This is a genomic window from Stenotrophomonas sp. YJH_SMC_91 (assembly GCF_059368495.1).
Genome location: NZ_JCAFRT010000004.1, coordinates 1 through 56,057, shown reverse-complemented (window position 1 = coordinate 56,057; position 56,057 = coordinate 1). Strand labels below are relative to the sequence as shown.

52 protein-coding genes and 1 tRNA gene (1 of these 53 running past the window's edge) are annotated in these 56,057 nt (G+C 66.5%); 24 read left to right on the top strand and 29 right to left on the bottom strand.

The genetic code is table 11. From position 1 onward, the window contains the following. The 3 genes from AC5P5X_RS07355 to AC5P5X_RS07345 form a co-directional block, all read right to left on the bottom strand. Nucleotides 1–1,710, bottom strand: partial view of a peptide MFS transporter gene (locus AC5P5X_RS07355; RefSeq protein WP_033833344.1) — the 5' portion only. It extends 45 nt beyond the left edge of the window; only the first 1,710 of its 1,755 coding nucleotides appear in the window; it begins with the start codon at nucleotides 1,708–1,710; the stop codon falls past the left edge of the window. Between the two features lie 79 nt (nucleotides 1,711–1,789). Then, nucleotides 1,790–2,938, bottom strand: coding sequence for an acetyltransferase domain-containing protein (locus AC5P5X_RS07350; protein WP_111189234.1), 1,149 nt, complete (start codon nucleotides 2,936–2,938; stop codon nucleotides 1,790–1,792). Nucleotides 2,939–3,029: 91 nt separating this feature from the next. Beyond that, on the bottom strand, nucleotides 3,030–3,572 hold the full coding sequence (locus AC5P5X_RS07345; RefSeq protein WP_231110267.1) for a hypothetical protein: 543 nt from the start codon (nucleotides 3,570–3,572) through the stop codon (nucleotides 3,030–3,032). Nucleotides 3,573–3,848: 276 nt separating this feature from the next. Here AC5P5X_RS07345 and AC5P5X_RS07340 point away from each other — a divergent pair, with 276 nt between their 5' ends. The 3 genes from AC5P5X_RS07340 to AC5P5X_RS07330 all read left to right on the top strand — a co-directional run bounded on the left by AC5P5X_RS07340 (nucleotide 3,849) and on the right by AC5P5X_RS07330 (nucleotide 9,488). Then, nucleotides 3,849–5,813 (top strand): OPT family oligopeptide transporter, encoded by a 1,965-nt coding sequence (locus tag AC5P5X_RS07340; protein WP_005408528.1) that lies wholly within the window; start codon nucleotides 3,849–3,851, stop codon nucleotides 5,811–5,813. A gap of 225 nt (nucleotides 5,814–6,038) precedes the next feature. After that, entirely contained in the window at nucleotides 6,039–8,117 is a 2,079-nt protein-coding gene (locus tag AC5P5X_RS07335) for an alpha/beta hydrolase family protein (protein WP_005408529.1), read from the top strand. 141 nt (nucleotides 8,118–8,258) lie between these two features. After that, the gene (locus tag AC5P5X_RS07330) at nucleotides 8,259–9,488 is read left to right on the top strand and encodes a DUF819 family protein (RefSeq protein ID WP_005408530.1); all 1,230 of its coding nucleotides are present in this window, start codon (nucleotides 8,259–8,261) and stop codon (nucleotides 9,486–9,488) included. A 71-nt stretch (nucleotides 9,489–9,559) separates the two neighbouring features. Here AC5P5X_RS07330 and AC5P5X_RS07325 read toward each other — a convergent pair whose 3' ends face one another. From AC5P5X_RS07325 to AC5P5X_RS07305, 5 genes are read right to left on the bottom strand one after another with little or no spacing between them, the layout of a single operon-like run. Then, complete coding sequence (locus AC5P5X_RS07325) at nucleotides 9,560–10,039, bottom strand: hypothetical protein (protein ID WP_005408531.1); 480 nt, start codon at nucleotides 10,037–10,039, stop codon at nucleotides 9,560–9,562. 46 nt (nucleotides 10,040–10,085) lie between these two features. Next, nucleotides 10,086–10,346, bottom strand: a complete 261-nt coding sequence (gene minE / locus AC5P5X_RS07320; RefSeq protein ID WP_005408532.1) for a cell division topological specificity factor MinE — start codon at nucleotides 10,344–10,346, stop codon at nucleotides 10,086–10,088. Between the two features lie 2 nt (nucleotides 10,347–10,348). Then, nucleotides 10,349–11,158, bottom strand: coding sequence for a septum site-determining protein MinD (minD, locus tag AC5P5X_RS07315; RefSeq protein WP_005408533.1), 810 nt, complete (start codon nucleotides 11,156–11,158; stop codon nucleotides 10,349–10,351). 37 nt (nucleotides 11,159–11,195) lie between these two features. Continuing rightward, a complete protein-coding gene (minC, locus tag AC5P5X_RS07310) occupies nucleotides 11,196–12,041 on the bottom strand; it encodes a septum site-determining protein MinC (RefSeq protein WP_099498120.1) in 846 nt (281 codons plus the stop codon). Then, nucleotides 11,987–12,583 carry a GNAT family N-acetyltransferase gene (locus tag AC5P5X_RS07305; RefSeq protein ID WP_005408535.1) on the bottom strand — a complete coding sequence of 199 codons (597 nt, stop codon included), beginning with the start codon at nucleotides 12,581–12,583 and terminating at the stop codon, nucleotides 11,987–11,989. The genes minC and AC5P5X_RS07305 overlap by 55 nt, the downstream gene beginning before the upstream one ends. Nucleotides 12,584–12,733: 150 nt before the next feature. On the opposite strand from AC5P5X_RS07305, the gene AC5P5X_RS07300 reads away from it, so the two are divergent. From AC5P5X_RS07300 to AC5P5X_RS07285, 4 genes are all read left to right on the top strand, one after another. After that, complete coding sequence (locus AC5P5X_RS07300) at nucleotides 12,734–13,930, top strand: sensor histidine kinase (protein ID WP_495215942.1); 1,197 nt, start codon at nucleotides 12,734–12,736, stop codon at nucleotides 13,928–13,930. Beyond that, on the top strand, nucleotides 13,930–14,571 hold the full coding sequence (locus AC5P5X_RS07295) for a response regulator (RefSeq protein WP_005408537.1): 642 nt from the start codon (nucleotides 13,930–13,932) through the stop codon (nucleotides 14,569–14,571). The genes AC5P5X_RS07300 and AC5P5X_RS07295 overlap by 1 nt, the downstream gene beginning before the upstream one ends. A 234-nt stretch (nucleotides 14,572–14,805) precedes the next feature. Further along, nucleotides 14,806–15,879, top strand: a complete 1,074-nt coding sequence (locus AC5P5X_RS07290) for a polyketide cyclase (protein ID WP_005408538.1) — start codon at nucleotides 14,806–14,808, stop codon at nucleotides 15,877–15,879. 103 nt (nucleotides 15,880–15,982) lie between these two features. Continuing rightward, nucleotides 15,983–16,354 carry a DUF423 domain-containing protein gene (locus AC5P5X_RS07285; protein ID WP_005408539.1) on the top strand — a complete coding sequence of 124 codons (372 nt, stop codon included), beginning with the start codon at nucleotides 15,983–15,985 and terminating at the stop codon, nucleotides 16,352–16,354. A gap of 368 nt (nucleotides 16,355–16,722) precedes the next feature. Here the strand turns inward: AC5P5X_RS07285 and AC5P5X_RS07280 are convergent, their stop codons facing one another. Genes AC5P5X_RS07280 through AC5P5X_RS07260 form a run of 5 tightly spaced genes read right to left on the bottom strand, consistent with a single transcriptional unit; the run spans nucleotide 16,723 to nucleotide 19,421 of the window. Next, nucleotides 16,723–17,532 carry a M15 family metallopeptidase gene (locus AC5P5X_RS07280; RefSeq protein WP_099484789.1) on the bottom strand — a complete coding sequence of 270 codons (810 nt, stop codon included), beginning with the start codon at nucleotides 17,530–17,532 and terminating at the stop codon, nucleotides 16,723–16,725. Nucleotides 17,533–17,541: 9 nt separating this feature from the next. After that, nucleotides 17,542–18,135 carry a PH domain-containing protein gene (locus AC5P5X_RS07275; protein WP_024956285.1) on the bottom strand — a complete coding sequence of 198 codons (594 nt, stop codon included), beginning with the start codon at nucleotides 18,133–18,135 and terminating at the stop codon, nucleotides 17,542–17,544. Nucleotides 18,136–18,138: 3 nt separating this feature from the next. Continuing rightward, nucleotides 18,139–18,318: a DUF4177 domain-containing protein gene (locus AC5P5X_RS07270; RefSeq protein ID WP_005412614.1), complete on the bottom strand. Its 180-nt coding sequence runs from the start codon at nucleotides 18,316–18,318 to the stop codon at nucleotides 18,139–18,141. Continuing rightward, nucleotides 18,315–18,494, bottom strand: a complete 180-nt coding sequence (locus tag AC5P5X_RS07265) for a type II toxin-antitoxin system antitoxin (RefSeq protein ID WP_049404701.1) — start codon at nucleotides 18,492–18,494, stop codon at nucleotides 18,315–18,317. The genes AC5P5X_RS07270 and AC5P5X_RS07265 overlap by 4 nt, the downstream gene beginning before the upstream one ends. Nucleotides 18,495–18,539: 45 nt before the next feature. Continuing rightward, on the bottom strand, nucleotides 18,540–19,421 hold the full coding sequence (locus AC5P5X_RS07260) for an SPFH domain-containing protein (RefSeq protein WP_005412616.1): 882 nt from the start codon (nucleotides 19,419–19,421) through the stop codon (nucleotides 18,540–18,542). Between the two features lie 137 nt (nucleotides 19,422–19,558). On the opposite strand from AC5P5X_RS07260, the gene purT reads away from it, so the two are divergent. Continuing rightward, the gene (gene purT / locus AC5P5X_RS07255) at nucleotides 19,559–20,746 is read left to right on the top strand and encodes a formate-dependent phosphoribosylglycinamide formyltransferase (RefSeq protein ID WP_111189235.1); all 1,188 of its coding nucleotides are present in this window, start codon (nucleotides 19,559–19,561) and stop codon (nucleotides 20,744–20,746) included. 72 nt (nucleotides 20,747–20,818) lie between these two features. Here the strand turns inward: purT and AC5P5X_RS07250 are convergent, their stop codons facing one another. Beyond that, nucleotides 20,819–22,033: an endonuclease/exonuclease/phosphatase family protein gene (locus tag AC5P5X_RS07250; protein WP_005412618.1), complete on the bottom strand. Its 1,215-nt coding sequence runs from the start codon at nucleotides 22,031–22,033 to the stop codon at nucleotides 20,819–20,821. A 38-nt stretch (nucleotides 22,034–22,071) separates the two neighbouring features. Beyond that, nucleotides 22,072–22,827 (bottom strand): arginyltransferase, encoded by a 756-nt coding sequence (locus AC5P5X_RS07245; RefSeq protein WP_005408547.1) that lies wholly within the window; start codon nucleotides 22,825–22,827, stop codon nucleotides 22,072–22,074. A 156-nt stretch (nucleotides 22,828–22,983) separates the two neighbouring features. Here AC5P5X_RS07245 and AC5P5X_RS07240 point away from each other — a divergent pair, with 156 nt between their 5' ends. After that, nucleotides 22,984–23,544 (top strand): EF-hand domain-containing protein, encoded by a 561-nt coding sequence (locus tag AC5P5X_RS07240; RefSeq protein WP_005412620.1) that lies wholly within the window; start codon nucleotides 22,984–22,986, stop codon nucleotides 23,542–23,544. 51 nt (nucleotides 23,545–23,595) lie between these two features. Here AC5P5X_RS07240 and AC5P5X_RS07235 read toward each other — a convergent pair whose 3' ends face one another. The 4 genes from AC5P5X_RS07235 to AC5P5X_RS07220 form a co-directional block, all read right to left on the bottom strand. Further along, nucleotides 23,596–24,813 carry an RNA polymerase sigma factor gene (locus AC5P5X_RS07235; RefSeq protein WP_111189236.1) on the bottom strand — a complete coding sequence of 406 codons (1,218 nt, stop codon included), beginning with the start codon at nucleotides 24,811–24,813 and terminating at the stop codon, nucleotides 23,596–23,598. A 208-nt stretch (nucleotides 24,814–25,021) separates the two neighbouring features. Continuing rightward, nucleotides 25,022–25,531 (bottom strand): hypothetical protein, encoded by a 510-nt coding sequence (locus AC5P5X_RS07230; RefSeq protein ID WP_059033561.1) that lies wholly within the window; start codon nucleotides 25,529–25,531, stop codon nucleotides 25,022–25,024. Nucleotides 25,532–25,535: 4 nt separating this feature from the next. Further along, the gene (gene tesB / locus AC5P5X_RS07225) at nucleotides 25,536–26,456 is read right to left on the bottom strand and encodes an acyl-CoA thioesterase II (RefSeq protein ID WP_005408551.1); all 921 of its coding nucleotides are present in this window, start codon (nucleotides 26,454–26,456) and stop codon (nucleotides 25,536–25,538) included. Nucleotides 26,457–26,583: 127 nt separating this feature from the next. Continuing rightward, complete coding sequence (locus AC5P5X_RS07220; RefSeq protein ID WP_062606725.1) at nucleotides 26,584–27,360, bottom strand: enoyl-CoA hydratase/isomerase family protein; 777 nt, start codon at nucleotides 27,358–27,360, stop codon at nucleotides 26,584–26,586. Between the two features lie 34 nt (nucleotides 27,361–27,394). On the opposite strand from AC5P5X_RS07220, the gene AC5P5X_RS07215 reads away from it, so the two are divergent. Continuing rightward, nucleotides 27,395–27,841: a copper chaperone PCu(A)C gene (locus AC5P5X_RS07215; RefSeq protein ID WP_111189237.1), complete on the top strand. Its 447-nt coding sequence runs from the start codon at nucleotides 27,395–27,397 to the stop codon at nucleotides 27,839–27,841. A 72-nt stretch (nucleotides 27,842–27,913) separates the two neighbouring features. On the opposite strand, the gene AC5P5X_RS07210 is transcribed toward AC5P5X_RS07215, so the two are convergent. From AC5P5X_RS07210 to uvrA, 3 genes are all read right to left on the bottom strand, one after another. After that, nucleotides 27,914–28,639: a hypothetical protein gene (locus AC5P5X_RS07210; protein WP_005412626.1), complete on the bottom strand. Its 726-nt coding sequence runs from the start codon at nucleotides 28,637–28,639 to the stop codon at nucleotides 27,914–27,916. A gap of 97 nt (nucleotides 28,640–28,736) precedes the next feature. After that, nucleotides 28,737–29,144: an acyl-CoA thioesterase gene (locus AC5P5X_RS07205; RefSeq protein WP_024957496.1), complete on the bottom strand. Its 408-nt coding sequence runs from the start codon at nucleotides 29,142–29,144 to the stop codon at nucleotides 28,737–28,739. Next, nucleotides 29,144–32,137, bottom strand: coding sequence for an excinuclease ABC subunit UvrA (gene uvrA, locus AC5P5X_RS07200; protein WP_062606729.1), 2,994 nt, complete (start codon nucleotides 32,135–32,137; stop codon nucleotides 29,144–29,146). Before uvrA ends, AC5P5X_RS07205 begins: the two co-directional genes overlap by 1 nt. A gap of 318 nt (nucleotides 32,138–32,455) precedes the next feature. On the opposite strand from uvrA, the gene rplU reads away from it, so the two are divergent. From rplU to obgE, 3 genes are all read left to right on the top strand, one after another. Then, complete coding sequence (gene rplU / locus AC5P5X_RS07195) at nucleotides 32,456–32,764, top strand: 50S ribosomal protein L21 (protein ID WP_005408557.1); 309 nt, start codon at nucleotides 32,456–32,458, stop codon at nucleotides 32,762–32,764. 18 nt (nucleotides 32,765–32,782) lie between these two features. Beyond that, the gene (gene rpmA / locus AC5P5X_RS07190; protein WP_005408558.1) at nucleotides 32,783–33,046 is read left to right on the top strand and encodes a 50S ribosomal protein L27; all 264 of its coding nucleotides are present in this window, start codon (nucleotides 32,783–32,785) and stop codon (nucleotides 33,044–33,046) included. Between the two features lie 177 nt (nucleotides 33,047–33,223). Further along, nucleotides 33,224–34,276: a GTPase ObgE gene (obgE, locus tag AC5P5X_RS07185; protein WP_111189238.1), complete on the top strand. Its 1,053-nt coding sequence runs from the start codon at nucleotides 33,224–33,226 to the stop codon at nucleotides 34,274–34,276. Nucleotides 34,277–34,479: 203 nt separating this feature from the next. Here the strand turns inward: obgE and rpsT are convergent, their stop codons facing one another. Further along, complete coding sequence (gene rpsT, locus AC5P5X_RS07180; protein ID WP_005408560.1) at nucleotides 34,480–34,749, bottom strand: 30S ribosomal protein S20; 270 nt, start codon at nucleotides 34,747–34,749, stop codon at nucleotides 34,480–34,482. Nucleotides 34,750–34,866: 117 nt separating this feature from the next. Here rpsT and murJ point away from each other — a divergent pair, with 117 nt between their 5' ends. The 7 genes from murJ to AC5P5X_RS07145 all read left to right on the top strand — a co-directional run bounded on the left by murJ (nucleotide 34,867) and on the right by AC5P5X_RS07145 (nucleotide 44,593). Continuing rightward, nucleotides 34,867–36,471 (top strand): murein biosynthesis integral membrane protein MurJ, encoded by a 1,605-nt coding sequence (gene murJ / locus AC5P5X_RS07175; RefSeq protein WP_032966495.1) that lies wholly within the window; start codon nucleotides 34,867–34,869, stop codon nucleotides 36,469–36,471. A 75-nt stretch (nucleotides 36,472–36,546) separates the two neighbouring features. Then, nucleotides 36,547–37,494, top strand: coding sequence for a bifunctional riboflavin kinase/FAD synthetase (locus AC5P5X_RS07170; protein ID WP_111189239.1), 948 nt, complete (start codon nucleotides 36,547–36,549; stop codon nucleotides 37,492–37,494). After that, complete coding sequence (gene ileS / locus AC5P5X_RS07165) at nucleotides 37,491–40,322, top strand: isoleucine--tRNA ligase (protein WP_111189240.1); 2,832 nt, start codon at nucleotides 37,491–37,493, stop codon at nucleotides 40,320–40,322. Before AC5P5X_RS07170 ends, ileS begins: the two co-directional genes overlap by 4 nt. Beyond that, entirely contained in the window at nucleotides 40,322–40,846 is a 525-nt protein-coding gene (lspA, locus tag AC5P5X_RS07160; RefSeq protein ID WP_005408564.1) for a signal peptidase II, read from the top strand. Before ileS ends, lspA begins: the two co-directional genes overlap by 1 nt. A gap of 27 nt (nucleotides 40,847–40,873) precedes the next feature. Further along, entirely contained in the window at nucleotides 40,874–41,824 is a 951-nt protein-coding gene (ispH, locus tag AC5P5X_RS07155; protein WP_005408565.1) for a 4-hydroxy-3-methylbut-2-enyl diphosphate reductase, read from the top strand. Nucleotides 41,825–42,047: 223 nt separating this feature from the next. Beyond that, nucleotides 42,048–43,931, top strand: a complete 1,884-nt coding sequence (locus AC5P5X_RS07150) for a M61 family metallopeptidase (RefSeq protein ID WP_111189241.1) — start codon at nucleotides 42,048–42,050, stop codon at nucleotides 43,929–43,931. Then, the gene (locus AC5P5X_RS07145; protein WP_049417546.1) at nucleotides 43,928–44,593 is read left to right on the top strand and encodes a lysoplasmalogenase; all 666 of its coding nucleotides are present in this window, start codon (nucleotides 43,928–43,930) and stop codon (nucleotides 44,591–44,593) included. Before AC5P5X_RS07150 ends, AC5P5X_RS07145 begins: the two co-directional genes overlap by 4 nt. An 82-nt stretch (nucleotides 44,594–44,675) precedes the next feature. Here the strand turns inward: AC5P5X_RS07145 and AC5P5X_RS07140 are convergent, their stop codons facing one another. From AC5P5X_RS07140 to AC5P5X_RS07120, 5 genes are read right to left on the bottom strand one after another with little or no spacing between them, the layout of a single operon-like run. Further along, a complete protein-coding gene (locus tag AC5P5X_RS07140; protein WP_111189242.1) occupies nucleotides 44,676–45,395 on the bottom strand; it encodes a hypothetical protein in 720 nt (239 codons plus the stop codon). Continuing rightward, nucleotides 45,392–46,348 (bottom strand): hypothetical protein, encoded by a 957-nt coding sequence (locus AC5P5X_RS07135; RefSeq protein WP_062606738.1) that lies wholly within the window; start codon nucleotides 46,346–46,348, stop codon nucleotides 45,392–45,394. Before AC5P5X_RS07135 ends, AC5P5X_RS07140 begins: the two co-directional genes overlap by 4 nt. 46 nt (nucleotides 46,349–46,394) lie before the next feature. Then, entirely contained in the window at nucleotides 46,395–49,181 is a 2,787-nt protein-coding gene (locus AC5P5X_RS07130; protein WP_062606740.1) for a TonB-dependent receptor, read from the bottom strand. 14 nt (nucleotides 49,182–49,195) lie between these two features. Further along, nucleotides 49,196–50,164, bottom strand: a complete 969-nt coding sequence (locus tag AC5P5X_RS07125; RefSeq protein ID WP_062606741.1) for a FecR family protein — start codon at nucleotides 50,162–50,164, stop codon at nucleotides 49,196–49,198. Next, nucleotides 50,161–50,670, bottom strand: a complete 510-nt coding sequence (locus tag AC5P5X_RS07120; RefSeq protein ID WP_080052359.1) for an RNA polymerase sigma factor — start codon at nucleotides 50,668–50,670, stop codon at nucleotides 50,161–50,163. Before AC5P5X_RS07120 ends, AC5P5X_RS07125 begins: the two co-directional genes overlap by 4 nt. Before the next feature lie 255 nt (nucleotides 50,671–50,925). On the opposite strand from AC5P5X_RS07120, the gene AC5P5X_RS07115 reads away from it, so the two are divergent. The 4 genes from AC5P5X_RS07115 to AC5P5X_RS07100 all read left to right on the top strand — a co-directional run bounded on the left by AC5P5X_RS07115 (nucleotide 50,926) and on the right by AC5P5X_RS07100 (nucleotide 55,992). Beyond that, the gene (locus AC5P5X_RS07115; protein WP_329762611.1) at nucleotides 50,926–53,796 is read left to right on the top strand and encodes an autotransporter outer membrane beta-barrel domain-containing protein; all 2,871 of its coding nucleotides are present in this window, start codon (nucleotides 50,926–50,928) and stop codon (nucleotides 53,794–53,796) included. Nucleotides 53,797–53,893: 97 nt separating this feature from the next. After that, entirely contained in the window at nucleotides 53,894–54,898 is a 1,005-nt protein-coding gene (locus tag AC5P5X_RS07110) for a 2-hydroxyacid dehydrogenase (protein ID WP_043034114.1), read from the top strand. 50 nt (nucleotides 54,899–54,948) lie between these two features. Beyond that, nucleotides 54,949–55,024 (top strand) — tRNA-Thr (locus tag AC5P5X_RS07105). Nucleotides 55,025–55,302: 278 nt separating this feature from the next. Then, nucleotides 55,303–55,992 (top strand): RHS repeat domain-containing protein, encoded by a 690-nt coding sequence (locus AC5P5X_RS07100; protein WP_495215939.1) that lies wholly within the window; start codon nucleotides 55,303–55,305, stop codon nucleotides 55,990–55,992. Here AC5P5X_RS07100 and AC5P5X_RS07095 read toward each other — a convergent pair. Then, nucleotides 55,948–56,057, bottom strand: a 110-nt coding sequence (locus tag AC5P5X_RS07095) for an IS3 family transposase (RefSeq protein WP_495215958.1), incomplete at its 5' end; no start/stop codon positions are given. The genes AC5P5X_RS07100 and AC5P5X_RS07095 overlap by 45 nt on opposite strands.

Sequence of the window (56,057 nt, the reverse complement as noted above, 5' to 3'; positions counted from 1 at the left end):
GAAAGCGGCCAGCGCACAGCCCAGGCCGATCCACATCAGCAGCCAGAACAGATGCGCATAGGCACCGGCGGCGGCCACCATGTCCAGCGATTCGCCTTCCGGCACCTCGATCGCGGCCAGCTTGCCGAACAGCGCGGCCAGCGTCTCCGAGAAGGCGGTGGCCAGGAACCAGGTGCCCATCATCAGGCTCATCACCCGCGGCACGGCCAACTGGGTCACCGCCGACAGGCCGACCGGCGACAGGCACATCTCGCCACTGGCCAGCAGGAAGTAGGCCAGCACCAGCCACCACACGCTGGCCATCTCGCCGGTGGCGCCAACCTGCTGCGCGGCCAGTGCCAGCGGCACGAACGACAGTGCGCCGATCACCAGGCCCCAGGCTGATTTGACCGGCTTGCCCGGTTCCCAGCCGCGGCGGTCCATCCACGTCCACAGCGCGGCGAAGGCCGGTGCCAGCAGCACCAGGAACAGGCCGCCGAGATAGGTGAGCGAGCCGGCGGTCTGCGGAATCACCAGGCAGTCGCGCACCAGCAGCACCAGCATCAGCACGACGATGGCGGCGAAGAACGTGCGCGGCGCAGCCGAACCCGGACGACGCTCGGACAACCGCGCGCTGACCACGAAGCCCAGCGGTGCCAGCAGCAGTGAGAGGATCGACCACGGCAGCGGCGTACCGCCGGTGATCACCAGCGAGGGCACGATGTCCTTGGTCAGCAGCCGGTCGGTGAAGGTCACCCACGAGCCGTAGGACTGCTCGTACATGGTGAAGAACACCAGCGCCATGAAGATCAGCACCATCAGCGCGATCATCTGCTGGCGCTGTACCGGCGTGCACTTGCTGCCGGTGAACCAGGCGAACCAGACCAGCACGCCGCCCAGCACCACCACCATCAACATCAGTGCCAGGCTGATTTCACCGCCCAGCGCGAACGCGCCGTTGCCGGCCGCCCACATCAGCCACGCCACCGGCAACACACCGAGCACCGCGCACAGATAGATGAGCCATTCGCGCGGCAGGCCCAGCACCTTCTGCTTCAACGCCGCCGGCTGCGGCGGCTCGGCGTGGCCCTGCAGGTACTTCTGGCCCCACAGGAACATTGCCAGGCCGGCCAGCATGCCGATGCCGGCCGCACCGAAACCGTACTTCCAGCCGTAGGCCTCGCCGAGGAAGCCGCACACCAGCGATGAGAACAGCGCGCCCAGGTTGATGCCGGCGTAGAACAGCGAGAAACCCGAATCGCGGCGCGGATCGTCCTTGGCGTACAGCTTGCCGACAATGGTGGAGATGTTCGGCTTGAGGAAGCCGACGCCCATGATGATCAGCGCCAGCGACAGGTAGGTCACCGCCAGTGCCGAGGTGTCGCGCACCACTTCGCCGTTCACCCGGTACGCAGCGTGGCCTTCGAAGGCCATGCCGAGGTGGCCGAGTACCAGCAGGATGCCGCCGAACAGCACGGCCCGGCGCATGCCCAGCCAGCGGTCGGCCAGCATGCCGCCGAATACAGGGATGCAGTACACCAGGCCACCGTAGGCGCCGAGCAGGTCCAGGCCGGCCTTGTCGCCGAACAGGTGGTACTTGGTCAGGTACAGCAGCAACAGCGCCTTCATGCCGTAGAAGGAGAAGCGCTCCCACATTTCGGTGAAGAAGCAGACATAGACGCCCTTGGGGTGACCCAGGAAGTCGTCGGAAGCGATAGCGGTGGAATTCATCGCGGAATTATAGGCCTGTGGCCCGATCCGCTTTCAGTAGATCCACGCCATGCGTGGATTGCCGGACTGGCCTGGGCGATCACAGGTACCGCAACCACGCCAGGTCACGCCTTCGCGCCTTGAACCGCGCGAATGCCCGGGTCGGCGGGTACAGCACCACCGCCAGCGCACAGGCCACCAGCAGCAGGTCGCTGACCGAATCCAGGGCATACAACTCGCCATGGGTCGGCCCCCAGGCCGCCAGCGCGCCCAGGTACAGCGCCTTCAGCACATACAGGTGCAGCAGGTAGAAGAACATCGGCGCGGCGCCGATATCGGCCAGCGGGCGCAGCGCACGCGCCAGTGGCGGCCATTCGTACAGGCGCAGCAGCAACAGCCCTACGCCCAGGGTCAACAGCAGGAACTGCAGCGACGGCGGGTACTTGGTGATGTTGAGCACGCTCATCCAGGTGCGCAACGCGCTGGTCTGGTACTGCCACGGTGCATCTCCATACTGGTTGGCGAACCGCAGCAGCGCGAACATGGCCAGCGCACCGACGCCTGCCCACAGCAGCCAGTGCTGGCGCTGCGTCGGGTCGCGCTCGCGGGCGAACCACGGTCCCAACAGATAACCCAGGGCGATCACCCCGATCCATGGCAGCACCGGATAGGAGGTGCGCAGGCGCAGCGCGCCGGCCTCGATCCAGTCGCGCTGGTGCAGCACTTTCCACAGCACCGCCAGCAGGCCATTGCCTTGCACCCGCGCGCCGTCGAACAGGTTGTGCCCGGCCACCACCGCGATTGCCAGCACCAGCAGCGCCGGGCGCGGCAGCCAAAGCAGCCCGGCCAGCGCGATCATGCTCAGCCCGATGGCCCAGATCACCTGCAGGTACAGGGTTTCCGGCGGCAGCTGGAAGGTCCAGGCGAAATTCACCAGGGTCAGTTCCAGCACGACCAGGAACAGCCCGCGCTTGAGCAGGAACGCGGCCGTGGCCCGGCGCGGATCCGCCTGGCGCTGGCCGTACAGCCAGGCCGACAGGCCGGTCAACAGGACGAACACGGGTGCGCACAGGTGGGCCAGCAGACGGCAGGCGAACAGCGCGGGGGAGACCGTCGCCGCGTCCATCGGGTCGCTCACCTGGTGCTGCAGGAAGAAGGTCTCGCGCACGTGGTCGAGCAACATCAACAGCATCACGGTGCCGCGCAGCTGGTCGATGGAGGCCAGGCGGGTAGTGGGGGAAGGGGCCACGTACGAGGTTCGGTCGGCGTGACAGGATATAACATTACAATTGCGTCTTTCCAGCGTGTGCTGGGCGGTTCCGACGAGCGCGCGCGTCGGCTCAGGGCAGGCAAACCGAGGGGCTCCAGCCCAGCGCCTCGTCGTAGTGGACCTGGATCGCTCGCAGGCTCCCGTCGGGGTTGGCCTTCAAGCAGAATCGGGCGCTGTGGTGTTGCGTGGCGCCGGTCCTGGTGGCCGACAGCGAAACGTCGTACAGGCGTCCGGGCTGCAGCGGCATCGCCGTCTGCTTTGAAATGGCGTTGGCTGGCACTTCTCCGTAGACCACGCAGGCTTCGGGTGGAAGTGGGATTGATGCGGGATGGGCAAAGTAGAACGACCATTGCCGCCGCAGCGGTGGAGTAATTGCGTCATGCACCTCCACACCAAACACCTCCGGAGTTTTACCGATACGCTTGCGCTCCTTCCTGGGTAGTCCGAAACAAGGTTTGCCGGCGTGGTCGGTGATCTCGACTGCGCCAATGCGGCTCCAGGCAGATGCGTAATCGCAAAGCGGCATCAGGCAGGTCAGGGTCACGACAGCCACGACCGGTGATTTGATCGGGCGGATCCGCAGTGGGTTGTTCATCGGGCGGCTCAGCGTCATCGGTTCAGATCATGAACACGATGCACGGGGCGTTGAGGCACTTCAAACGATGATGGCTGGAATGCTGCAGTACTGGTTGGCCTGGCCCCTGCAGGACAAGAGACCGCGAGGCCCGGCAGCCCTCCGGGATGTGCCCCATGCGCTTGATGCGTTGGCCGAGTTTGGCCAGAAGCGACTATCTCACTGCCGACCTGGCCGCAACCCTCCCGAACCGCACTGGACTTGCTGCCTCCTGAACGCTAGCGTGCAAGGGATTTTTTGCCAGCAGGGGCTTCCATGAACCACGACGCTGCGCCCAAGCAGCTCACCTTCCGCGCAGTGGCCCTGGCCATCGTGCTGGCGGTGGTGCTGTCGGCCGCAAACGCCTACCTCGGTCTGTTCGCAGGCCTGACCATCGCCACCGCCATTCCCGCCGCGGTGATTTCCATGGGCGTGCTGCGCCTGCTGGGCGGTGGCTCCATCCTTGAAAACAACATCGTGCAAACCGGTGCTTCGGCCGGTTCGTCGATCGCCGCCGGTGTGATCTTCACCATCCCGGCGCTGGTGATCATGGGCTACTGGCCGGACTTCAAGTACTGGTGGGTGCTGGGCATCGCCGGCCTCGGCGGCCTGCTGGGCGTGTTGTTCTCGGTGCCGCTGCGTCGTTCGATGATCGTCGAAGACCCGCTTCCGTTCCCGGAAGGCAAGGCTGCGGCCGAAGTGCTCAAGGCCGGTGAGAATCCGGGCCCGGGCCTGAAGATCCTCGGCCTGTCGGCGGTGATCGGTGCCTTCGTCAAGCTGGCCGCGGAAAGCGGCATGCGCCTGATCCCGGATGCCTGGGCCACCTCGGCCTACGTCGGCAGCTCCAAGGTCACCGCCTTCATCGGTACCAACCTGTCGCCGGCACTGCTGGGCGTGGGCTACATCGTCGGCCTCAACGTCGGCATCGTGGTGGTGTCCGGTTCGATCCTGACCTGGCACATCGCCATTCCGATCTACCAGGCGTTCTTCATGAACACCGATCCGGCACTGGCCGCGTCGGTTGCCGCGGCTTCGTCCACCGAGGCGGCGTTCGCCATCTGGGGCGCGAAGATGCGCTACCTGGGTGTCGGCGCGATGCTGATCGGTGGCATCTGGACCTTGATCTCGCTGCGCAAGTCGCTGCTCAACGGCGTCAAGAGCGGCTTTGCCGCCGCCCGCAAGAGCGGTGGCCCGGTGCTGGCGCACACCGAGCGCGACCTGCCGATGAAGTGGATGCTGGTGGCCCTGGTGGTCTTCGTGCTGCCGCTCCTGGCCCTGTACCAGGCCATCGTCGGCCAGTGGCACGTGTCGATCCCGATGACCCTCATCATGATCGTCGCCGGTTTCCTGTTCGTTTCGGTCTCGGCCTACCTGGCCGGCCTGATCGGTTCGTCCAACAACCCGGTCTCGGGCATCACCATCTCCACCATCCTGTTCGCCTCGGCCGTGCTGGTCGTGCTGCTGGGCGCCGACGGCCTGAAGCCGGTCGGTGCCGGCGGCGCGCCGCTGGGCGCCGTGGCCGCCATCATGATCGGCGCGGTGGTGTGCTGCGCCGCTGCGGTTGGTGGTGACAACCTGCAGGACCTCAAGGCCGGCTACATCGTCGGCGCCACCCCGTGGAAGCAGCAGCTGATGCTGGGCATCGGTGCCTTCTCGTGTGCGCTGATCATGGCCCCGGTGCTGAACCTGCTGGCCACCGCCTACGGCATCGGCGTGAAGTCCGAGCTGCACCCGAACGCGCTGGCCGCACCGCAGGCCAACCTGATGGCCTCGGTGGCCAAGGGCCTGTTCGGTGGTGAACTGCCGTGGACCTTCATCGGCATCGGTGCCGTGGTCGGTGCCGCCATCATCGCCTTCGACAGCTGGCTGAAGGCGCGCAACGCCCGCTTCCGCGTGCCGGTGCTGGCCGCCGCCATCGGCATCTACCTGCCGCTGGAGCTGATGGTGCCGATCTTCCTCGGCGGCCTGATCGCCCACCTGGTCGAGCGCTTCCACAAGGTGCGCGCCGATGACGAAGAAGGCCGCGACCGCGTGCACAAGCCGGGCGTGCTGTTCGCCGCGGGGCTGATCACCGGCGAAGCGCTGATGGGCATCGCCATCGCGATTCCGATCGTGGTCAGCAGCCGCGCCGACGTGCTGGCCGTGCCGTTCCACCTGCCGGGCGCGCAGTGGATCGGCCTGGCCGTGCTGTTCCTGGTCGGCTGGCTGATCTACCGCACCGGCAAGTACGCCAAGGCGTAAGGGGGCTCTGCCCCTGGGTTCAACGGGTAGTGCCGGCCGCTGGCCGGCAATCCCGGAATCCCGTGATACCCCTGGTTGCCGGCCAGCGGCCGGCACTACCGCAGACCGCGCTACGGCGCGGTTTGCTGTTTCTGGCGATTGCCGCAGGCAGCCATGACCGATGGCCTTGGCAGCCCCGGCCGCACGGGCCTACCATCGGTTTTTTGCCGTCCTGCGGAGACCCCGATGAAACTGCGTCATGCCCTGCTGCCACTGAGCCTGCTGGCCGCCCTGCCCAGCGTCGCCGCTGCCCGTGGCCTGGAAGTCCGCGACATGGTGGCCATGGACCGCGTCTCCGCGCCGGTGCTGACCGCTGACGGTGGCACCGTGGTGTTCGCCAAGCGCAGCGTCGATGCCAACCTGAAGGCCTCCACCGCGCTGTTCGCGCGCAACCTGCGTACCCGCGATGCGGCGCCGCCGAAGCAGATCACCCCGGCCGGCTGGAACGTCAATTCCGCTTCGCTGTCGGCCGATGGCCAGACCGTGTATTTCCTTAGTGCCAGGAACGGCAGCCAGCAGCTGTACGCGCAGCCGATCAGCGGCGGTGCTCCGCGCCAGCTGACCGATTTCCCGGTCGACGTGGACAGCTACCACGTGTCGCCGCAGGACGACCGCGTGCTGTTCAGCGCCGGCGTGTTCCAGGACTGTGCCTCGGACCTGGCCTGCACCGAGAAGAAGCTGAAGGAAAAGAAGGACGCCAAGGCCAGCGGCCAGGTGTGGGATTCGCTGTTCGTGCGCCACTGGGACACCTGGAACGACGGTCGCCGCAACACCCTGTTCGTCGCTCCGCTGCCGACGGCCAAGGCCGGTGCGGTCAAGGGCGCGTCGGCGCTGAGCGCGACCATCGATGGTGATGCGCCGTCCAAGCCGTTCGGCGGCAATGATGACTTCGCGTGGTCGCCGGACGGCGCCAGCGTGGTGGCCAGCATCCGCGTGGCCGGCAAGCAGGAGCCGTGGTCGACCAACTTCGACCTGTACCGCTTCGACGCCGCCGGCAAGCAGGCGCCAGTCAACCTGACCGCCTCCAACCCGGCCTGGGATGCCGGCCCGGTGTTCAGCGCGGACGGCAAGACGCTGTTCTACCGTGCGATGAAGCGCCCGGGCTTCGAGGCCGACCGCTTCGGTCTGATGGCGATGGACCTGGCCAGCGGCAAGACCCGCGAAATCGCGCCGCAGTGGGATCGCTCGGCGGGCGGCATCACCCTGTCCGCCGATGGTGCCAGCATCTACACCACGGCCGATGACCTTGGCGAACACCCGCTGTTCCAGATCGACGTGGCCAGCGGCAAGGCCACCAGGCTGATCGGCGACGGCAGCGTGACCGCGGTGGATGTGGCCGGCAACAGCGTGGCGATCACCCGCAACAGCCTGAAGAGCAACGACCAGGTGCTGGTCGGCCTGCTGCCGGCTGCGGGCGAGGCCATCGGCGAACTGCGCGCGCTGACCCCGGCCGCTGGTGAGGTGCTGAAGGAGGTCAGCTTCGGCGACTACGAACAGTTCGAGTTCAAGGGCTGGAACAACGACACCGTGCATGGCTATGTGGTCAAGCCACACAACTACCAGGAAGGCAAGTCCTACCCGGTCGCGTTCCTGATCCACGGTGGCCCGCAGGGCAGCTTCGGCAATGGCTGGAGCTACCGTTGGAATCCGCAGACCTACGCGGGCCAGGGCTACGCCGTGGTGATGATCGACTTCCACGGTTCCACAGGCTACGGACAGGCCTTCACCGATGCGATCAGCCAGCACTGGGGCGACCGCCCGCTGGAAGACCTGCAGAAGGGCTGGGACGCGGCGCTGAAGAAGTACTCCTTCCTCAACGGTGACAAGGCCTGTGCGCTGGGCGCCAGCTACGGCGGCTTCATGGTCAACTGGATCGCCGGCAACTGGAACAGCCCGTTCAAGTGCCTGGTCAACCACGACGGCGTGTTCGACCAGCGCATGATGGGCTACGCCACCGAAGAGCTGTGGTTCACCGAGTGGGAGCAGGGCGGCACGCCGTACCAGAAGGCCGCGAACTACGAGAAGTTCAACCCGGTCAACCACGTGGCGGACTGGAAGAAGCCGATCCTGGTCATCCACGGCCAGCAGGACTTCCGCATTCCGGTCGAGCAGGGCCTGGCCGCGTTCACCGCTGCCCAGCGCCAAGGCATCGAATCGAAGTTCCTGTACTTCCCGGATGAAAACCACTGGGTGCTGAAGCCGAACAACAGCATCCTGTGGCATGACACCGTCAATGCCTGGCTGAAGCAGCACATCGGCAACTGATGACTGCAGCGCCGCCCTTCGGGGCGGCGCTTTTGTTTCGCCATCTGCTTTACCGGTGGGGGCCGACCGTTGGTCGGCACATCCTCATGATCCGCCGCCAACAGCAGCCGGCCAGCGGCCGGCTCTACCCAGAGCACCTGCATGATCCAGAACGACATCGTCGTCTTCGGTTTGATCGCCGCCACCCTTGGCGCCGTGTTCTGGACCGCTTCGCGCGAGCAGGGCCTGTGGAAGCGCTTCTACACGTTCGTGCCGGCGCTGCTGCTGTGCTACCTGATTCCCGGCATCTACAACACCGTCGGCCTGATCGATGGCCAGAACACCAAGCTCTACAACCCGATCGCCCGCGACATCCTGCTGCCGGCAGCGCTGATCCTGCTGACCCTGGCGGTGGACATCAAGGGCATCCTGCGGCTGGGCCCGAAGCTGGTGCTGATGTACCTGGGCGCCTCGGCCAGCATCATGCTCGGTGCGGTGGTGGCGTTCCTGGCGATGCGCGCGCTGCATCCGGAGACCGTGGCCGGTGACACCTGGGCCGGCATGGCCGCATTGGCAGGCAGCTGGATTGGCGGCGGTGCCAACATGCTGGCGATGCGCGAAGTATTCGACGTCAATGCGACCACGTTCGGCCAGTTCGCGGTGGTCGATGTCGGTGTCGGCTACGTGTGGATGGCCGCACTGATCTTCCTGGCGGGGCGGGCAGCGAAGATCGACGCGCGCAGTGGCGCCGATACCTCGGCCATCGATGAACTGAAGGAGCGCATCGCGCGCTTCCAGGCCGAACATGAGCGCATTCCCAGCCTCACCGACCTGATGCTGATCGTGGCGGTGGCCTTCGGCGGCGTGGGCCTCTCGCACGCCATCGGCGCGCCGCTGGCAGCCTGGTTCAAGGCCAACGTCAGCTGGGCCTCGCAGTTCAGCCTGGACGCGCCGTTCGTGTGGGTGGTGGTGCTGTCGACCACGCTGGGCCTGAGCCTGAGCTTCACCCGTGCGCGCACGCTGGAAGGCGCGGGCGCATCGCGCCTGGGCTCGCTGCTGCTGTACTTCCTGATCGCCTGCATCGGCATGCAGATGGATCTGCTGGCGCTGCTGGATCGCCCGTGGCTGTTCCTGCTCGGCCTGATCTGGATTGCCGTGCACATCGTGCTGCTGTGGTGCCTGGGCAAGCTGCTGAAGGTGCCGTTCTTCTATTTCGCCATCGGTTCGCAGTCGAACATCGGTGGACCGGCCTCGGCGCCGGTGGTGGCCGCGGCGTTCCATCCGGCACTGGCGCCGGTGGGCGTGCTGCTGGGCACGATGGGCTATGCCACCGGCACGTACCTGGCCTACATCGTCGGCATCACTCTGCGCGCGCTGGCAGGGCAGGGCTGATACGGCGATGGGGTGATGGGGTCAGATCCCTTTTGCGACGCAAAAGGGATCTGACCCCGGTTCCCGGTGAATCACGCCACTGGCAACCCGCGTTCGACCAGCCACGCCTTCGCGTCTTCGGCGTCCTGCTCGAACCACGCCTGTGTCGACCCCAGCCGATACGTGTACCCCCAGGCATCCATGTCGGCCATCAACCGCGCACTGCCAACACCAGGCAGCTGTCCGGCCAGCACGATCTGCAGGTAGCAGGTGGCATCTTCCTCGGCCACCGAATCGGTAGCGTCGGTGTGCACCTGCGCGCGCCGCTCCGGCGGCAATACGATCAGGTGGCAGGCTTCATGCAGCATCGAATGCACCGGGGTGTCATCGCGCACATAGACATTGCTGGCGATGATGCCCGCCTCGGGCTCGCCCCAGTAGCTGCCGGGAATCGGTTCGCCTGCGGCCACGTGGTGCAGGCGAAGGCCATGCGCGGCGAGCAGGCACTGCGCGTCGGCGAAGGCGATGTCGCCCACGCAGGTGATGTCCACGGCGGTTGTCGTATCGGTCATGCAGGTCACGCGGCCCCGCCCATGCAGGCACGGGCGGGGCGGGGCATCAGGGTTTGTCCGGGCCTTCAGGCAGCGCCACGGAGATGTCCAGCACATCGTGCTGGCCATCCTTCACCAGGTCGACCTTGACCGCATCGACGTCGATGTTCACGTACTTCTTGATCACTTCCAGCAGCTCGCGCTGCAGCAGCGGCAGGTAGTCCGGGCCACCGCGGTGGCTGCGTTCCTGCGCGATGATGATCTGCAGGCGGTTCTTTGCGGTTTCGGCGGTGGTCTTCTTCGCTTTGAGGAAATCGAACAGGCCCATGCTTACCCTCCGAACAGCTTGCTGAAGAAGCCCTTCTTCTCGACGCTGGTGAAGCGCATCGGGCGATCTTCGCCAAGGATGCGCGCGACGGCGTCGTCATACGCCTGGCCGGCAGCGGATTCGACATCCAGGATCACCGGTTCGCCCTTGTTGGAGGCATTGAGCACGTCGCCCGATTCGGGGATCACGCCGATGGCCTTCAGCCCCAGCACTTCCTCGACGTCGGCGATGCTCAGCATCTCGCCGGTTTCCACGCGCAGCGGGGTGTAGCGGGTCAGCAGCAGGAAGGCAGGCACGTTCTGGCCGGATTCGGCCTTGTGGGTCTTCGAGTCCAGCAGGCCGATGATGCGGTCGGAGTCGCGCACCGAGGACACTTCCGGGTTCACCACCACCACGGCGCGGTCGGCGAAGTACATCGCCAGGAATGCTCCCTTTTCGATGCCGGCCGGCGAGTCGCAGATGATGTAATCGAAGCCATCGGCGGCCAGGTCCTTCAGGACCTTGCCCACGCCTTCCTGGGTCAGTGCGTCCTTGTCGCGGGTCTGCGAGGCGGCCAACACATACAGGTTGTCGAAGCGCTTGTCCTTGATCAGGGCCTGCTTGAGGGTGGCTTCGCCATGCACGACGTTGACGAAGTCGTACACCACGCGGCGTTCGCACCCCATGATCAGGTCGAGGTTGCGCAGGCCGACGTCGAAGTCGATCACCGCCACCTTCTTGCCGCGCCGCGCCAGGCCACAGGCCAGGCTCGCGCTGGAAGTGGTCTTGCCCACGCCGCCCTTGCCGGAGGTGACTACGATGATTTCAGCCAAAGGACTTCTCCTGGTTCTGCATTAGTTTGGGGCTGCGTCAGTCCAGCGCAGCGATCTTGATCTGGTCCTGTTCCAGCCACACCTGCACGGCCTTGCCGCGCAGGTTGTCCGGAACATCGTCCAGTACCTTGTAGTGGCCTGCAATGGCCACCAGTTCCGCATGGAAATCACGGCAGAAGATGCGTGCCGCGGTGTTGCCCTGGGCCCCTGCCAGCGCGCGGCCGCGTAGGGTGCCGTAGATATGGATGCTGCCATCGGCGATGACCTCGGCGCCGGCGCCGACGGTGGCCATCACGGTCAGGTCGCAGTTCTCCGCGTACAGCTGCTGGCCCGAACGCACGTTGCCCAGCTGCATGCGGCCCGGCTGCGGCGCGGCTGCATCGGCGATCTTGGCTACCGGTGCGGCCGGGGCTGGCTTCGGTTCGGCGCGCGCGGCGCGGCGCGGTTCCGGCGCGGACGGCGGCGGAGCCGCTTCGGCCTCGGCACGTTCGTACTGGGCGCGGAACTTGGCCAGCAGCGGCAGGCCGAGCTGCTGCGAGAGCAGGTCGACCGCGCTGGTGCCATAAGCCAGCGCCACCGGCAGCACGCCGGCGCTGCGCAGGCCATCGACCAGCGCCTGTGCGGTGGCCACGTCCGGAACCTGGCTCAGGCCGCCGAAATCGAGGATCACCGCCGCGCGGCCGAACAGCTTCGGCGCACGGGTCACGCGCTCGCGCATTTCCTGCACGAGGCGTTCGACATCAAGGGTACGGATGCGAAGGTTGGCGATGCCCACCTGGCCGATCTTCAGTTCACCGGCCTGTTCGTAATCGAAATTCACCGCCACGCTCAGGTCCCCGTCGGCCGCTGTGCCTGCGCCGGCAGCTGCCGGGCGCGTGTCCATGCCACATCCGGCAGCTTGCCGCCGTAGGTCTCCTGGACCCACGGGTAGCTGCACAGTTCCTTGGCCAGCATGCTGGCACGCACATCGACCTGGGCCATGGTGTTCTGGCCCAGCTCGCGGAAGCCGAAGCTGCCGTGGAAGAGCAGGGCGGCATCGGCGCCGTGGTCGAGGAAGACTTCGCAGGTCATCTGCGGGTAGCGCAGCTCGGCAAAGCTCTGCGCGTCGGCATAGAACGCACGGCCGACGCCACCGCCGCGGCGGCGGCTGGCGACCACGATGCGGTCGATGTAGAAGAAGGGGGTGTCCAGCTGCTGCTTGAACCAGGCGAAGTTGCTGCTGTCGTGCTGGCTGTCGCTGCCGAAGCCGATCAGGAAGCCGGCCAGGTTGCCGTCGCGCTCGGCGACGCGGAAATACTCAGCGGTTTCATAGAACAGGCGCAGGCGGGCCGCATCCAGGGGAAGGATGGCCAGGCCAGCGTTGTTGTTCAAAGCCAGGACGGAATCGAGCTCGTGCTCGCGCACGTCGCGGATGACAATCGACATTGTGACTCCGTGGGGTAACGCGGTTGGTCCATCAAGGGACCCTGCGCACGATTATTGCATGCCCGGGGTGGGCTGCGGCATGAACAGGCGACCGGGCAGGCATGACTTCCGTGGGGTGCGGTGTGCAGGCCGGGCCCGTAGAGTGCTGGCATGTTGGGAGTCCTCAGCCATACCCGCGTCCTTCGCCTGGCCGGCCTGTTCACCTGGGTCATGGTCGGTCTGCCCCTGGCGTACTCGCAGTTCGAGAACCTGCACAGCCGCGGTGACATGGGCGGCTGGGCGGTCCTGCTGTTCGTCGCCTACCTGTCCTTCGGCACCTCCTATTACTGGCTGACCCGCATCCTGCGCAGCGACAGCCCCACCAGCTGGCTGGACCGCGGCCTGCTGCTGCTGCTGACGATTTCGGCGCTGGGCGTCAGCTTCCTCAGCGGCTCGGGCCTGGGCAGCATCCTGATGATGGTGGCCGCCGGGGTCATCCCGTGGATGCTGTCGGTGCGGCTGGGCGTGCTGTGGCTGCTGGTCAGCCAACTGGCGGTGGCCCCGGTCTACTACTTGCTGCTGCGCTTCCCGTTGTTCGAAGCGGTGATGCAGTCGCTGCTGTACGGCGGCTTTTCCATGTTCATCTTCGTGACCAGCCTGGTTGCCCGGCAGCAGACCGAGGCGCGCGACGAACAGCGCCGGCTCAATTCAGAGTTGCGTGCCACCCGCGCCTTGCTTGCCGAGAGTGCCCGCGTCAATGAGCGCACCCGCATCTCGCGCGAGCTGCATGACCTGCTGGGCCACCAGCTGACCGCGCTGACCCTGAACCTGGAAGTGGCCGGGCACCTGGCCGAACGGCAGGCGCTGGAGCACGTGAAGCGCTCCCACACCTTGGCCAAACTGCTGCTGGGCAACGTGCGCGAGGTGGTCAGCCAGCTGCGCGAGACCGGTGCGATCGACCTGGCCGCGGCGCTGCGCCCGCTGACCGAGAACGTGCCCTCGCTGGACATCCAGCTGGAGATCGAGGATCCGCTGAACGTGGAAGATCCCCAGCGGGCCCACGTCCTGCTGCGCTGCACGCAGGAGATCATCACCAACGCGGTGCGCCACGCCGGTGCGCGCCACCTGTGGATCAAGGTGTACCGTGAAGCCCCGGACCGGGTGGTGGTGGAGGCCCGCGACGACGGTGTCGGCGCGGACATGGTCAATGTGGGCAATGGCTTGCGCGGCATGCGCGAGCGCCTGCAACAATGTGGTGGCCAGCTGCAGATCGAGACCCGTCCCGGTGAAGGCTTCCGCCTGCGGGCAACGGTGCCGGCAACGGTGCTGGTGGCCGCCCTTACCAAGGTTCCTGAAGGAGTACGTTGATGATTCGCGTCTGCCTGGTCGATGACCAAACCCTGGTGCGGCAGGGAATCCGCTCCCTGCTGGCGCTCGACGATGGCATCGAGGTGGTGGCCGAGGCCGGCGATGGCCGGCAGGCGGTCGAGCTGATCCCGCAGGTGCGCCCCGACGTGGTCCTGATGGACATGCGCATGCCGGTGATGTCCGGACTGGAAGCGCTGCAGGTGCTGTCGCGGCAGGAACAGCTGCCGCCGACCATCATCCTCACCACCTTCGATGACGATCAGCTGGTGCTGGCTGGCCTCAAGGCCGGTGCCAAGGGTTACCTGCTCAAGGATGTGACCCTGGCACAGCTGGTCGGTGCCATCCGTACCGTGGCCGAGGGTGGTTCGCTGGTACAGCCGGCGGTGACCCAGCGCCTGTTGTCGGGCCTGGAGCACATGCGCAACGAGTTCGTCAGCCTGGACCGCCCGGACCCGCTGACCGACCGCGAGACCGAGATCCTGCGGCTGATGGCCAGCGGCTTCTCCAACAAGGAGATCGCCAACTCGCTGGGCGTGGCCGAGGGCACCATCAAGAACCACGTGTCCAACATCCTCTCCAAGCTGGGTGTGCGCGACCGTACGCGCGCGGTACTGAAGGCGTTCGAACTCCAACTGGTCTGAGGAAAATCGTTTCGGTACAAAGACTTGGGTGGTGGCAGGGTGTTCCGGCCAAGGTGCCCCCCTACTTGCCGGGCAGCGGTATGCGTTACCCTTCGAATTCTTTGTCCATACAAATACGCAGCCGGCAGGGAAACCGGTGCGCCAATCCCGATAAACAATGCCCGCGAAGCCTGCTAGGATTGGCGCTTCGCTTCAATCAACCCGGCCGTGGGATCGGCCCCGGAGACTCTCTGAATGACCCGTATTATCGAGTTCCTGATCGCCTTGGGGATCGTGGCTGGCCTGTTCGTCATCATTGGCGTATGTCTGCCGGGCGAGCGTCACATCACCGAAAGCATCGAGACCAACCGCAAGATGACGATCGTGTACGACACGGTCAGCAGCCTGCGCCGCTTCAAGGACTGGAACCCGCTGGTACTGCGCGATCCCGCCGTTGAACTGAAGCTGTCCGGCCCGGCCTCCGGCAAGGGTGCCACCCTGGACTTCACCTCCAAGGACCTGGGCACCGGCTCCTGGAAGATCACCGACGCCGAAGAGAACAAGCGCGTTGCGATCGCCATCGAAGACGCCACCAAGGGTCACGACAAGGTCACCACCTTCACCCTGGAGCCGACCGGCAAGGGTGGCCGCAACGTGAAGATCACCCAGGACTACTCGGTGAAGTACGGCTTCGACCTGTTCGGCCGTTATGCAGGCCTGTATGTCAGCCGCCAGATCGGCGACGACATCAAGATGGGCCTGTCGCGCATGGCCAACATGCTGGCTACCGTCCCGAACGTCGACTACCGCACGCCGGAAGCCCCGCTGACCGATCTGGCCATCGTCGATGTGCCGGCTGAGGATCTGCTGGTCGTCAACGCCGGTAACGTGGACCGCGGTCAGGACACGATCACCAAGTCCATCAAGGACAACCAGGAGTGGATCAAGCGCGTGATGGAGGCCAATGGCCTTGAAGCCGCCGGTCCGTTCCGCATCATCACCACCGACTTCGGCCAGGAGAAGTACGCCTTCGACATCGCCCAGCCGGTGAAGAAGAAGGGTGCTGAAGGTGCCACCGCTGAAGCCCTGACCGTCAAGATCGACGGTGGCGCTCCGGTGAAGTATGTGCACGTGGCTCCGCACCGCTCGGCACATGCGGCCTACACCGGCCACATGGCGGGTCTGGACGTTGCCCGCAACGGCCTGCGCGCCTGGGCTGTGACCTCCGGCAACGAAGTGATCGACCGTCCGTACGAAACCTGGAAGGATGGCATCGACAAGTCGTTCACCCCGGAAGGTACCTACGACATTTACTGGGCCGTCAAGTAAGCCTCGGCTGACCCATGTAGTGTTGGACACGAAAACGCGCCGCTCATTGCGGCGCGTTTTTTTTCATCTGGCGCCCGGAAAGGGCGCTGTGCAAGGAGCCCCCATGTTCAACCTGGAACGTCGCGCACGTAAGCCTTCCCTGCTGGCCTGCCTTGGTGCGCTGCTGGCGGCGGCCTCGATCGGCCTGTCCGCCTACGCATCGCACGGTGTGGCCGACCCGCTGGCGCAGCAGCACCTGAACATGGCGGCACTGTATGCGTTCGCGCATGGCGCGGTGCTGGTGGCGCTTGGCCCGCGTGCGCAGGGGGCGACCGCGCACCTGGCGCTGTACGTGCTGCTGCTGGGCGTGTTGCTGTTTTCCGGCAGCCTGGTGGGCGGCGCCTTGTGGCAGTGGCCGACGCGGATGGCGCCGATCGGGGGCACCAGCATGATGGCCGGGTGGGTGTTGCTGGCGATCAATGCGTTGAGGCGGTGACTGAGTCGAGGTTGTTTCTTCGATCCATGCTGATGCGATCTGCACCGTCCATGGGCGTTACTTTTCTTTTCGCGCGAAAAGAAAAGTAACCAAAAGAAACGCGCCGCCGGCCGCGAGCCGGTGCTGCGCACCGGTCCCCTGCGCTCCTCGGCCCGTCGAGGGGCGGTGCGGGAACTCGCTGCGCTCAGACACCCGCACCTCTTCGCCCTCGCCGGACCTGCGGTGCTCGGCTCGCTTGAAGGCGGACCCAACAGCCGCGCGCTGATCCGTTGTAGAGGCTTCGAGCGAAGCGACCGGCTTTTGTCTTTGCTCTCTTGTTCCATCCCGCAGCCATGCGCTGACCGCTCCAGGCTTTCGCCACGAGGGGCTCAGCCGTTGGCCGGTCTCCAGCACCAGTGCCACGGTTCGTAGACGATGCCGTGCGGGTTGTCGCGCGGGTAACTCAGATGGAAGCCGTGCCCGCCGGCATGCGCCTGCAGCCACGCGAACGCGTCAGTGGTTTCGAATGATTCTTCGGCCGGGGCGTCGCCCGGTGTGCCGATGTCCAGCGCGTGGCCGCTGTGGTGTTCGCTGAAACCCGGTGCGGCATTCACCTTCAGGATCTCGGCCACGCTCAAGCCGCGCGCCAGCTTCCGTTCGAAGATGCCCAACTGGTAGGCATGGCTGCGGAAGCCGGAGATGGCGTCCAGCGCAATTCCATCCTGTGCCGCGTGCAGTCGCATCCGCCGCCAACCCTGCGCGGCGCCACGGCGCAGCCACAACGGGCGTGCGAAGCGGTCGCGACTGGCGAAGTGCAGCAGGCACGGCTCGGATTCCAGCGGCAGGCCGCTGTCGTCGGCGTAATGCTGTGGATCCAATCCCAACTGCTGAAGGCGCTGCTGTAGCCCCGCCAGCGGCAGCCACTGATCTTCCAGTCCGGCGCCGAAGGGCCGTGCAGCCGCGGCATCCAGCAGTGCCAATGCTTCCTCGACCCCGGGTTCGCGCGGCAGGCGCGGTATCAGCGAATGGACGCCGCTCGCCAGCACCGCGGCCAGATAGCGGCCATCACGCTTGCGCCGCAGCACCCAACGCGCCTGTGACAGCAGGCGTGCGTCCAGGTTGCTGCGCGCGCGCAGCAAGTCGGCGGGCCACAGCTCGATGGCCTCGGTATTGATCAGCAGGGGGGCGCGTCGTTGCATCGCCGCAGCTTACTGCCGTGGCGCCGACGCGGCCACCTTGCGCAGCGCATCGAGCAGCGCCTGCGGCCGGTCCACACTGAGCAGCAGCGTGCTGCCATCACTGACCGGCAGGGCGAGCACCCGCGCACGGTCGGTGACCAGGGCGAAGCCCTTGCCGCCTCCCTGCAGGCGAAAGTGGCCCGAGTAGAAGCCCGGCATTGAATAGCCATTGGTTTTGACACGGATGCCGTAGCGGCGGTCACGCTGCAGGTCGACCACCTCGGCCTGGTCCAGCCGCAACTGCGCCACCGGCACCCGCCGCCGGTACATCGTTGAACGGACGTCCAGCACATCGCCGGCCAGTTCCACCCGGCGGCGGAAGAAGGCCGTGCCCAGTCCAATGCCCAGCAGGGCAATCACCAGCAGGCTCCATGCCGCACTGCCGCCCATCCGGAACCAGGGCGGCGACAGCGTTACTTCGATCCAGGGTGCGCTCGCCGGTGCCTTGTACAGCTGCGCATACAGGCAGGCCACGAAGGCAGCCAGCAGCGGCAGCACGATCCAGAGCACGCGCAGCGGCGAGCTCTCGGCCACGTCAAAGGGTTTCGGGTCGCTGCCGCCCATGGTTCAGGCCTCCTTCTTGAACACCAGCATCGCCGGGCGCATCGGCGCCGGGATGATGATGTTGACCAGTTCCCAGCCCAGTTGGCCCTGGCGGCTGAGTTCGGCCTGGATGTCCTCGGGCTTGAGTACACCCATCATGGACGTCTTGACCTCGATGGTCTGGTAGCTCCAGCGCTTGCTCATTCCTTGTCCTCCGGCGATGGCTTGGGTCTCGGCAGGCGTCCTGCCTTGCGCAAGGCGTCGCGCAGTACGTATTCGATCTGCGCGTTGAGGCTGCGCAGCTCGTCGTCAGCCCAGCGCTGTGCCGCGGCCAGGACCTCGGCATTGATGCGCAGCGGATAGGCTTTCTTCTCACTCATGAAAACTCCTGGCGGGGCGGTGGGGCACCCCGTTGCGAGGATGGCTCAGTAAAGCGAACCGGCGTTGACGATCGGTTGGGTGCCGCGGTCCGAGCACAGCACGGTCAGCAGGTTGCTGACCATGTGCGCCTTGCGTTCCTCGTCCAGTTCAACCACGCCATTCTTCTGCAGTTCGGCCAGGGCCATTTCGACCATGCCGACGGCACCGGCCACGATGCGCGTGCGCGCGGCGATCACCGCGTTGGCCTGCTGACGCTGCAGCATCGCCTGGGCAATTTCAGCGGCGTAGGCCAGGTGGCTGATGCGTGCGTCGATCACCTGCACGCCGGCGTCGGCCAGACGCTCGGCCAGCTCGTTCTTCAGGTGCTGGGAAATCTCGCTGGCGTGGCTGCGCAGGGCCAGCTGGCCATCCTCGTGCTGGTCGTAGGGGTAGCTGGTGGCCATCGCGCGCAGCGCGGATTCGGACTGGATGTGCACGAAGCTCTCGTAGTCGTCCACGTTGTAGACCGCCTCGGAGGCATCGACCACCTGCCAGACGATCACCGCGGCGATCTCGATCGGGCTGCCGTCCAGCTCGTTGACCTTCAGCTTGCCGCTCTCGAAGTTGCGCACGCGCTGGCTGACCCGGCGCTTGGCGAAGAAGGGGTTGTTCCAGCGCAGGCCGTTGTCCTTCACGGTGCCCACGTACTTGCCGAACAGGCTCAGCACGGCGGCCTGGTTGGGCTGGATGGTGTACAGGCCTGCCAGGATGAACACGCCCAGCGCCACCAGCAGGGCGCCCAGCAGCATCAGCAACAGATTGGGCGAGCCGGCACTGGCCTTGGCTGCCACTCCCAGTACGAACAGGGCGGCGCCAGCGAGGGCGACGAGCAGGGCGCCGGCCAGCGTGCCGAGGCCGTTGAGGGAAGACAGCGACTTCTCTTTCATGGCGGTACGTCCTTGAGGGTTCGGAATTAAGATATCAAAGTGATATCACTTGTCGGTTACCGTTCGTCGGATGCCGTGGCCGGGGCGGTCGGCCAGCTAGAATGCCCACCCGCCTTCACATCGCTGCTGGAACCGCCATGGCCAAGCTTGGAACTCCGTTGTCCCCCTCCGCCACCCGCGTGCTGCTGCTGGGCTCGGGCGAACTCGGCAAGGAGGTGGCCATCGAGCTGCAGCGGCTGGGCGTGGAGGTGATCGCCGCCGATCGCTATGCCGATGCGCCGGCCATGCAGGTCGCGCACCGTTCGCACGTGATCGACATGCTCGACGCGATGGCCCTGCGTGCGCTGATCGCCCAGGAGCAGCCGCACCTGGTGGTGCCGGAGATCGAGGCCATCCACACCGAAACCCTGGTCCAGCTGGAACAGGAACAGGGCCTGCGGGTGATCCCAACCGCGCGCGCTGCGCGCCTGACCATGGACCGCGAAGGCATCCGCCGCCTGGCCGCCGAGACCCTGGGCCTGCCGACCTCGCCGTACCGCTTCGTCGATACCGAGGCCGAATACCGTGCTGCCGTGGCCGCCATCGGCCTGCCGTGCGTGGTCAAGCCGGTGATGTCGTCCTCGGGCAAGGGCCAGAGCACCCTGCGCAGCGAGGCGGACATCGCCCCGGCATGGGACTACGCGCAGACCGGTGGCCGTGCCGGTGCCGGCCGCTGCATCGTCGAAGGCTTCATCGATTTCGATTACGAGATCACCCTGCTGACCGTGCGCCATGCCGGCGGCACCTCGTTCTGCGCGCCGATCGGCCATCTGCAGAAGGATGGTGATTACCGCGAAAGCTGGCAGCCGCAGCCGATGTCGAGCGCGGCACTGGCGAGTGCCGAAGAGATTTCGCGCGCGATCACCGACGACCTTGGCGGCTGGGGCCTGTTCGGCGTCGAGCTGTTCGTGAAGGGTGATGAGGTGTGGTTCAGCGAAGTGTCGCCGCGCCCGCACGACACCGGCCTGGTGACGCTGGTATCGCAGGAACTGAGCGAATTCGCGCTGCATGCGCGCGCCATCCTTGGCCTGCCGATTCCGGTGATCCGCCAGAGCGGCCCGTCGGCATCGTGCGCATTGCTGGCACACGGCGAGGGCGTGCCGTACTTCAACAACGTCGCCGCCGCGCTGCAGGTGCCGGACACCGCCGTGCGCCTGTTCGGCAAGCCGAGCGTGCACGGTCATCGTCGCGTGGGCGTGACCCTGGCGCGCGCGGAAACCATCGACGAAGCACGCGCCATCGCGCGTGATGCCGCCGAAGCCATCGGCGTCGAACTGCGCCCCTGAGAAAGGAGCGACGACCAACGGTCGTCGCCTACCGAAACCCGGTGGGTACCGACCGTTGGTCGGTACGCTGCTCTACCGCACGTCCACCCACACCAGATGATGGTCGCTGCCGTCGGCGATCTTCGCTTCCGGGCTTTCATTGGCCGGCCAGAAGATACCGCTGCCGACGTATTCGAAACCGGTCGAGGGCAGCACGTAGTCCAGGCGCATGGTGCCGGACTTCGGGCCGAAGTCGCCGGTGGCGTGGAACGGTGCGCCCTTGCGCTCGATGCCCTTGGCTGCATAGGCCAGGCTGGTCTGCTCGCCGCCGACGCTGCGCGGGGTGGGGTAGCGCAGCACGCGGGCGTTCTCGATCAGTTCGACGATCGCCTCATGGCGGCCATCGCCATCGACCGGGTCATTGTTGAGGTCGCCGAGGATCACGAAGCGCGCGTCCTGCGCCAGGCCGCCGCACTGGCCCTTGTCGTCGCACAGCCACGGCTTGTCACCCTTGGACAGGTATTCCTGCCACAGGCGCAGTTCGTCGTGGTTGCGCGCCGCGTTGCGCTTCTCCGGACCGTCGAACACCGGCGGGGTCGGGTGCGAGACCAGCGCATGCACCACGCCGGCCGGGGTCTTCACCGGCACGTCCCAATGCGACTTCGACGACAGGCGCAGCTGCGACCACACGTGGTCGTTGTAGAAGCTCTGGCCGGTACGCGGATCGACCGGGCGGATCGCACCGGGCATCGCGCTCCACTTCAGAAGCTGGAAGCTGCGCACCTTGGCTTCATCGATCGGGTAGCGCGACAGCACCAGCATGCCGTACTGGCCCGGGTGCAGGCCGTAACCCCATGCATCGTTGCCGCGGCTGCGGCCTTCGCCACCGACCACGCCGTTGTTGTCCAGGTCCAGCCCGCTGGGCACGCCGGTATTGACCGGTGCCAGGTAGCGGTAGGCGAAGTGCAGCGGCTTGCCGCCGCCAGGCTGGGCCACTTCCAGGTAGCGCTTCTGGAACAGGTCGGCGGCGCGATGGGCGTCGTCGAAATCGAATTCGTTCAGCAGCACCAGGTCCGGGCGCACCTGCTGCAGCACTGCGGCGATCTTGCGCGCGTGCTCGCTGTCGCCTTCCAGTTCCTTGATCAGGCCACCGGCGTCGTCGGAGTACAGCGAGGTGTTGTAGGTGGCCAGGCGCAGCGCTGCGGACGGCTTTTCGGTCATCGCGGGGGACGTGGCGAAGGCAGGGGCGGTGGCGCCGCAGAGCAGGGCCAGGGCGAGGATCAGGGGATGGCGGCGGGTCATGTTCATGGGCCGTATTGTGCACCCGGCCCGGTGTCAGCGGTTTGTCAGCGCCCGTCCAGATCGTTGTCGAAATCGTGCCAGCGGCGGCCATCGTAGGCTTCCAGCGGATGGAAGCGACGCTTGTAGTCCATCTTCTGGTGGCCGCGGATCCAGTAGCCCAGATACACGTGCGGCAGGCCCTCGCGGCGCGCCCATTCGATCTGTTGCAGGATCGCGAAGGTGCCCAGCCCGCGCGCGGCATGGTCCGGGTCGAAGAAGGTGTAGACCGCCGACAGCCCGTGCTCGGTGACGTCGGTCACCGCCACCCCCAGCAGCTGGCTGGGCTGGCCGTCGTGGCCGGGCAGGCGCATTTCCATGAAGCGGGTGTGCGACCAGCTGCCGATCAGGAACTGCTCGAACTCGTGCGGTCCATGGTCGTCCATGCCGCCGTTGGCGTGGCGGTGGGTGAGGTAGCGGTGATACAGCGCGAACAGGTCGTCGCGAGCGGTGGCGGCGGTGATCCGCACCTCCAGGTCGGCATTGCGGGCGGCGCAGCGGCGTTGGCTGCGGTCCGGAGCGAAGCGTGCCACCGGGATCCGCACTGCGACGCAGGCCTGGCAGTGCGCGCAGTGCGGCCGATAGACCAGGTCGCCACTGCGGCGGAAGCCCCAGCTCAGTGCCAGTGGATAGAGCGCGCCGAGGCGGCGGTCGTTCGGGTCCAGCACCAGGTCGCGTGCCACCCGGTCCGACCAGTACCCGCAGGGGTGCTCGCCGGTCTGGAAAAGTCGCAGTTCGTCGTCTCTGTCGCCATGTATCGCCATGGGCACAGCATAGCCCCAGGTTGTCGCAGTGGCGGCGACTGTCCGGCGGATGAATGGAATCGGCAGTAGCGTCAACCGACGTCGCGCCCGGGCGTTGTTGTCCCCCGAGGGTGAAGTGATCACCCCGACGCTGTTCCCATCCCCAGGAGTGACCTCATGATCCGTACCCCCCTGCTGCTGGCCCTGCTGCTGGGCACCTCCGCTTCCGGTATCGCGCTCGCGGCCGACACCCCGACCACGCCCGCGCCGCGCCCGGCCAGGCTGGACACCAACGGCGACGGCGTCATCGACCGCAGCGAGGCCGCCGCCAACCCGCGCCTGGCCGCGAAGTTCGACGAGCTGGACAAGAACAAGGACGGCAAGCTCTCGCGCGATGAGCTGCCGCGCTGGCAGCATGGGCGACGTGGCCACGGCGGTGAGCGCTGGGCCAAGCTGGACGTCAACAAGGACGGCCGCATCAGCCGCGAGGAAGCCAAGGCCGATCCGCGCCTGGCCGCGCGCTTCGACCAGCTTGATCTGAACAAGGACGGCTACCTGGACAAGGCCGACCGCGAGCTGCGCATGAAGCAGCATCGTGATGCCTGGTTCGCTGCCGCCGACACCAACAAGGACGGCCAGCTGAGCAAGGCCGAGTTCGACGCCGCCAAGGGCCCGATGCACGGTGGCCCGCGCCATGGCGGTCCGCGTGATGGCGCTGCGCCGAAGCCGCAGCGCTGAGGTTCAATGCAGTGAATGACGACAACGCCGGCAGACTGCCGGCGTTGTCCGTTACAAGCGGCCGCTGCGCATCAGTGAGTACACCACCAGCGCGATGACCATCAGGTTCATGGCGATGATGCCGGTGCGGCCATACATCGATTCGAATTTCCAGTTGATCCCGCTGCGGCCGCGCCGCGCCGAATCGCGCGCGATCATCGGTGCCATCACCCGCTGCAGCGGCACCAGGCACTGGTAATTGACCACGCCCAGGCCTACCGCCAGCACCGTCAGCTGCGCCCAGACCGGCGCCTGCAGCATGACCGCCAGCAGGATCGCTAGGCACCAGAACATGCCGGTGATGATGTTGAGATAGAGGAACCGGCGCACATCGGCGCGCTCGGATGCCGTTTCGGTGTACGACATCAGGAAACGTCCGCCCAGATAGCTGCCGATCGCACCACCGACCACGCCGCCGATCACCGCCCCCCAGCTTTCGGCCGGCAGCACGTGCAGCTGGCCCAGCGTGGCAGTCAGTGAGCCCATCGCGGTGCCGCCCGCAGCGCTGGCACCGCCGAGGCCAAGCTTGCTGCCGCCGATGCCGACACCGGTGCCGAGCAGCACCGCAGCACTGGCCGTGCCGGGCGCAGCCACCAGCACCATCGACACCACGGCAGTGGCGAATGCCGCGCTCGGTGCGCTGCTGCGCGCGAACTCGCCGAAGCGCTGCAGCAGGCCGTCGCGGACCAGGGCGCGGGCACGCGACAGGCGCTTGCGCACGGCGGCGTCACTGAGCCCAAGCAGGTCGGCCACCTGCTGCGAGCGCTGGCCTTCGCGGTAGTACAGCAACAGCACTTCGCGGCTGTCGGCCGGTAACGCGGAAATGATGTCCTCGGCGGCGATCTCTTCCTCCACCCGCTGCAGGCGGTCGGCCGCGCCCGGGGCCGGGTCGGCCGCCATGCCCATCGCAACCTCGGCGGCCTCGCCGGTCAGCGGTCTGCCGCGCTGAGTGCGCAGCCAGTCGCGGGCCAGGTTGCGGGTGATCTGCCGCAGCCAGGGCAGGAAGCTGGTCGAACTGCGCAGCTGGTGCAGCTGCTGCCAGCCCTTGACGAAGGCTTCCTGGGCGATGTCCTCGCTGGCCTGGCGGTCGCGGGTGATGGCCAGCGCGATGGCGGTGACCGTGTTCTGGCAAGCCAGCACGATGCGGCCATAGGCGTGCTGGCAACCGCTGGCGGCGGCCGGCAGTTCGCGTTCCAGGGTCTGGTCGATCGATGCGGCGAACGTCGTCATGGCGGCGGCTCTCCTGCTGGGATTGTGTCCCATGACGGAGCCGCGCGCCCAATGTGACCGACTTTCTGTGCGGTAGTGCCGGCCGCTGGCCGGCATCCTCATGACAAAAAAGGGGACGGAGGGGATTAAGTCGTTTGTGCCTCAAACGACTTAATCCCCTCCGTCCCCTTTTTGTGGCTGCCGGACGGCGGCCGGCACTACCCGTGCGTCATTTCGACGGCTGGATGCGGACCCGCACTTCTTCCTCTTCCGGCGCGGCCTGCGGTGCCGGCTGTGCCTGCTGCGGCTGGGCCTGCGGGGCAGGGGCCGGTGCGACCGGTGCCGGGGCACCACGATGGCGCAGGCCGATCACCAGCGCCACGCCGGCGATCACCACCAGCAGGGCGATGCGGATGCGCCAGGCCCAGCTGCGGCCGCCGCTGCCCGGTTCCGGCGCGTCGCGGAAGGCGAACTCGGCGGTCGGGTGGTCGCGACGGGTGGTGTCGAGCAGGCGCGCCTCGCGCAGGATTTCACGCGCGCGCGGCTGGTCGTCGGCGCGCACGATCCACACCGCCGGATAGGCGTTGGCGTTGCCCAGGTCGGTATAGCTGAACTGACCGCGGCGGCGGGTCTTGTACGAGCGCCCGTTGGTCACCTTGACGTCGATGCCATGCTCGCGCAGGAGCTCGGCCACGCCTTCGACGGTTTCCACGCGCTGGCTGCTGAAGATCTGGCGCATGGGGTTACTCCTTGGCTGGCACGGCAGCGGCCGCGGCCTGGTCGGGAACGACGCGGATCAGGCCTTCCTGCGCGGTGCTGGCCACCAGCACGCCATTGCGGGTGAAGAACTGGCCGCGGGCCAGGCCACGCGAATCCTGCGCGCTGGGGCTGTCCAGCGAATACAGCAGCCAGTCGTCGGCGCGGAACGGGCGGTGGAACCAGATCGCGTGGTCGAGCGAGGCCATCTGCACGTGCGGGTGGTAGTAGCTGATACCGTGCGGGAAGGTCGCCGTGCCCAGCAGGTGGAAGTCGGAGGCGTAGGCCAGCAGCGCCTGGTGCAGCTCCGGCGCATCGCCCACCGGTTCGCTCAGGCGCAGCCATACCTGGTGGTAGGGCGGGCGCTTGGGTGGGTTCAGTTCGTCGCGCGGGTACACGTGGCGGAACTCGAACGGGCCACCGCGCGACAGCCAGCGCTGCACCTTGATCGGCAGGCGTTCGAGCACTTCCGCCGGCAGCGGACGATTCGGCTCGATGTCTTCTGGCTGTGGCACTTCGGGCATCTTGTGCTGGTGCTCGGCGCCGGTCTCGGCCTGCTGGAACGAGGCCGCGCAGAAGAAGATCACCTTGCCGTGCTGGATCGCGGTGACCCGGCGCACCGAGAAGCTGCCGCCATCGCGGGTGCGGTCCACGTCGTAGACGATCGGGTGGTCGATGTTGCCGGCGCGCAGGAAATAGGCATGCAGCGAGTGCACGTGGCGGCCATTGTCGACCGTGGCCTGCGCTGCGGCCAGCGCCTGGCCCAGCACCTGCCCGCCGAACACGTACTTGGTGCCGATGTCGCGGCTCTGCCCGCGGAACAGGTTGTCCTCCAGCCGCTCCAGCGTGAGCAGATCGATCAGCTCGGAGACGACGGGTTCGGGCGTGTCGTTCAAGGGGGCGGCCACAGCAGTGAAGAGGCCCCGATTATACCGGTGCAGGCCAGCCCATCATCGGTAGTGCCGGCCGCTGGCCGGCAACTTCATGAGCCTCCTGGGGCGCCTGCGGTTGCCGGCCAGCGGCCGGCACTACCGTTTACTTGCCCAGCCGGGCCACCAGTGCCTGCAGCGCGTTCTGCGCATCCGGGGCGAACCAGGCCTCGACGAAGCGGTCCAGCTGGATCAGGTCCGGGTGCAGCGCCTCATGCAGGTCGGCACGGGCAATCGCACGGGTCAGCAGCATCGGCTGGCGCGGCTGCTTGAGCAGGTTCTGCAGCCAGGCCACGGCACGTGCCACCACCAGGTCACCTTCAGCCAGTTCGTCGACCAGGCCGATCTGCAGCGCCTGTTCGGCCGGCACCAGCGAGCCGGTGGTCAGCAGGACGCCGGCGCGGTGCACGCCCACCGCACGGCGCAGCAGGCGCTGGATGCCCTCCGGTGCGATCAGGCCGACCTGCACTTCGTTCAGGCCGATGGCATACGGCCGCGATGGATCGGCGCTGCGCGCCATCACCCGGTAGTCGCAGCACAGGGCCAGCACGCAGCCGCCCGCCGGGGCGTGGCCGGTGATCGCCGCGACCACTGGAATGCGGCTCTCGGCCAGCGTGCGCACGGCGCCAAAGAAGGCGTTCCAGGTGTCCAACAACTTGTGCTTGTCATCGCCATGCGAGAGCAGGTGCGGCACGTCCATGCCGCCGGTGAAGACGCGCTCGCTGCCCGACAGCACGATGCCATGCGCGTCTTCGGCCATGGCCAGCTCGATGGCATGGATCAACTGCCGGCACAGTTCGGCGTCCAGTGCGTTGACCGGCGGCCGTGCCAGGCGCAGTTCGCGGATGGGGCCATGGTTGATCACCTCGATGAGCGTCGTCATGCTGCGGTCTCGTTGCGAAGAAGGAACCTGGGCGATGATAACCAAACCATTCGTTGGCGTACTGTGGGTCCTGTGTGCGACCGCAGCATCGGCCTCGGCCGCCGAACCGGCGTGCGTCACGGTGGAGCAGGGCTGGGCGCGGTTGCCTCCGAATCCGGCAATGCCGATGACCGCCGGCTACGGCGTCATCCACAATCGCTGCAGCAAGGCGGTGGCGATCACCGGCGCGACCAGCAGCAGCTTCGGTGATGTGTCGCTGCACGAGACCACGATTGTCGACGGGGTCAGCCGGATGCGCGCGATCGAGCGCCTGCCGCTGGCAGCCGGCGCGCGTGCCGAGCTCAAGCCCGGCGGCCTGCACCTGATGCTGATGCAGGGCAAGGGCGCGCTGAAGGAAGGGCAGGTGCTGCCGCTGCGGCTGCAGCTGGAAGGGGGTAGCGAAGCGAGTGCGACGTTGACCGTGCGCAAGGCTGCGAAATGACGGTCGGGTAGTGCCGGCCGCTGGCCGGCAGCACGGGCAATGCCGGCCAGCGGCCGGCACTACCAAACAGGCTTACGACCAGTCGTAAGAGAACAGCACCGTGCGGCTGACCGGCTCGTACAGCATCACGATCGCGTCGGCACCGGTGGCACACCAGTTGTAACCGGCTACGTCGGCCACGGCGAAGAATTTGTTGCCATTGCGGGTGATGATCACCGTTTCGGCATCGTCCGCAGCGTTGGGGTCATCGGCCGCCTCGGTGAAGCCCAGTTCGAAGGCTGCGGGAATCTCCGCGGTCTCGGTCCAGTTGCCGAAACCAATGGGGCCACCCAGCGTATCCAGATAATCGCGCTCGCTGGCCTCACCCTTGCCGTAGCGCGAGTAGCAGGCGAGACGGCCGTGCGTGGCATGGTAGTCGCGGGCCTTGGCGTAGCTCTCGCGCATCTGCGCGATGTGTTCCTGTGCGTCCTTGTCCTGTACCGCATCGCCGATGAAATAGCCCTCGTTGCCGAGGAAGCGCATCTGGTTGCCGGCGGTCAGTTCGAAGGCGATCCAGTTGGTGCCGGTGAAATCGTTGTGGTGTTCTTCGGTGGTCTCGCCGATGCAGCCGTCGTACGGCTCGATCGGGCACAGCATCGTTGCCACCTGGCCAGCCAGTTCCGGGCGCAGCACGCCCAGGTCGATCTTCAGCAGCGGCAGCAGGTGCTGGCCGAGCCAGGCCTGGTCGGCGGGAAAGACGTCGGTGGGGAAGGGGACCATGCCGGGCAGCAGGTCGCGCAGTTCGGTCTTGTGGATCATGTCAATCCTTTGATCAGTGTCGGTCGTGCCGGCCGCTGGCCGGCAACCTCATTGCAGCCAAAGCGTGCCGACCAAGGTCGGCACCCACCAGGGCGCGTCAGGTGGAAGCGCTGCGGATCGCCTGCGGCAGCGGTGCGCTCTTGCCGGTCTGGGTATCCATCCAGACCACCACCACGTTGCCATCGGAATACAGCTTCGAATCGTCCTGCTGATCGACGATGCGGTGGCCGATGGTCACGCTGCTGTTGCCCAGGCGCTCGACGAACAGCTCGACCAGGATGTCGTTGGGCCACACGATCGGCAGCCGATAGTTGACGTTGGTCGCGGCCACCACCGGGGCGATGCGGTCGGTCATCGACACGCCGTCCACGCCCAGCATCCAGCGCACGCGCGCTTCCTCCAGGTAGGAAATGTACTTGGCGTTGTTGACGTGGCCCATGCTGTCCATGTCACGCCAGCGTACGCTGATCGGGATGCGGGCCAGGATCTTGTGTTCGCTGCTCATCAGGCGTCCTTCTTCTTGGTCGTGCTCTTGCTGGCCTTGCCGCTGCTCTTGGCAGCCACCGCCTTCTTCGCCACCTTGGCCGGCTTCTCAGGCTTCACCTTGCGCGGCGGGCGGGCATCGGGCTTGTTGGCCACGGCGGCCGGCTGTTCCGGGCGCGCGCTGGTAGACGGCAGCATGCGGGCCAGGAACTGGCCGGTGTACGACTGCGGGCAGGCCGCCACGTCTTCCGGCGTGCCGGTGACCAGGATGGTGCCACCGCGATGCCCGCCTTCCGGGCCCAGATCGACGATCCAGTCGGCGGTCTTGATCACGTCCAGGTTGTGCTCGATCACCACAACCGTGTTGCCCTCGTCGCGCAGCTTGTGCAGCACGCCCAGCAGCGCTTCGATGTCGTGGAAGTGCAGGCCGGTGGTCGGTTCGTCGAGGATGTACAGGGTGCGGCCGGTATCGCGGCGCGACAGTTCCTTGGACAGCTTCACGCGCTGCGCTTCACCACCAGACAGCGTGGTCGCGCTCTGGCCCAGCTTGATGTAGCTCAGGCCGACGTCGACCAGCGTTTCCAGCTTGCGCGCGATTGACGGCACCGGCTCGAACAGCTTCAGCGCATCCTCGACGGTCATTTCCAGCACGTCGTTGATGTTGAAGCCCTTGTACAGGATCTCCAGCGTTTCGCGGTTGTAGCGCTTGCCATGGCAGACATCGCACGGCACGTACACATCCGGCAGGAAGTGCATCTCGACCTTGATCAGGCCGTCGCCCTGGCAGGCTTCGCAGCGGCCGCCGCGCACGTTGAAGCTGAAGCGGCCCGGCGAATAGCCACGCGCACGCGCTTCAGGCACCTGTGCGAACAGTTCGCGCAGTGGAGTGAACAGGCCGGTGTAAGTGGCCGGGTTCGAACGCGGGGTGCGGCCGATCGGCGACTGGTCGATGTCCACCACCTTGTCGAACAGGTCCAGGCCATCGATCTCCTTGTACGGGGCGATCGGGTGCGAGGAACCGTTGATCTCGTTGGCGGCCAGCGAGAACAGGGTGTCGTTGATCAGGGTCGACTTGCCCGAGCCGGACACGCCGGTCACGCAGGTCAGCAGGCCCGACGGAATCGCCAGGTCCACGCCCTTCAGGTTGTTGCCGCTGGCCCCGCGCAGGTGCAGGGTCATCTTCGGATTCGGCTTGTGCCGGCGCGCCGGAATCTCGATCGCGCGCTTGCCGGACAGGTACTGGCCGGTCAGCGAGCGCGGTGCCTCCAGGATGTCCTGCAGGGTGCCCTGGCCGACGATCTCGCCGCCATGAACGCCCGCGCCCGGGCCGATGTCCAGCACATAGTCGGCCAGGCGGATCGCATCCTCGTCATGTTCGACCACGATCACCGTGTTGCCCAGGTCGCGCAGGCGGGTGAGGGTGCCGAGCAGGCGTTCGTTGTCGCGCTGGTGCAGGCCGATGGACGGCTCGTCGAGCACGTACATCACGCCGACCAGGCCGGCGCCGATCTGGCTGGCCAGGCGGATGCGCTGTGCCTCGCCACCGGACAGGGTGTCGGCCTTGCGCTCCAGGGTCAGGTAATCCAGGCCCACATCGACCAGGAAGCCGAGGCGTTCGCCGATTTCCTTGACGATCTTCGCGGCGATTTCGCCACGCCAGCCCGGCAGGCTCAGTTCGCTGAAGAACTTCAGCGCCTCGTCGATCGGCAGCACCACCAGGTCCGGCAGCGGGCGGTCGGCCACGAACACGTTGCGAGCCGCCTTGTTCAGGCGCGCGCCGTGGCATTCCGGGCACGGCTGCTCGCTGATGTACTTGGACAGTTCTTCGCGCACCGCCGGCGACTCGGTTTCCTTGTAGCGGCGTTCGAGGTTGGGAATGATGCCCTCGAAGCGGTGCTTGCGCTGGGTGCGGCCACCGGCTTCGGTGAAGTAGGTGAAGGTGATCGCTTCGTCGCCGCTGCCGTACAGCACGGCCTGCTGCACCTTGGCCGGCAGCGAGTTCCACGCCGCGTCGACGTCGAACCGGTAGTGCTTGGCCAGCGAAGCGATCAGCTGGAAGTAATAGGCGTTGCGGCGGTCCCAGCCGCGCACCGCACCGGCGGCCAGCGACAGTTCGGGATGCACCACCACGCGCGAGGGGTCGAAGAACTCGGCCATGCCCAGGCCATCGCAGCCGGGGCAGGCGCCCATCGGTGCGTTGAACGAGAACAGGCGCGGTTCCAGCTCCGGCAGCGAGTAATCGCAGACCGGGCAGGAATACTTGGAGGAGAACAGCGTCGGCGCGGTTTCGGTGTTGTCCAGGCTCTGCACCGAGGCCATGCCGTCGCCCAGCTTCAGCGCGGTCTCGAAGCTCTCGGCCAGGCGCTGCTTGATGTCCTCGCGCGGGCGGAAGCGGTCGATCACCGCCTCGATGGTGTGCTTCTGGCGCAGTGCCAGCGGCGGCACCGCGTCGATCTCATGCAGCTCGCCGTCCACGCGCACACGGACGAAGCCCTGCGCACGCAGCTGGTCGAACACCTGCGCATGCTCGCCCTTGCGGTCGCGGATGACCGGCGCCAGCAGCATGTAGCGCTGTTCCGGGTCCAGCGTCAGCACCTGGTCGACCATCTGGCTGACCGTCTGCGCTTCCAGCGGATAGCCGTGGTCCGGGCAGCGCGGGGTGCCGACGCGGGCGTACAGCAGGCGCAGGTAGTCGTAGATCTCGGTGATCGTGCCGACGGTCGAACGCGGGTTGTGCGAGGTCGACTTCTGCTCGATCGAGATGGCCGGGGACAGGCCTTCGATGTGGTCCAGGTCCGGCTTTTCCATCACGCTCAGGAACTGGCGCGCATAGGCCGACAACGACTCGACATAGCGGCGCTGGCCTTCTGCATAGATGGTGTCGAACGCCAGCGAGGACTTGCCCGAGCCGGACAGGCCGGTGATCACGATCAGCTTGTCGCGGGGCAGGTCGAGGTCGAGGTTCTTCAGGTTGTGCGTCCGCGCGCCGCGGATGCGGATGAAATCCATCGCCATGGGGGATCCGGTTGTGGGGGCGTTGGCTGGGTGCCGGGCCAGCAGGGAACGGCAATCGGTCAGCCTACCGAGGTGACCAGATGGGGGCAATGGGCGACAATGCCAGCCCGGTGTCTCACCTTGTGAGACAGGCCGTCAGCCAGGGGTCAGATCCCTTTTCACGCCGTGAAAAGGGATCTGACCCCCGTGCCGCTGCCGTCTCCTTCGACGTTCAGGGGTTGACTTGACCCGCCCCCGCTGATCTGCGTACAATTCCGCTCCTGTCCGCCCTCGATGGCGGCAGCTCAGACCACAATAACTACAGAGGAAGGCCTGGTCATGTACGCAGTACTGGTCACCGGCGGTAAGCAATACCGCGTGGCGCAGGGCGAAAAGCTCCGCATTGAAAAGCTCGAAGTCGAAGTCGGCAGCGAGATCAAGTTTGACAACATCCTGATGCTGGGTGACAGCGACGGCGTGAAGCTGGGCGATGCGCTGAAGGGCGCTGCCGTCACCGCCAAGGTCCTGTCCCAGGGTCGTGCTGACAAGGTCCGGATCATCAAGTTCCGTCGCCGCAAGCACCACATGAAGCGTCAGGGTCACCGTCAGTACTACACCGAAATCGAGATCACCGGCATCGCCGGCTAAGCATCAGGAGAAGCAGTCATGGCACATAAAAAGGGCGTAGGCTCCTCGCGCAACGGTCGCGACTCCAACCCGAAGTACCTGGGCGTCAAGATCTTCGGCGGCCAGGCCATCGAAGCCGGCAACATTATCGTGCGTCAGCGCGGCACCCAGTTCCACCCGGGCACCGGCGTTGGCCTGGGCCGTGACCACACCCTGTTCGCCCTCGTGGACGGCAAGGTGGAGTTCTCGGTCAAGGGCGCCAAGAAGCGTCGCACCGTCAGCATCGTCTCGGCCGACGCCTGATCCAGGCATCGCCGGCGCCCGTGCCTCGGCATGGGGGTGCTGCATGAAGAGCCCCGCTTCGGCGGGGCTTTTCGTTAGAGTTGAAGCAAGACCGGCCAGGCCGGGCTGCCGGCCATCGGCAGGCATAACATTCAAGGTGACGGCCGGCAGGCCGCGCCCATCGCAGGCATCGAAACAATGAAACTGGTAGACGAAGCAGAAATCGAAGTGTTCGCCGGCAACGGCGGCAACGGCTGCATTGGCTTCCGTCGCGAGAAGTTCATTCCGCTCGGCGGCCCGGACGGCGGCGACGGCGGTGCGGGCGGCAGCGTGTACATCCGCGCCGACGAAAACCTGAATACCCTGGTCGACTTCCGCCATGACCGCATCTTCAAGGCGCAGCGTGGCGAGAACGGCATGGGCCGCCAGGCCTACGGCAAGGGCGGCGAAGACCTGACCATCACCGTGCCGGTCGGCACCGTGGTGATCAACGTTGCCACCGATGAAGTCATCGGCGACCTGACCCAGCACGGCGACCGCCTGCTGGTGGCCAAGGGCGGCCGCGGTGGCCTGGGCAACATGCACTTCAAGAGCTCGACCAACCGCTCGCCGCGCCAGGCGCTGCCGGGCGAGCCGGGTGAGGAGCGCACGCTGAAGCTGGAGCTGAAGCTGCTGGCCGACGTCGGCCTGCTGGGCTTCCCCAACGCCGGCAAGAGCACCCTGATCCGTGCCGTTTCGGCCGCGACGCCGAAGGTGGCCGATTACCCGTTCACCACGCTGTACCCGAACCTGGGTGTGGTGAAGGTGGAAAACTACCGCAGCTTCGTGATTGCCGACATCCCGGGCCTGATCGAAGGCGCGGCCGACGGTGCCGGCCTGGGTGCGCAGTTCCTGCGCCACCTGCAGCGCACCCGCCTGCTGCTGCACCTGGTGGACATCTCCCCGATGGAGGGTGGGGTGGAAGGCATTTCTCCGGTCGAGCAGGTGCGCGCCATCGAGCGCGAGCTGGAAAAGCACGATCCGGAACTGCTGCAGAAGCCGCGCTGGCTGGTGCTGAACAAGGCTGACCTGATGTTCGAGGATGAAGCGAAGGCTGCGGCCGAGCAGATCGTCGTCGACCTGGGCTGGAAGGAGCCGTGGTTCCTGGTCTCCGCGCTGGGTCGCGAAGGCACCTTCCCGATCATGAGCCGGATCATGGCCTTCTTCGATCGCCAGAAGGAAGAAGAGCAGGAAGCCCGTAACGCGCAGTAGAGTCGACTGTCAGTCGACTGACGTTGGCAAAAACCCGGCTTCGGCCGGGTTTTTCATTTTCCGGTAGTGCCGGCCGCTGGCCGGCATTCCTCGGGGTTGCCGGCCAGCGGCCGGCACTACCGGATCGCTGGCAACAAAAAACCCGGCCGGGGCCGGGTTCTTGTCTGCTGCCCGGCCCCGGAGGGCAGGGCGGCAACGCCGGATCAGGCGGCCTTGAGGGCCTTGATGCGGTCGTTCAGGCGGCTCTTGTGGCGAGCAGCCTTGTTCTTGTGGATCAGGCCACGCGCGCTGAAGCGATCCAGGATCGGCTGGGCAACGGCGAAGGCGGCTTCGGCGCCGGCGGCATCGTTGGCGTCCAGCGCCTTGATCACTTTCTTGACAGCGGTGCGCAGCATCGAGCGCTGAGCCACGTTGCGCGCGTTGCGCACGACGGTCTGCTTGGCGCGCTTCTTGGCGGACTTGATATTGGCCACGGTGGTGGTTTCCTGAAAAAATCGGTGTTATGGGAACAGCAAGCTAGCTAGTATGATGGCGTAAGAAATGCACGTCAAGTCGATTGTCAAGAGGGACGCTGAGTGAGTTCACCCAAGTTGTTGCGAGGCCTGCTGTCGTTCAGCAGCATGACCATGGTCTCGCGCGTTCTCGGACTTGTCCGGGACTTCGTGGTGACCACCACGTTCGGCACCAACGCCATCACTGATGCTTTCTGGGTCGCCTTCAGGGTACCCAATTTCCTGCGGCGTTTGTTCGCCGAAGGCTCTTTCGCCACCGCTTTCGTGCCCGTGTTCACGGAAGTGAAGGAGACCCGCAGCCACGCCGAGCTGCGTGAACTGATGGCCCGCACCGCTGGCACCCTGGGCGGGGTGCTGATGCTGGTCACTGCGCTGGCGCTGATCTTCGCGCCGCAGCTGGCCTCGGTCTTCTCCAGTGGCGTTGATACCGATCCGGTCAAGCAGGGCCTGCTGGTCGACCTGTTCCGCCTGACCTTCCCGTTCCTGTTGTTCGTGTCGCTGACCGCCCTGGCCGGCGGCGCGCTGAACAGCTTCCAGCGCTTCGCCATGCCGGCGCTGACCCCGGTCATCCTCAACCTGTGCATGATCGCCGGCGCGCTGTGGCTGGCCCCGCGGCTGGGCGGCACCCCGGAAAAGCAGATCCTGGCGCTGGGCTGGGCGGTACTGGCTGCCGGCATCCTGCAGCTGCTGTTCCAGCTGCCCTCGCTGAAGGGCATCAACCTGCTGACCCTGCCGCGCTGGGGCTGGAGCCATCCGGGCGTGCGCAAGGTGATGACGCTGATGGTGCCGACCCTGTTCGGCTCCTCGGTGGCGCAGATCAACCTGCTGCTGGACACCGTCATCGCGGCCAAGCTGACCGATGGCTCGCAGTCCTGGCTGTCGCTGGCCGATCGCTTCCTGGAGCTGCCGCTGGGCGTGTTCGGCGTGGCGCTGGGCACGGTGATCCTGCCGGCGCTGGCCCGTCACCACGTCAGCACCGACCGCGAAGGCTTCTCGCGCTCGCTGGACTGGGGCCTGCGCATGACCCTGCTGATCTCGGTGCCGGCCATGCTGGGCCTGCTGCTGCTGGCCGAACCGCTGATTGCGACCATCTTCCAGCACGGCCAGTTCAGTGCCTTCGATACCCGCATGACCGCGCTGTCGGTGTACGGCCTGAGTTTCGGCCTGCCGGCGTTCGCCCTGCTGAAGGTGGTGTTGCCGGCGTTCTACGCACGCCAGGACACCAAGACCCCGGTGCGCGCGGGTGTGGCCGCGCTGGTGGCCAACATGGTGTTCAACTTCGCCCTGCTGGCGGTGCTGTACCAGGTCATGGTGCCGGACGAGCTGAAGGCGCAGGGCGTGATGGCGGCCATCGGCAAGCAGCCGGGCCTGCATCTGGCGCTGGGCATTGCCAGCGCGCTGTCCAGTTACCTGAACCTGGGCCTGCTGTGGTACTGGCTGGGCAAGACCGACGTCTACCAGCGCCGGCCGGGCTGGGCCGGCTATCTGCTGCGACTGCTGCTGGCCTGTGCGGCCATGGTTGGTGTGCTGCTGGCCCTGCTGCACTGGCTGCCGGGCTTCTCGGCGATGAGCGTATGGGAGCGGATCGGCAGCCTGTCGCTGCTGGTCGGCGGTGGCGGTGTCACCTACGCGGTAGCCATGCTGGCGATGGGCTTCCGCCCGCGCGATCTGCGCGGGCATTGATCGCGGCTTGTGGCGGCTATACTTCAGGGTTACACCATTGAAGCGGCGGCCCCGGTCGGGCCGGAACGAGAGTTGATGAGCAGGCTGTTCAGAAGCGTCGAGGGCGGGGAGCTGTTCCCCAACGGAAGCGTGGTCTGTATCGGTGCATTCGACGGCCTCCACCTGGGCCATCGTGCGCTGGTCCGCCATGCGGTTGCCCGCGCGCGCGCCTTGGGCGTGGCCGCCGTGGCCGTGGCGTTCGAGCCGCTGCCGCGTGAGTTCTTCGCCCAGGGCACACCGCCGCCGCGGCTGACCCTGGCGCGCAGCAAGGTCGAGATCCTGCGCGAGCTCGGTGTCGATGCGGTCGGCCTGCTGCGATTCGACGCGGCGATGGCGGCGATGCCGGCCGAGACCTTCGTGCGCCAGTTGCTGGTCAACCGCCTGAGTGCGCGTGAGGTCTGGATCGGCCCCGAGTTCTGCTTCGGCAACCGCCGCCGCGGCGACCTGGCTCTGCTGCAGAAAATGGGTGCCGAACTGGGTTTCACTGCGGGCGAAATTGAAGCGGTCGACCTGCATGGCGAACGCATTTCCAGCACCCGCATCCGCCAGCTGCTGCAGCAGGGCGACTTCGCCCGTGCCAACGATCTGCTGGGTCGTCCGTACGCGATCAGCGGCCGGGTGGTGCGCGGGCGCCAGCTCGGCCGTACGCTGGGCTTCCCCACCGCCAACCTGCGGTTCCCGAAGACCCCGGCACTGTCGGGCATCTACGCGACCTGGGTGCATGGCGTGTTCGACCAGCCGTGGCCGTCGGTGTCCAGCTTCGGCACCCGCCCGACGGTGGAGGGCGTGGAGCCGCTGCTGGAAGCCCACCTGTTCGATTTCCAGGGCGACCTGTACGGGCGCCACATCGATGTGGAGTTCGTCGCCAAGCTGCGCGACGAAGAGAAATTCAATGATCTGGCGGCGCTGACCGACCAGATGCACCGCGACGCCGAACAGGCGCGCGCCATCCTTTCCGAACATAGATTGCGAGCCACTGCGTGAGCCAGGACTACAAGACCACCCTGAACCTGCCAGCCACCGAATTCCCGATGCGCGGCGATCTGCCCAAGCGCGAGCCGGGCATTCTGGCGCGGTGGGAAGCGCAGGGGCTCTACCAGCAGCTGCGCGACAACGCCGCCGGCCGCCCGCTGTTCGTGCTGCACGATGGCCCGCCGTACGCCAACGGCCGCATCCACCTGGGCCACGCGGTCAACAAGATCCTGAAGGACATCATCGTCAAGTCGCGCTACCTGGCCGGCTTCGATGCGCCCTACGTGCCGGGCTGGGACTGCCATGGCCTGCCGATCGAGATCGCGGTGGAAAAGAAGTGGGGCAAGGTCGGCACCAAGCTCGACGCCGTCGAATTCCGCCAGAAGTGCCGCGAGTTCGCCGAAGAGCAGATCAATATCCAGCGCGTGGACTTCAAGCGGCTGGGCGTGACCGGTGACTGGGACAACCCGTACAAGACCCTGAGCTTCGACTTCGAAGCCAACGAGATCCGTGCGCTGTCCAAGGTTGTGGCCAACGGCCACCTGGTGCGTGGCGCCAAGCCGGTGTACTGGTGCTTCGACTGTGGCTCGGCGCTGGCCGAGGCCGAGATCGAGTACCAGGAAAAGGAATCGCCGGCGATCGACGTGGCCTACGCCGCACGCGATGCGCAGGCCATCGGCCAGGCGTTCGGCGTGAGCGTGCCGGCCGACGTGGAAGTGGCCGTACCGATCTGGACCACCACCCCGTGGACGCTGCCGGCCTCGCTGGCGGTGTCGCTGGGCTCGGAGATCACCTACGTGCTGGCCGAAGGCCCGGCGCACAACGGCAAGCGCCGTTGGCTGGTGCTGGCTGCGGCGCTGGCCGAGCGCGCGCTGCAGCGCTATGGCGTCGAAAACCTGGTGCTGCACGGTGAAACCACCGGTGCGGCGCTGGAGAACCAGCTGCTGGCGCACCCGTTCTACCCGGAGCGCGAGATCCTGGTGCTCAACGGCGACCACGTCTCCGACGAGGACGGTACCGGTGCGGTGCACACCGCCCCCGGCCACGGCCAGGAAGACTTCGTGGTCAGCCAGAAGTACGGCCTGCTGGACAAGTACAACGCCGGCCAGGTGACCCCGATCGACGGCCGTGGCGTGTACCTGGAATCGACCCCGCCGGCCGGTGACGTGGTGCTGGCTGGCCAGCACCTGTGGAAGGCACAGGAAGGCATCGTCGGCGTGCTGCGCGACAACGGTTCGCTGCTGGCGTTCCATCCGATCCGCCACAGCTACCCGCACTGCTGGCGCCACAAGACGCCGGTGGTGTTCCGCGCCACCCCGCAGTGGTTCATTTCGATGGACAAGGCCAACCTGCGCAACGATGCGCTGGCCGCCATCGACACCGTCGGCTGGTTCCCGACCTGGGGCAAGGCGCGCATCCAGAGCATGGTCGACGGTCGCCCGGACTGGACCATCTCGCGCCAGCGCACCTGGGGCGTGCCGATCGCACTGTTCACCCACCGGCAGACCGGCGAGATCCATCCGCGTTCGGTGGAGCTGATGCAGCAGGTCGCCGACCGCGTCGAAGCCGAGGGCATCGACGTGTGGTACTCGCTGGATGCCGCCGAACTGCTGGGCGCTGAAGCCGCCGACTACGAGAAGGTCACCGACATCCTCGACGTCTGGTTCGACTCGGGCGTGACCCATGAAGGCGTGCTTGCGGCGCGTGGCTTCGGCAAGCCGGCCGACCTGTACCTGGAAGGTTCCGACCAGCACCGCGGCTGGTTCCAGTCCTCGCTGCTGACCGGCGTGGCGATCGACAAGCGCGCCCCGTACAAGCAGTGCCTGACCCACGGCTTCACCGTGGATGAGCACGGCCGCAAGATGTCCAAGTCGCTGGGCAACGGCATCGAGCCGCAGGACATCATGAACAAGCTGGGCGCGGACATCCTGCGCCTGTGGATCGCCTCGGCCGACTACAGCAACGAGATGTCGCTGTCGCAGGAGATCCTCAAGCGCAACGCCGATGCCTACCGCCGCCTGCGCAACACCGCACGCTTCCTGCTCGGCAACCTGGACGGTTTCGATCCGGCACAGCACCTGCGTCCGCTCGACCAGATGGTCGCGCTGGACCGCTGGATCGTGCATCGCGCGTGGGAGCTGCAGGAGAAGATCAAGGCGGCCTACGACGGCTACAACATGGCCGAGATCGTGCAGCTGCTGCTGAACTTCTGCAGCGTGGACCTGGGCTCGCTGTACCTGGACGTGACCAAGGATCGCCTGTACACGATGCCGACCGATTCGCACGGTCGCCGTTCGGCACAGAGCGCGATGTACCACATCGCCGAAGCGTTCACCCGCTGGGTGGCGCCGATCCTGACCTTCACCGCCGACGAGCTGTGGGGCTACCTGCCGGGCGAACACGCCGGCCACGTGCTGTTCACCACCTGGTACGACGGCCTGGCGCCGCTGCCGGCCGATGCCCAGCTCAACGCCACCGACTTCGACCAGTTGCTGGCTGTGCGCGAGCAGGTGGCCAAGGTGCTCGAGCCGATGCGTGCCAACGGCGCCATCGGTGCCGCGCTGGAAGCGGAGATCACCATTGCCGCCAACGAGGAGCAGGCCGCGAAGTGGCAGCCGCTGGCCGATGAACTGCGCTTCCTGTTCATCAGTGGCGACGTGCAGGTGCGCCCGGCGACCACCGACGAGGTGTTCGTCAGCGCCCAGCCGACCACCAAGGCCAAGTGCGTGCGCTGCTGGCACCACCGCGCCGACGTCGGCAGCAACGCCGATCATCCGGAACTGTGCGGCCGTTGCGTGAGCAACGTGACCGGCGCCGGCGAAGTGCGGAGCTGGTTCTGATGGCCGCGCCCCGTCCGCATCCGAACGCCCTGGTCTGGCTGCTGCTGTCGGCCGCCATCATCGGCCTGGACCAGTGGTCCAAGGCCTGGGTGCTGTCGAGCCTGCCGGAGTTCCAGCCGGTGGTGGTCATCGACGGCTTCTGGAACTGGTACCGCACCTACAACACCGGCGCGGCATTCAGTTTCCTGAGCGACGCCGGTGGCTGGCAGAAGTACTTCTTCACCGCACTGGCGATCGCCATCAGCGGCCTGATGGCGTGGTGGCTGCGCGGCACCGCGCGCGGCAACTGGAAGGCCGCGGTGCCGTATGCGCTCATCATCGGCGGCGCCATCGGCAACGTGATCGACCGCCAGGTGCACGGCCACGTGGTCGACTTCATCCAGTGGTACGTGGGCAGCTACACCTGGCCCTCGTTCAACATCGCCGACTCGGCCATCGTGGTGGGTGCCATCGGCATCGCCCTGTTTGGCCTGTTCGACGGCAAGTCCGCCAAAAAGGCGGATAATGCCAATCCGAAACCGTAAGCCGGCCGCTGCCGGGAGATTGAACTGATGGATGTGCTGCTCGCCAACCCGCGTGGTTTCTGTGCCGGTGTCGATCGTGCGATCGAGATCGTCAAGCGCGCGATCGAAACGCTGGGCGCGCCCATCTATGTTCGCCATGAAGTGGTGCACAACCGCTTCGTGGTCGACGACCTGAAGCAGCGCGGGGCGATCTTCGTCGAGGAACTCGACGAAGTGCCGGACAACAACACGGTGATCTTCAGCGCCCATGGCGTGTCCCAGGCCGTGCGCCAGGAAGCCGAGCGCCGTGGCCTGAAGGTGTTCGACGCCACCTGCCCGCTGGTGACCAAGGTCCACTTCGAAGTCGCCCGCCACTGCCGTGCCGGCCGTGACGTGGTGCTGATCGGCCACGCCGGTCACCCGGAAGTGGAAGGCACCATGGGCCAGTGGAACCGCGAAGCCGGCACCGGCCAGATCTACCTGGTGGAAGACGTGGAGCAGGTTGCCACGCTGCAGATCAACCAGCCGGAAAACTTCGCCTACACCACCCAGACCACGCTGTCGGTGGATGACACGCGCGGGATCATCGATGCGCTGCGCGAGCGTTTCCCGGCGATGCAGGGCCCGAAGAACGACGACATCTGCTACGCCACGCAGAACCGCCAGGATGCCGTGCGCGATCTGGCCAAGCGCTGCGACCTGGTGCTGGTGGTCGGTTCGCCGAACAGCTCCAACTCCAACCGCTTGAGCGAGCTGGCCCGCCGTGAGGGCGTGGAGTCGTACCTGATCGACGGCGCGCACGAGATCGACCCGGCATGGGTGGCAGGCAAGCAGCACATCGGCGTGACCGCCGGCGCCTCTGCACCGCAGGTGCTGGTCGATGGCGTGCTGGCGCGCCTGGCCGAACTGGGCGCCACCGGCGTGGGCGAGCTGGACGGCGAACCGGAATCGATGGTGTTCGCGCTGCCGAAGGAACTGCGCCTGCGCCTGGTCGACTGACCGGGAAGCGCCTCATCCACGCATGGCGTGGATCTACTGGAACTGCTCTGGTGGGTGCGAACTGGCACACGGTGGGTGCAAACCAGCACAAGGTGGGTGCGAACCTTGGTTCGCACGCTTTTTCGCACGCAAGGATGGGCGGCCCGCCCATGACCTTTGGCCATGGGGCAGGGCACGTTACAGGCCTAGCATCGGAAGATTCTCCGCTGTTGGAACCTGCCCGATGAAGACCCGAGCCTTGGCGATGTCGTTGCTGTTCGCGCTGGCGGCCACGCCTGCACTGGCGCAGACCTCGCCACCGGCGAACGCGGTGGCCCCCGGCCTGCTGCGCATCGATGTCGACGCGCGCGATCTGGCCCGGCGCATCTTCAAGGTGACCGCTACGATGCCGGCCAAGCCCGGCCCGATGACCCTGCTGTACCCGCAGTGGATTCCCGGCAACCATTCGCCCACCGGCCCGATCGACAAGTTGGCCGGGCTGCGCGTGACCGCCAACGGCAGGCCGCTGGCCTGGCAGCGTGACCAGTTCAACGTCTATGCGTTCAAGGTGAACGTGCCCGAGGGCGTGAGCGAGATCGTCGCCCACTTCGACTTCCTGTCCTCGCAGGGCGGCAGCCAGGGCCGGGTGGTGATGACCCCGGAAATGCTCAACCTGCAGTGGAACGCCAATTCGCTGTATCCGGCCGGCGTCGATGCGCGCGACCTGCAGGTGCAGGCCAGCGTGACCCTGCCCAAGGGCTGGTCGTTCGCAACCGCGCTGGAAACCGCGCGGCGCGACGGTGACACCGTGGTGTTCAAGCCGATCTCGTATGACCATCTGGTCGATTCGCCCTTGTTCGCCGGCGAGCACTACCAGCGCATCGATCTCGACCCGGGCGCGAAGGTGCCGGTGCACCTCAATGTGTTTGCCGACGACGCCAAGTCGCTGAAGCCGAGCGAGGCACAGATCACCATGCATCGCGCGCTGGTCCAGCAGGCCGACAAGCTTTACGGTGCGCGCCACTACAACCACTATGAGTTCCTGCTGGCATTGACCGACCGCCTCGGTGGCATCGGCCTGGAGCATCACCGTTCCAGCGAGAACAGCGCTGACCCGGGCTACTTCACCGAGTGGGACAGCAACGCGTGGATGCGCGATCTGTTGCCGCACGAGTACACCCATTCCTGGAACGGCAAGTACCGTCGCGGCGCCGACCTGACCACCGCCAACTTCAACGTGCCGATGGGCGACAGCCTGCTGTGGGTGTACGAGGGCCAGACCCAGTTCTGGGGCCAGGTGCTGGCGGCGCGTTCGGGGCTGTGGTCGACCGCGCAGGCGCGCGACATGCTGGCCAATGTGGCCGCGACCTACGACCGTGGCCGACCGGGCCTGGCCTGGCGGCCGCTGCAGGACACTACCAACGATCCGACCATTGCCCAGCGCCGCACGCTGCCCTACCGCAACTACCAGATGAGCGAGGACTACTACTCCGGCGGCCAGATGCTGTGGCTGGAAGTGGAGGGCAAGCTGCGCGAACTGAGCGGCAACCGCCGCAGCCTGGACGACTTCGCGCGTGCGTTCTTCGGCGTCGGCAATGGCGACTGGGACGTCAACCCGTACACCTTCGATGATGTGGTCGCGACCTTGAACGGCATCGCGCCGTACGACTGGGCGACGTTCCTGCGCGGGCGCCTGGACGGCCACGGTTCGTTGACCGGCGGCCTGGAGCTGGCGGGCTGGAAGCTGGTCTACCGCGATACGCCGAACGACGCCTACAAGGCACAGGAAAAACGCGCCAAGGCGGCACTGCTCGCCTATTCGCTGGGCGCGACCGTACTCGACAGCGGTACGGTCGGCGATGTGATCTGGGACAGCCCGGCGTTCAACGCCGGTCTTGCACCGGGCATGAAGGTGATCGCGGTTGGCGGCCGTGAGTACAGCAGCCAGCGCTTGAAGGACGCGGTGGCTGCGGCAGCGAAGGACAAGGCGCCGATCGTGCTGCTGGTGAAGCAGTTCGACCGCATCGAAACGATGAGCATCGCCTACCACGGTGGCCTGCAGTACCCGGTGCTGGAGCGTATCGCCGGCAAGCCTGACCGCCTCGCAGAATTGTGGAAGGCGCGATGAAGCCGCGCGCCCGCGATGGCGTGATCCTGCTGATGGCGATCCTGGCCATCATCGGTGCGTTCCTGCACGGTGACGGGCGCTGGCTGCACTGGCTGGCCAAGCCGACCACCACGCTGCTGATCGCTGCCATCGTCTGGCGCGTGCATGATCCCGCGCAGCCGTTCTATCGACGCGCGGTGCTGGCCGGCATGCTGCTGTCGTGCGTGGGTGACATCGCTTTGATGCTGCCGATGGATGCGTTCGTGCCGGGCCTGGTCGCGTTCCTGCTGGCCCACCTCTGCTACATCGTGGCCTTCCACGACGGCCTGCGTGCGGGGCGTGGGCTGTTGGCGGCCAGCGTCCTGCTGGCGACGTTTGCCGTGCTCAACGTACTTGGCCTGTGGCCGCACCTGCCTGCACCGATGCGTGTGCCGGTGCTGGCGTATGTGGTGGTGCTGGCCTCGATGGCGGTGCTGGCACTGGCGCGCCAGTGGCGCCGGCCACAGCCCGCTGCCGTGGAAGCCAGCAGCGCGCGCTGGGCTGCCGCCGGTGCGCTGCTGTTCGTCGCCAGCGATTCACTGCTGGCCTGGGACCGCTTCGCCGGCGGCCTGCCGCTGGCCAGCGTGCTGGTGCTGTCCACGTACTACGGCGCGCAGTACGCCATAGCCCGCTCGGTGAAATAGAAAAAGGGGACGGAGGGGATTAAGTCGCAATCCGCACCAAGGCACATGCGACTTAATCCCCTCCGTCCCCTTTTTGTGTGGCCTATCGGCGGTTCACGCCGCGCAGGGTGCCCTGCGCATCGAACTGCAGGCGCACGGATTCGCGGTCACCGGCGACGTCATCCGGCAGCCACACCAGCTTGCCGCCTTTGCGCACGATCACGTAGACGTGGCCGACTTCGGATGCGGGGTTCTGCAGCGCGTTGCGTTGTTCCTGCAGTGCCTGCGCCACGCGCGGCACGGCCTCGAAATCGATGCTGGCCAGGGGTGTGCTGCTGCGCTGCAGGCTGATGGTCGGCGCGAACTGCTGCGGGTTCACCGGATTGCCCTTGCGCCACTGGCCACGTTCGAAGTGGTAGCTGTCGACGTGGCCCGGCTGTTGCGGGTCGACCAGATCCAGGTTGATGCGGCCATCGTCGTAGAAGTGGATGCTATGGAAGACCGTCAGCCTCTGGCCGGCCAGTGCCGGCAGCTGCTCCAGTGCCTGGCGCGCAGCCTGCAGGTAGTCCGCATCGAACAGGCGATTGTTGCGTTCGGGCGCCGCAGCGGTACTCGCCGCGGGGAAGGCGGCCGGGGACGGCACAAGCGATGCGGGTTGCTTGCGCGGCGACTGAGACGAGACGGAGGGTTGCAACCGGTCCGGCTGTACCGAATGCCCCAGCGTTTCGCTGATGGTCTGCAGGGCGCCGCCGGCAACGGCCACGCCCGCCAGAACCAGCAGCAGTACCAGGAACACGGTGTGGGTGGAGGGCGGCTGTTTCATACGCCCTCCAGGCGCACGTTGCCACGGTCATCCGGGTCGTACAGCAGGGTCACGTTTTCGCGCGGGATGTTGGCTAGATCGATCAGCGGGATGAAGCGGCGCACGCTCACCTGCTGTACGCGGCCGTCGCGATCGGTGTACTCCAGCTGGAACTCCACCTGCGGCTGTTCGTTGAGGTAGGTGCCGGTCTGACGCACCTTCAGCACCCTGGCCTCAACGCCGATGCCGCGGTACTTCAACGCGTCGCCGCGCGCATCAGCCTGCAGCAGGCGGCCAAGCAGGCGCAGCCCCAACATGTACCCACACAGCACCAGCGGGCACACCAGCAGCGGGTGGCCGAAGGACAGGAAGGTCCAGCCAAAGCCCTCGCTCTGCAGCCGGTAGGCCGCCACATAGGCAGCGGCTACCAAGACGATGCCGAGCGCTGCGCCGATGCTTCGCCGCCACAGGCTGGCGACATCCAGTTCGGGCTGGGCACCGTCCAGTACCACGTTCGGGAACGCGCCCGGCACCCGGCTCAGGCGTGCATCGACGTGCCTGCCGACGCCGAAGCGCTGCAGTTGCGGCTTGCTGTCGACCACCAGCAGCTGTTCGCGGATCGGCGTGCCGGACAGGTTCTTGAAGGACAGCTGCAGTTTCCATTGCGCGAAGCCACGCACCTGTACGCCGGTCTGTTCAGCGTGTTCGATCAGCGCATCGCGCGGTTCGCCATCGGCGAGGATCGAGCGGACGCGATGCAGGGCGCGCGGTGGGCCGAGCAGCAGGAAATGCAGGAACGCGAACAGCAGAGAGAGCCATGCAGCCAGCGACAGCACAAGCAGCAGCAGGGACAGCCATGGCGCGCTGCGATCAGCCAGCGCCACCGGCCAGGAGGTTCCGAAATAGAGGATGCAGGGGAAGGGCAACGCGAAGAACAGCAGGAACGCGCCCCAGAACCAGAGATAGGCTTTCATGGGGAAGGTGGCAGACCGGTGGAACAGGCCGCGTAGCGTACTACGCTCAGCGGAACTGCAGGGTAAGCAGGTAGTAGCGACCCAGTGGATCGTCCAGCCCCGGCATCTGCCCACCATTGCCGACCAGGTAGTTCACCGGTTGCGCATCAAGCACGTTGTGCACGTCCAGCGCCGCGATGACGCGTGTGCCCAGGCGGCGCGCCAGGTGCAGGTTCCAGCGCAGCTGGCGCGGATTCATGCAGTGGTTCTGTTCGATCTGCCGCTGCGGGCACTCGGCGCCGGGCAGCCATGCGCGGGTGCGGCCCACCTGGTTGCCGCGCAGGGCGATGTCCCAGTTGCTGTTCTGCCATTGCACGTTGAGGACCGCCGCCATCTCGGGCGTGACATGCCCGCGCAGGTCGATCGCCGGCTCGTGGTCCCGACGGCGGCGCAGCTCCTGCTGCTTCAGCGCGTCCAGCGAGAACAACCACTGGCCGGTGCTGCCGGTGTCGATCCGGTATTCGCCACGCAGCACCCAGTTGCGGGAAGTGGTGCGGCCGATATTGTCGAACGACAGGCGGAGGCTGCTCAGGTTGCCATCCTCATCCAATTGCCAGGTGTCACGGTTCCACACGGCATCGGCCGGCTGCAGCGCGAGGATCTCGTTGCGCAGCTCGACGATGTTGTGGGTCAGCGAAAGCGAGAACGCATCGCTGGGTGACCAGGTCGCCGCCAGCGAATGGCTGCGTGAGCTCTCGGCCTTGAGCGCGTTGTTCTCCTCCACATCCGCAGTGACCACGCAGCGGCCGTCCGGCTCGCTCTGTGCACAAGGTGGCAGTGCGCTTGAGACGGGCAGGGTAAGGGTGCCGAACTGTCCTGGCGGGCGGCGCTGTTCGAACAGGCTGGGCGCGCGATAGCCGCGGCCGCTGGCCAGCAGGAACGACCAGTGCGGTGTTGGCGTCCAGCGCAGGCCGGCACGGGGCGAGAATGCCGTGTAGTCGCCGTCGTAGTCCCAGCGCGCGGCCAGGTCCATGCGCAGTTCCGACGTTAGTGGCAGGCCCAGTTCCGCATACGCACCGCCACTCTGCCGCGACAGGCGCCGCTGCTGCTGCGGCAGTCCCAGTGCCAGATCGCCCTGGCTCAGCAGGGTGTCCGGGTGCGACGTCCAGCGTTCGTGGCGCAGATCGATGCCGGTAGCCAGCTGCGCATTGCCGCCCCGCATCGGCATCAATGCGCGCTGTATGCCCCACCAGCCCTGCCACTGCTCGGTAAGTCCACGGTTGCGGATCGATGGGAACAGCGAAGTGGCTTCATCGGCGGGCAATGCATCGAAGCCTGGCAGGAACCTGAGCGACTGCGCCGCCTCGATGAATGGTTCGGCGCGCACGGTGCCCGGCGTGGCCAGGGTGACGTCGCTGCGCTGCGCGCTGATGCCGGCGTCCCAGCTGTGGCTGCCCTGGTCCCGGCCGATGCCCAGGGTGAGATCGGCGTCGGTGGCACGGACCTGGGGACGCACATTGCCGGCTTCGCGCAGGACACTGTTGAAGGTGTAGCCGTACAGGCCGAGGGCGACGGCGGTCGGGCCCAGATCGAAACGCTGCCGGTTGTGGCTGGCGCGGGCTTCGGCATAGACGTAGCGTCCCTGGCCACGCTCATGCCGGTAGCGCAGATAGGCCGAGGCGGTATCGGAGGCCGGTTGAAGCGAACGAGGGCGCGAACTGTCGAACCAGCAGGCGCCATTGCGTCGTTTCAATGGTCCGTCGCAGCGCGTAGCGGGCCAGTAGTCGCCATCGCGGAAGGCGCCGATCAGGTACTGCGACGTCTCTGCGTGCCAGTCACGCTGGTCCCCCGCCAGGTGATCGACGCGATGCAGGTCGATGCCTGCGAACCAGCGGTCGCCGCTCCCGCGCAGGCCTCCGGTGGCGGCCTGCACGCGGTACTGGCCGGCGTCGCCACGACTGCTCAGACCGGTCTGCAGCGTTGCCTCCGGGCCGTCGGCCTGGTCGCGGAGGATGATGTTGACCACGCCGGACATGGCATCGGCACCGTAGATGGCCGAAGCACCGCCGCGCACCAGTTCGATGCGTTCGACAAAGCTGAGTGGAATGCCGCCCAGGTCGGTGAGCCCGCCCTGTTCCAGGGACACCATCGGATAACGGGGCAGGCGCCGGCCATTGACCAGGAACAGGGTGGCGCGCGGTCCCATGCCATCCAGGCTGGTGGTGGCGGCTGCACCGACAGGCAGGTACTGCGAATCGCCACTGCGTGCGCTGCTCATCGCTGGCAGCCCGTTCATGCCGGGCAGGTGTCGCAGCAGGTCGAACAGGCTGCCGTAGCCACTGCGCAGGATATCTGCGCGATCGATCGTGGTCACCGGCAGGGTGGTCTGCACGGAGGTGCGCGGCAACCGGCTGCCGGTGACATGGATCGGCGCCAGGTCCACTTGGGGGGGCGACTGCGGGGGCATGCGCGGGCGCGGCGCCACCGTTGCCGGAACCGGCGGCGCGACGGCGGGCGCGACGCGGATGCGGCGGACCACGAAGCCACCGGACGGTGTTCGAAGGATGGTCACCGGCATGCCGGCGACCAGCTGTTTCAGGGCCGATGCTGGATCGGCCTGGCCATGGGTGCCGTTGGCATGGAGCCCCGCCAGTTCCCGGGCATCGAACACCAGAGCGATGCCGCTTTGCCGTGCCCATTGCTGCAATGCCGAGGGCAACGGGCCAGCGTTGATGCGGTAGTCGTGGGTGGCAGCCGGATCGCCTGCGAGGGCGGCAGGCGGCGCGGCGACCAGCAGCGCCAGGCACAGCAGGGGGCGGAGCAGCCCCCACTGCAGCGCGCCTGGTCCTGCCATCACCGCAGGCCTCCTCAGTACGTGCGGCGCAGTTCCAGCGCGCCATCCGGGCGCGTCTGGCCAGCAATGGACCAGCCAAGTTCCAGCGCGGACAGCAACTCCTGTGCGTCGCCTGCGCGGAACGTGCCGCTGACTGCCAGATCGGTGATCTCCGGGTCGGCGATCACCAGCGGTGCATGGCCATAGCGGTTCATGCGTTCGACCACGATCGACAGCGGGGTGGCATCGAAGACCAGCTGCCCATGCAGCCAGCCCTCGGCGGCTGCCGTGGAGGACAGCGCTGGACCGGGCTGGATGCGCCCGGAGGGGAGTACCTGCAGTTGCTGGCCAGGGGCCAGGGTGTGCTGGGCGGCGCCGTTGCTGACTTCCACCGCACCCTCCAGCAGCGCGACCTCGACCAGGCCATCGTGCAGGCGCTCGACCTGGAAGGTGGTGCCGATATCGCGGATGGTGCTGGTGCCGGCGCGCAGCTGCAGTGCTTTGTTCGATGGCGCGACCTGCAGCTGCAGGCGGCCGCGTTCGAGGTCCAGCTCGCGGTGGCGCCAGCCAAAGCGTGCGTGCAGCGTTGTGCCGGCATCGAGCATGGCTACGCTGCCATCGGGCAGGGTCAGCCGCTGCGCCTGATGCGTGTCATTGGCAAAGCGCTGCGGGGCTGGGTTGCCATCCACCGCTACCATCCAGCCCACGCCGATGGCCAGGCAGATACCAGCGGCCGCGGCCGCAGCAGGCAGCCAGCGGCGTCGGGCAGGCCGTGCCGCACGCGCCGCAGCCGTCCGCAGCCATGGGTCCGCAGCCAGGCCCTGGCTCTGCTGGAAAAGATCTTCGGCCTGCGCCCAGGCTTTGACATGGGCAGGGTCTTCAGCCAGCCAGTCTTCGAACGACTCGCGTTCGGCAGGGGTGCAGTCCGGGGCCTCCAACCGCGCCACCCAGGCGCTGGCGCGTGCGAACAGCGAGGCGTCTTCCGTGTGCCGGTGGCTGCTCATTCGGTATCCCCGTCGTTGTGCAGCGGATCCGGTCCCAACTCCTGGCGCAGGCCCTGCAGGGCGCGGGCGATGTGTTTTTCCACGGTCTTGGCTGTAATTCCACAGTGCCGCGCGATCTGCGTATAGCTCATGCCGGTGATCCGGTTGAGCAGGTACACCTCGCGCGCACGCTCGGGCAATTTGAAAAGGGCCTGCCGCAGCAGGGACAACATCTGCCCGGACTCTGCCTGGCGCAAGGGGTCCGGCGACGGGCTGGTGGGCTCGTCGTGACCATCATGCTCGGCCAGTGACAGGTGCGGTCGCGACTGCGGCGATCGGCCGCGATCGGCCAGGCGATTGCGCGCGATACGATACAGCAGCAGGCGCAGTTCGTCGGTGCCGTGCGCGCGATAGCGGATCAGCCGCTCCATGCAGTCCTGCGCGATGTCCTCTGCATCCTCCGGCCCGACGCCCCGTGTGCGCAGGAACGCGCACAGTGGCGCGCGTTCCTCGCGTACGAACGCGATGAAGGCGTCCGCAGGTGCGGGTGGCTCCGGCGCGTGGTGGATCAGGGGGGACGGAACGGACAGGGCTGGCCTCGGCTGACGTTGGCGGGTGCGCCTTCGAGTTTTACGCGACGATGACCGGATGGGGAAGAGTGTGTGGTGCCCCTCTCTCATTGTGAATGCATTCATTTTTTCCGGCCGACCGGGCTGGGGGAGATTCCGGCGCTTTGCCGTTTGACTCCTTACCCGCGTGTTGCGGGTGGAGAGAGAGAACGTATGAAGCATTCGAAGTTGAGCCTGGCCCTGGCCGGGCTGATCGCCGTTGGCGCCATCGCGGCGGCTGATGACGTCATGGCAATGAGTTATCACGTGCAGGGGGATCGCATCTTCCTGAGCGGCGGGGTGACCTACGCCGATGTGGTGTCGTTGCCCGCGTTGCTGGCCAAGGCACAGGCCGAGGGCCGGCCGATCCGCGAAGTGGTGCTGCGCACCTCCAATGGTGGCGCGCTGATCGCCGGCGAGTGGCTGCAGGGCGTGATCCGCACGTCCGGCCTGAACACCATCGTGTCCGGCCACTGCATTTCGTCCTGCTCGATCATGCAGTCCGGTGGCGTCGAACGCTATCTGGCCGGTGATCTGCCGATCGTCGATTCTGTACAGATCCACGCGGCCAGCAACAGCGGCAAAGTGATCTACACGCCGTCGCCGCGGATGACCCAGATCTATACCGGCAACTACGGCGGTGGCATCGATGCCGGGCTGCTGCACAAGGCCATGTATGAAGTCGTGCAGCCCAACGGCCTGTTGGTGTTCCGCGATCCGGCGCGCACCACGGGTGCCTCGGTCACTTTCGATCCTGATGGCAGCGGCAGCAAGCTGGAGTCGTTCCCGGGGCAGGACATCTACAGCAACAGGGTCATCACCGCCAAGGGCTACCGCGATCCGGGCGATACGTTGAATGTCACCGCCAACGTGAGCGGCGACATCAACCCGGGCTACCTGCGCACCGGTCGCCAACTGCAGACCTTCGTCGATGATGACTTCGCGCGCTGGAACACCAACTGGCAGTCCAGCTACATCAACCTGGCGCAGAGCATCTACAACGCCTCCAGCAATGGTCCGCAGGGCATCGGTGCGAACTCGGTACAGGATTACCAGAACGATCCTACATACAAGGCCCTGCTGCTGTCGAAGCTGCGCCTGGGTGACCTGGATGTGTCCACGCTGGACAACTCCATGGGCGTGATCCGCGTGACCAACGGCGCGACATGGCGGACCTCCGCGACCACCGGTGCCGACTTCATGCTGGTCGACAACGGCACCATCGCGCTGGAAGGCGGCGCCCTGCGCGCTTCGGAGGTGCGGGTAATGGCCGCAGGCATGCTGGTCGGCAATGGTGACGTGGCCGGCACCGCTATGGATCTCAGTGCGCTGGCCAGCGGTACCCGCCCGTCCTGGCGCGAGGACGGCTTCAACCGCCTGCGCGTGTACGGGACCCTGATGCCGCGCGGCGGTGATCTGGTCACCCATGGCTACGTCAACATCATGCCGGGCGGGAAGGTGCTGTTCGATGTGACCGAGAACGGCGGGGCGGGCAGTGGCCGCCTGCGCGTAGGCAGTTTCTTCGACAGCAAGCAGACCGACGGCGCGCTGGTGATCTCCAAAGGGGCCTTCCTCGAACTGAACGTGGCGCAGGGTTACTACGGCCAGGACTTCCGCCGTGATCTGGTGCAGGGCCCGATCTACCTGGGCGGCTTCGAAGAGGTCGTGCGCCTGGGTGACACCGGCTACAGCGCCAGCATCACTGGCGGCGAAGTGTTCCGCCCGCGTCACAACTCGCTGCTGAGCTTCAACGTGAAGCAGGCCGCTGACGGCCTGTGGCTGACCGCCAACCCGGGTTTCGACCAGTTGGGCCTGTTCACCAACGGCACTTCCGGCGATGGCTTGGGCCGCGCGCTGGCGACCGCTTCCGATCGCAGGGATGGTGGCCTGAAGTCGCTGCTTGGCGCCCTGCAGTTCGCCGACCGTGACGTTATCGCACAGCAGGCCGGTGCCCTGCGCGGTGACGCGCACGCGACCCTGCGCCTGGCCGACAACGCATTGGTGGGCAGCATCGGCAACGTGGTGCAGCAGCACCAGGCCGCGATGCGCAGTGGCGGTGATGCCGACGGCTTGGCCTCGCAGGCCGCGCAATCGGTGTCGGCGCAGCCGGGCACGCGCCACGGCAGCCTGTTCAACCAACTGGCCATGCATCTGGTCGAGCCGGCGGCGGGTGGCGGTGAAGGCAGTGGCTCTGGTCGCAACCATGGCCTGTGGGCGCGCGGTTTCGCCAGCCACGGCCGCATCGATGCCGACGGTGGCGTGGCAGGCTTGAGCCATAACATCGGCGGCATCGTCGTCGGCGCCGATACCCGCGTTGCCGATGACCGCGTCACTCTGGGCGTCAGCGTGGCCGCGGCGGATATGTCGACCAAGGGCCGCGACGGCTCCGACTTCAGCGGTGACGTGCGCGCGCTGGACGTGGGCGGCTACCTGGACGCGACCTATTCGCGCGGCTATCTCTCGGCGGCGGTGCGCTACACAGACCTGCGTCACGACACCCGCCGCAGCGTCAGCGGTATCGATGGCCTGCAGCAGCCGCTGCGTGCCAAGTACAGCAACGATGCGATCTCCGCGCGGGTGGAGCACGCGTTCTCATTCACCACGGGCAAGGGCCTGGTGATCCAGCCGCTGTTGCCGGTGGTGGACTACGCGCGTACCTCGGCCACGCGCTTCAATGAAGGGCAGGGCGCGGGTGCACTGGTCGGTCGCAGCGGCAGCCTGGAGAGCATCCGCGTGGGCGCCGGCCTGCAGCTGTTCAGGACCTTCGAAGGCAACAACGGCGAGCGCATTACCCCGCGTGCCCGCGTGGTCTGGCAGAAGGAACTGGGTGACTCGCAGGCGCGCTACAGCACCGGCTTCGCCGCAGCACCGGATCTGGTGTTCGGGGCAAGCAGCCAGGCCGTGGGCGAGCAGGTGCTGGCCTGGAACCTGGGCGTGACCAGCCGCGCCAGCGAACGCCTGTCGATCATGGCCGACTACGTGGGCGAGCGTCGTGACGGGCAGATCCAGAACGGCGTGATGCTGGGGCTGGGTTACAAGTTCTGAGTGGCACAGGGCACCGGCGATGTTCGCATCGCCGGTGCCATCCCCACGGACGCGTGGCTGCGGTATGGTCGGCATGGCATTCCATCCAGGTTCTTCCATGCAGATCGCCGTTTTCAGCGCCCGACCCTACGACCGTCGCTTCCTGGACGAAGCCAACCTGCGTGAGGCGGCGGGGCAGGGTTACACGTTCATCTACTTCGATGCCGCGCTGGATGTGCATACCGCAGCGCTGGCACAGGACTGCGCCGCGGTCTGCGTGTTCGTCAACGATCGGCTGGATGCGCAGGTGCTGCGCGCGCTGCACGCGTTGGGTGTGCGGGCCGTGCTGCTGCGCTGTGCGGGCTTCAACAATGTGGACCTGGCCGCTGCGAAAGCGCTGGACCTGTTCGTCGCGCGGGTGCCGGCGTACTCGCCCGAAGCCGTGGCCGAGCACGCATTGGCGCTGGTGATGACCCTCAACCGCCAGACCCATCGTGCCTACAACCGCGTGCGCGAAGGCAACTTCATGCTCGACGGCCTGCTCGGGCGCACCCTGCATGGCCGCACGGTCGGCATCGTCGGTACCGGCAAGATCGGCCTGGCCACCGCGCGCATCTTCAAGGGCATGGGCTGCACGGTGCTGGGGCACGACCCGTATCCGTCGGCGGCCTTCGCAGGTATCGGCGAGATGGTGGCGCTGGATGAACTGCTGGCGCGCGCTGACATCGTCTCGCTGCACTGCCCGCTGACGCCCGATACCCAGCACCTGATCAATGACGCCTCGCTGGCGCGGATGAAACCGGGCGCGATGCTGGTCAACACCTCGCGCGGCGGATTGGTGGATACCCATGCAGTGATCCGCGGGCTGAAGTCGCGGCGGCTCGGCCACCTGGCCATCGACGTCTACGAGCAGGAAAGCGCGCTGTTCTTCCAGGACCTGTCCGGCGAGATCATCGACGACGAGGCCTTCCAGCGCCTGATGACCTTCCCCAACGTGCTGGTGACCGGCCACCAGGGCTTCTTCACCGTGGAGGCGCTGCAGGAGATCTCGGCGATCACGCTGGGGAACCTGCAGGATTTCGCGGCTGGGCGGGTGTGTGCCAACCGGGTAGAGGCGGACTGAGCCGGGTGGATTGACCGCCGGGGCGCCCAGCCCGTAAAATCGCGGGCTCCGCCGGAATAGCTCAGTTGGTAGAGCGGCGCATTCGTAATGCGTAGGTCGCAGGTTCGACTCCTGTTTCCGGCACCAGTTGTAGAAAAGCCCCGGCCTTGGCCGGGGCTTTTTTGTGCTCTGGTATGCCGGCCGCTGGCCGGCAGCTCCAGTAGTGCCAGCCCATGGCTGGCAGGTCGCGATTTCTGAGCCTCGCGATCTACCCGCCCCTCCGCCTTCCCAGGCGCATGGCTCCTTGCACAGTTCCTGACCTGGCAACTGCAGCCGGTCATTCCTGTGCTATGAATACCCAGCCTTGCTTCAAGGCTCTTTTAGAGATTGGAAGGATGCGCAGGTTCGGGGGAACTGCAGGCGGCGTGTTTACCCGCTTCAGGAGATGTGGAGATCGAATTCGCAAGCTGGGGGCATCAGGCGCTTGGCTGTGTTGTGTGCTGCTGATCGGCCTTGGTCTGTCGCCATCCGCAATCGCCCAGACCACTGTGACGTACATCCACACTGACGCCCTGGGCTCGGTCGTGGCTGAGAGCGATGCCAACGGCAATGTGATCAAGCGCTATGACTACGAGCCCTACGGGGCCGTGGTCGGTGGTCAGGTCACGGACGGGCCGGGGTATACCGGGCACGTGAGCGACTCGGCAACGGGCCTGATCTACATGCAGCAGCGCTACATGGATCCGCAGTTGGGTGTGTTCCTGTCGGTTGATCCGGTCACGGCGTATGAGCAGCCGGTGGGGCAGTTCAATCGGTATAGGTATGCGAACGGGAATCCTTACAGGTTCACGGATCCAGATGGGCGAATCGTCAAGTACGCATTTGAAGGCGGAGCGACGCTGCGCGATGGTGCTGCCGTGCTCAACCATTGGATGAAGTCAGAAACCATCAGCTCTGAACTGAAGCAGATTCTCCTATCCGATGAGACCTACACCATACAGTTCAATCGCAATGGTGATTTTGGATATGACGAGAACAAAAGAATGGACCGGCCAGAGTTCTGTAGACACTCAGTTGCCGCTCTGCGCGTAGCGCCTTTCAAACTCTACCGGTGACACGCCGCCAGCGGAACCATGCCGGCGGATCGGGTTGTAGAACATCTCGATGTAGTCGAACACGT

Coding starts and splice junctions, on each gene's coding strand:
- AC5P5X_RS07140 (WP_111189242.1), bottom strand. CDS start 45,395: ATGAAACAGCCGCCCTCCACCCACACCGTGTTCCTGGTACTGCTGCTG.
- AC5P5X_RS07280 (WP_099484789.1), bottom strand. CDS start 17,532: ATGCAACGACGCGCCCCCCTGCTGATCAATACCGAGGCCATCGAGCTG.
- AC5P5X_RS07145 (WP_049417546.1), top strand. CDS start 43,928: ATGAAGCCGCGCGCCCGCGATGGCGTGATCCTGCTGATGGCGATCCTG.
- AC5P5X_RS07230 (WP_059033561.1), bottom strand. CDS start 25,531: ATGCGCCAGATCTTCAGCAGCCAGCGCGTGGAAACCGTCGAAGGCGTG.
- purT (WP_111189235.1), top strand. CDS start 19,559: ATGGCCAAGCTTGGAACTCCGTTGTCCCCCTCCGCCACCCGCGTGCTG.
- obgE (WP_111189238.1), top strand. CDS start 33,224: ATGAAACTGGTAGACGAAGCAGAAATCGAAGTGTTCGCCGGCAACGGC.
- AC5P5X_RS07295 (WP_005408537.1), top strand. CDS start 13,930: ATGATTCGCGTCTGCCTGGTCGATGACCAAACCCTGGTGCGGCAGGGA.
- minE (WP_005408532.1), bottom strand. CDS start 10,346: ATGGGCCTGTTCGATTTCCTCAAAGCGAAGAAGACCACCGCCGAAACC.
- AC5P5X_RS07335 (WP_005408529.1), top strand. CDS start 6,039: ATGAAACTGCGTCATGCCCTGCTGCCACTGAGCCTGCTGGCCGCCCTG.
- AC5P5X_RS07275 (WP_024956285.1), bottom strand. CDS start 18,135: ATGGGCGGCAGCGACCCGAAACCCTTTGACGTGGCCGAGAGCTCGCCG.
- lspA (WP_005408564.1), top strand. CDS start 40,322: ATGGCCGCGCCCCGTCCGCATCCGAACGCCCTGGTCTGGCTGCTGCTG.
- AC5P5X_RS07125 (WP_062606741.1), bottom strand. CDS start 50,164: ATGAGCAGCCACCGGCACACGGAAGACGCCTCGCTGTTCGCACGCGCC.
- AC5P5X_RS07235 (WP_111189236.1), bottom strand. CDS start 24,813: ATGACGACGTTCGCCGCATCGATCGACCAGACCCTGGAACGCGAACTG.
- AC5P5X_RS07250 (WP_005412618.1), bottom strand. CDS start 22,033: ATGAACATGACCCGCCGCCATCCCCTGATCCTCGCCCTGGCCCTGCTC.
- rplU (WP_005408557.1), top strand. CDS start 32,456: ATGTACGCAGTACTGGTCACCGGCGGTAAGCAATACCGCGTGGCGCAG.
- AC5P5X_RS07265 (WP_049404701.1), bottom strand. CDS start 18,494: ATGAGTGAGAAGAAAGCCTATCCGCTGCGCATCAATGCCGAGGTCCTG.
- AC5P5X_RS07170 (WP_111189239.1), top strand. CDS start 36,547: ATGAGCAGGCTGTTCAGAAGCGTCGAGGGCGGGGAGCTGTTCCCCAAC.
- AC5P5X_RS07330 (WP_005408530.1), top strand. CDS start 8,259: ATGATCCAGAACGACATCGTCGTCTTCGGTTTGATCGCCGCCACCCTT.
- AC5P5X_RS07110 (WP_043034114.1), top strand. CDS start 53,894: ATGCAGATCGCCGTTTTCAGCGCCCGACCCTACGACCGTCGCTTCCTG.
- AC5P5X_RS07240 (WP_005412620.1), top strand. CDS start 22,984: ATGATCCGTACCCCCCTGCTGCTGGCCCTGCTGCTGGGCACCTCCGCT.
- AC5P5X_RS07215 (WP_111189237.1), top strand. CDS start 27,395: ATGATAACCAAACCATTCGTTGGCGTACTGTGGGTCCTGTGTGCGACC.
- AC5P5X_RS07305 (WP_005408535.1), bottom strand. CDS start 12,583: ATGTCGATTGTCATCCGCGACGTGCGCGAGCACGAGCTCGATTCCGTC.
- AC5P5X_RS07210 (WP_005412626.1), bottom strand. CDS start 28,639: ATGATCCACAAGACCGAACTGCGCGACCTGCTGCCCGGCATGGTCCCC.
- AC5P5X_RS07285 (WP_005408539.1), top strand. CDS start 15,983: ATGTTCAACCTGGAACGTCGCGCACGTAAGCCTTCCCTGCTGGCCTGC.
- AC5P5X_RS07205 (WP_024957496.1), bottom strand. CDS start 29,144: ATGAGCAGCGAACACAAGATCCTGGCCCGCATCCCGATCAGCGTACGC.
- AC5P5X_RS07130 (WP_062606740.1), bottom strand. CDS start 49,181: ATGGCAGGACCAGGCGCGCTGCAGTGGGGGCTGCTCCGCCCCCTGCTG.
- AC5P5X_RS07260 (WP_005412616.1), bottom strand. CDS start 19,421: ATGAAAGAGAAGTCGCTGTCTTCCCTCAACGGCCTCGGCACGCTGGCC.
- AC5P5X_RS07290 (WP_005408538.1), top strand. CDS start 14,806: ATGACCCGTATTATCGAGTTCCTGATCGCCTTGGGGATCGTGGCTGGC.
- AC5P5X_RS07345 (WP_231110267.1), bottom strand. CDS start 3,572: ATGACGCTGAGCCGCCCGATGAACAACCCACTGCGGATCCGCCCGATC.
- AC5P5X_RS07325 (WP_005408531.1), bottom strand. CDS start 10,039: ATGACCGATACGACAACCGCCGTGGACATCACCTGCGTGGGCGACATC.
- AC5P5X_RS07115 (WP_329762611.1), top strand. CDS start 50,926: ATGAAGCATTCGAAGTTGAGCCTGGCCCTGGCCGGGCTGATCGCCGTT.
- AC5P5X_RS07220 (WP_062606725.1), bottom strand. CDS start 27,360: ATGACGACGCTCATCGAGGTGATCAACCATGGCCCCATCCGCGAACTG.
- ispH (WP_005408565.1), top strand. CDS start 40,874: ATGGATGTGCTGCTCGCCAACCCGCGTGGTTTCTGTGCCGGTGTCGAT.
- uvrA (WP_062606729.1), bottom strand. CDS start 32,137: ATGGCGATGGATTTCATCCGCATCCGCGGCGCGCGGACGCACAACCTG.
- minC (WP_099498120.1), bottom strand. CDS start 12,041: ATGGACACGCGCCCGGCAGCTGCCGGCGCAGGCACAGCGGCCGACGGG.
- AC5P5X_RS07270 (WP_005412614.1), bottom strand. CDS start 18,318: ATGAGCAAGCGCTGGAGCTACCAGACCATCGAGGTCAAGACGTCCATG.
- AC5P5X_RS07150 (WP_111189241.1), top strand. CDS start 42,048: ATGAAGACCCGAGCCTTGGCGATGTCGTTGCTGTTCGCGCTGGCGGCC.
- AC5P5X_RS07245 (WP_005408547.1), bottom strand. CDS start 22,827: ATGGCGATACATGGCGACAGAGACGACGAACTGCGACTTTTCCAGACC.
- AC5P5X_RS07300 (WP_495215942.1), top strand. CDS start 12,734: ATGTTGGGAGTCCTCAGCCATACCCGCGTCCTTCGCCTGGCCGGCCTG.
- AC5P5X_RS07135 (WP_062606738.1), bottom strand. CDS start 46,348: ATGAAAGCCTATCTCTGGTTCTGGGGCGCGTTCCTGCTGTTCTTCGCG.
- rpmA (WP_005408558.1), top strand. CDS start 32,783: ATGGCACATAAAAAGGGCGTAGGCTCCTCGCGCAACGGTCGCGACTCC.
- AC5P5X_RS07340 (WP_005408528.1), top strand. CDS start 3,849: ATGAACCACGACGCTGCGCCCAAGCAGCTCACCTTCCGCGCAGTGGCC.